This window comes from Streptomyces sp. NBC_01429 (assembly GCF_036231945.1).
GTDB lineage: Bacteria > Actinomycetota > Actinomycetes > Streptomycetales > Streptomycetaceae > Streptomyces.
In genome coordinates this window covers 5,045,172-5,102,842 of the sequence record NZ_CP109599.1, presented here as the reverse complement: position 1 = coordinate 5,102,842, position 57,671 = coordinate 5,045,172, and the positions used below count along the sequence as shown (strand labels likewise).

Annotated in this window: 44 protein-coding genes, 1 tRNA gene and 3 pseudogenes (2 of these 48 cut by a window edge); 18 read left to right on the top strand and 30 right to left on the bottom strand. The window is 69.9% G+C overall.

From position 1 onward, the window contains the following. The 4 genes from OG627_RS22450 to OG627_RS22435 form a co-directional block, all read left to right on the top strand. On the top strand, positions 1-557 hold the 3' portion of the coding sequence (locus OG627_RS22450; RefSeq protein ID WP_329067809.1) for a glycine betaine ABC transporter substrate-binding protein. It extends 391 nt beyond the left edge of the window; the window shows 557 of its 948 coding nt (coding positions 392-948); its start codon lies off the left edge, out of view; the stop codon is at positions 555-557. 129 nt (positions 558-686) lie between these two features. Beyond that, positions 687-995, top strand: a complete 309-nt coding sequence (locus OG627_RS22445; RefSeq protein ID WP_329067807.1) for a hypothetical protein — start codon at positions 687-689, stop codon at positions 993-995. A 108-nt stretch (positions 996-1,103) separates the two neighbouring features. Continuing rightward, positions 1,104-1,985, top strand: a complete 882-nt coding sequence (locus OG627_RS22440; RefSeq protein WP_329067805.1) for a helix-turn-helix domain-containing protein — start codon at positions 1,104-1,106, stop codon at positions 1,983-1,985. Continuing rightward, complete coding sequence (locus tag OG627_RS22435; RefSeq protein ID WP_329067804.1) at positions 1,982-2,188, top strand: DUF397 domain-containing protein; 207 nt, start codon at positions 1,982-1,984, stop codon at positions 2,186-2,188. Before OG627_RS22440 ends, OG627_RS22435 begins: the two co-directional genes overlap by 4 nt. Before the next feature lie 11 nt (positions 2,189-2,199). On the opposite strand, the pseudogene OG627_RS22430 reads toward OG627_RS22435, so the two are convergent. Continuing rightward, positions 2,200-2,559 (bottom strand): annotated as a pseudogene (locus OG627_RS22430) (hypothetical protein); the annotation flags it as partial. 12 nt (positions 2,560-2,571) lie between these two features. Between OG627_RS22430 and OG627_RS22425 the strand changes: the two are divergent. The 8 genes and pseudogenes from OG627_RS22425 (at position 2,572) to OG627_RS22390 (ending at position 6,848) form a co-directional block, all read left to right on the top strand. Beyond that, entirely contained in the window at positions 2,572-2,712 is a 141-nt protein-coding gene (locus OG627_RS22425) for a hypothetical protein (RefSeq protein ID WP_329067802.1), read from the top strand. Beyond that, positions 2,709-3,023 carry a hypothetical protein gene (locus OG627_RS22420; protein WP_329067799.1) on the top strand — a complete coding sequence of 105 codons (315 nt, stop codon included), beginning with the start codon at positions 2,709-2,711 and terminating at the stop codon, positions 3,021-3,023. Before OG627_RS22425 ends, OG627_RS22420 begins: the two co-directional genes overlap by 4 nt. Positions 3,024-3,031: 8 nt before the next feature. Beyond that, a complete protein-coding gene (locus OG627_RS22415) occupies positions 3,032-3,451 on the top strand; it encodes an ATP-binding protein (RefSeq protein ID WP_329067797.1) in 420 nt (139 codons plus the stop codon). Next, positions 3,448-3,942, top strand: a complete 495-nt coding sequence (locus tag OG627_RS22410) for a hypothetical protein (protein WP_329067795.1) — start codon at positions 3,448-3,450, stop codon at positions 3,940-3,942. Before OG627_RS22415 ends, OG627_RS22410 begins: the two co-directional genes overlap by 4 nt. Positions 3,943-4,023: 81 nt before the next feature. After that, a complete protein-coding gene (locus OG627_RS22405; RefSeq protein WP_329067792.1) occupies positions 4,024-5,124 on the top strand; it encodes a radical SAM protein in 1,101 nt (366 codons plus the stop codon). 16 nt (positions 5,125-5,140) lie between these two features. After that, on the top strand, positions 5,141-5,269 hold the full coding sequence (locus OG627_RS22400; RefSeq protein WP_329067789.1) for a hypothetical protein: 129 nt from the start codon (positions 5,141-5,143) through the stop codon (positions 5,267-5,269). An 85-nt stretch (positions 5,270-5,354) separates the two neighbouring features. After that, a complete protein-coding gene (locus tag OG627_RS22395; RefSeq protein WP_443073643.1) occupies positions 5,355-6,155 on the top strand; it encodes an aminoglycoside phosphotransferase in 801 nt (266 codons plus the stop codon). 181 nt (positions 6,156-6,336) lie between these two features. Then, a pseudogene (locus OG627_RS22390) lies at positions 6,337-6,848 on the top strand (NUDIX domain-containing protein). A 66-nt stretch (positions 6,849-6,914) separates the two neighbouring features. Here the strand turns inward: OG627_RS22390 and OG627_RS22385 are convergent. The 5 genes from OG627_RS22385 to OG627_RS22365 form a co-directional block, all read right to left on the bottom strand. Next, entirely contained in the window at positions 6,915-7,703 is a 789-nt protein-coding gene (locus OG627_RS22385) for a S16 family serine protease (RefSeq protein WP_329067786.1), read from the bottom strand. A gap of 104 nt (positions 7,704-7,807) precedes the next feature. Further along, positions 7,808-8,449 carry an IclR family transcriptional regulator gene (locus tag OG627_RS22380; RefSeq protein WP_329067784.1) on the bottom strand — a complete coding sequence of 214 codons (642 nt, stop codon included), beginning with the start codon at positions 8,447-8,449 and terminating at the stop codon, positions 7,808-7,810. 487 nt (positions 8,450-8,936) lie between these two features. After that, positions 8,937-10,724, bottom strand: coding sequence for a DEAD/DEAH box helicase (locus tag OG627_RS22375; protein WP_329067782.1), 1,788 nt, complete (start codon positions 10,722-10,724; stop codon positions 8,937-8,939). A gap of 221 nt (positions 10,725-10,945) precedes the next feature. Continuing rightward, a complete protein-coding gene (locus OG627_RS22370) occupies positions 10,946-11,524 on the bottom strand; it encodes a DinB family protein (RefSeq protein ID WP_329067780.1) in 579 nt (192 codons plus the stop codon). Between the two features lie 93 nt (positions 11,525-11,617). Next, the gene (locus tag OG627_RS22365) at positions 11,618-13,129 is read right to left on the bottom strand and encodes an MFS transporter (protein WP_329067778.1); all 1,512 of its coding nucleotides are present in this window, start codon (positions 13,127-13,129) and stop codon (positions 11,618-11,620) included. 194 nt (positions 13,130-13,323) lie between these two features. On the opposite strand from OG627_RS22365, the gene OG627_RS22360 reads away from it, so the two are divergent. Beyond that, positions 13,324-13,398, top strand: a tRNA-Cys gene (locus OG627_RS22360). 195 nt (positions 13,399-13,593) lie between these two features. Here OG627_RS22360 and OG627_RS22355 read toward each other — a convergent pair. The 9 genes from OG627_RS22355 to OG627_RS22315 all read right to left on the bottom strand — a co-directional run bounded on the left by OG627_RS22355 (position 13,594) and on the right by OG627_RS22315 (position 24,677). Then, a complete protein-coding gene (locus tag OG627_RS22355) occupies positions 13,594-15,897 on the bottom strand; it encodes a xanthine dehydrogenase family protein molybdopterin-binding subunit (protein WP_329067776.1) in 2,304 nt (767 codons plus the stop codon). Continuing rightward, positions 15,894-17,459 (bottom strand): (2Fe-2S)-binding protein, encoded by a 1,566-nt coding sequence (locus OG627_RS22350; protein WP_329067774.1) that lies wholly within the window; start codon positions 17,457-17,459, stop codon positions 15,894-15,896. The genes OG627_RS22355 and OG627_RS22350 overlap by 4 nt, the downstream gene beginning before the upstream one ends. Further along, positions 17,456-18,352, bottom strand: coding sequence for an FAD binding domain-containing protein (locus tag OG627_RS22345; protein ID WP_329067772.1), 897 nt, complete (start codon positions 18,350-18,352; stop codon positions 17,456-17,458). Before OG627_RS22345 ends, OG627_RS22350 begins: the two co-directional genes overlap by 4 nt. Positions 18,353-18,645: 293 nt before the next feature. Next, on the bottom strand, positions 18,646-20,334 hold the full coding sequence (locus tag OG627_RS22340) for a beta-N-acetylhexosaminidase (RefSeq protein WP_329067770.1): 1,689 nt from the start codon (positions 20,332-20,334) through the stop codon (positions 18,646-18,648). 45 nt (positions 20,335-20,379) lie between these two features. Then, complete coding sequence (locus tag OG627_RS22335; protein ID WP_329067768.1) at positions 20,380-21,231, bottom strand: carbohydrate ABC transporter permease; 852 nt, start codon at positions 21,229-21,231, stop codon at positions 20,380-20,382. Next, entirely contained in the window at positions 21,228-22,190 is a 963-nt protein-coding gene (locus OG627_RS22330; protein ID WP_329067766.1) for a carbohydrate ABC transporter permease, read from the bottom strand. The genes OG627_RS22335 and OG627_RS22330 overlap by 4 nt, the downstream gene beginning before the upstream one ends. Positions 22,191-22,195: 5 nt before the next feature. Beyond that, positions 22,196-23,500 carry an extracellular solute-binding protein gene (locus tag OG627_RS22325; protein WP_329067764.1) on the bottom strand — a complete coding sequence of 435 codons (1,305 nt, stop codon included), beginning with the start codon at positions 23,498-23,500 and terminating at the stop codon, positions 22,196-22,198. 195 nt (positions 23,501-23,695) lie between these two features. Beyond that, positions 23,696-23,995, bottom strand: coding sequence for a DUF3039 domain-containing protein (locus tag OG627_RS22320; RefSeq protein ID WP_114624094.1), 300 nt, complete (start codon positions 23,993-23,995; stop codon positions 23,696-23,698). Between the two features lie 121 nt (positions 23,996-24,116). After that, positions 24,117-24,677, bottom strand: a complete 561-nt coding sequence (locus OG627_RS22315) for a YqgE/AlgH family protein (RefSeq protein ID WP_329067762.1) — start codon at positions 24,675-24,677, stop codon at positions 24,117-24,119. A 273-nt stretch (positions 24,678-24,950) separates the two neighbouring features. On the opposite strand from OG627_RS22315, the gene murA reads away from it, so the two are divergent. Then, complete coding sequence (murA, locus tag OG627_RS22310; RefSeq protein WP_329067760.1) at positions 24,951-26,291, top strand: UDP-N-acetylglucosamine 1-carboxyvinyltransferase; 1,341 nt, start codon at positions 24,951-24,953, stop codon at positions 26,289-26,291. Between the two features lie 222 nt (positions 26,292-26,513). On the opposite strand, the gene OG627_RS22305 is transcribed toward murA, so the two are convergent. The 10 genes from OG627_RS22305 to OG627_RS22260 all read right to left on the bottom strand — a co-directional run bounded on the left by OG627_RS22305 (position 26,514) and on the right by OG627_RS22260 (position 38,640). Beyond that, positions 26,514-26,795, bottom strand: a complete 282-nt coding sequence (locus OG627_RS22305; protein WP_004571953.1) for an HU family DNA-binding protein — start codon at positions 26,793-26,795, stop codon at positions 26,514-26,516. A 448-nt stretch (positions 26,796-27,243) separates the two neighbouring features. Continuing rightward, positions 27,244-28,662 carry an NAD-dependent malic enzyme gene (locus tag OG627_RS22300; protein ID WP_329067758.1) on the bottom strand — a complete coding sequence of 473 codons (1,419 nt, stop codon included), beginning with the start codon at positions 28,660-28,662 and terminating at the stop codon, positions 27,244-27,246. 444 nt (positions 28,663-29,106) lie between these two features. Continuing rightward, positions 29,107-31,644, bottom strand: a complete 2,538-nt coding sequence (locus OG627_RS22295) for a HelD family protein (RefSeq protein ID WP_443073522.1) — start codon at positions 31,642-31,644, stop codon at positions 29,107-29,109. Between the two features lie 62 nt (positions 31,645-31,706). Beyond that, positions 31,707-32,552 (bottom strand): anti-sigma factor family protein, encoded by an 846-nt coding sequence (locus tag OG627_RS22290; RefSeq protein WP_329067753.1) that lies wholly within the window; start codon positions 32,550-32,552, stop codon positions 31,707-31,709. Further along, on the bottom strand, positions 32,549-33,136 hold the full coding sequence (locus OG627_RS22285; RefSeq protein WP_114624088.1) for a sigma-70 family RNA polymerase sigma factor: 588 nt from the start codon (positions 33,134-33,136) through the stop codon (positions 32,549-32,551). The genes OG627_RS22290 and OG627_RS22285 overlap by 4 nt, the downstream gene beginning before the upstream one ends. Positions 33,137-33,487: 351 nt before the next feature. Further along, positions 33,488-34,114: a CGNR zinc finger domain-containing protein gene (locus OG627_RS22280; protein WP_329067749.1), complete on the bottom strand. Its 627-nt coding sequence runs from the start codon at positions 34,112-34,114 to the stop codon at positions 33,488-33,490. A 128-nt stretch (positions 34,115-34,242) separates the two neighbouring features. Then, positions 34,243-34,773, bottom strand: coding sequence for a GNAT family N-acetyltransferase (locus tag OG627_RS22275; RefSeq protein WP_329067747.1), 531 nt, complete (start codon positions 34,771-34,773; stop codon positions 34,243-34,245). Between the two features lie 199 nt (positions 34,774-34,972). Next, the gene (locus tag OG627_RS22270) at positions 34,973-36,118 is read right to left on the bottom strand and encodes a uroporphyrinogen-III synthase (protein ID WP_329067745.1); all 1,146 of its coding nucleotides are present in this window, start codon (positions 36,116-36,118) and stop codon (positions 34,973-34,975) included. Positions 36,119-36,248: 130 nt separating this feature from the next. Beyond that, positions 36,249-37,628, bottom strand: a complete 1,380-nt coding sequence (locus OG627_RS22265; protein ID WP_329067743.1) for a nitrate/nitrite transporter — start codon at positions 37,626-37,628, stop codon at positions 36,249-36,251. A 139-nt stretch (positions 37,629-37,767) separates the two neighbouring features. Then, positions 37,768-38,640, bottom strand: a complete 873-nt coding sequence (locus OG627_RS22260) for an LLM class F420-dependent oxidoreductase (RefSeq protein ID WP_329067740.1) — start codon at positions 38,638-38,640, stop codon at positions 37,768-37,770. A 220-nt stretch (positions 38,641-38,860) separates the two neighbouring features. Here OG627_RS22260 and OG627_RS22255 point away from each other — a divergent pair, with 220 nt between their 5' ends. Both OG627_RS22255 and OG627_RS22250 read left to right on the top strand, forming a co-directional pair. Beyond that, a complete protein-coding gene (locus OG627_RS22255; protein WP_329067738.1) occupies positions 38,861-39,403 on the top strand; it encodes a GntR family transcriptional regulator in 543 nt (180 codons plus the stop codon). Continuing rightward, complete coding sequence (locus OG627_RS22250) at positions 39,400-40,182, top strand: GntR family transcriptional regulator (protein WP_329067736.1); 783 nt, start codon at positions 39,400-39,402, stop codon at positions 40,180-40,182. The genes OG627_RS22255 and OG627_RS22250 overlap by 4 nt, the downstream gene beginning before the upstream one ends. A gap of 240 nt (positions 40,183-40,422) precedes the next feature. Here OG627_RS22250 and OG627_RS22245 read toward each other — a convergent pair whose 3' ends face one another. Together OG627_RS22245 and OG627_RS22240 are read right to left on the bottom strand one after the other, a co-directional pair. Continuing rightward, the gene (locus OG627_RS22245; RefSeq protein WP_329067734.1) at positions 40,423-40,635 is read right to left on the bottom strand and encodes a hypothetical protein; all 213 of its coding nucleotides are present in this window, start codon (positions 40,633-40,635) and stop codon (positions 40,423-40,425) included. 47 nt (positions 40,636-40,682) lie between these two features. Next, positions 40,683-48,497: a ricin-type beta-trefoil lectin domain protein gene (locus tag OG627_RS22240; RefSeq protein ID WP_329067731.1), complete on the bottom strand. Its 7,815-nt coding sequence runs from the start codon at positions 48,495-48,497 to the stop codon at positions 40,683-40,685. A gap of 768 nt (positions 48,498-49,265) precedes the next feature. Here OG627_RS22240 and OG627_RS22235 point away from each other — a divergent pair. Together OG627_RS22235 and OG627_RS22230 are read left to right on the top strand one after the other, a co-directional pair. Then, on the top strand, positions 49,266-52,802 hold the full coding sequence (locus tag OG627_RS22235) for an FG-GAP-like repeat-containing protein (protein WP_329067728.1): 3,537 nt from the start codon (positions 49,266-49,268) through the stop codon (positions 52,800-52,802). 75 nt (positions 52,803-52,877) lie between these two features. Next, a complete protein-coding gene (locus OG627_RS22230; protein ID WP_329067727.1) occupies positions 52,878-54,935 on the top strand; it encodes an RHS repeat-associated core domain-containing protein in 2,058 nt (685 codons plus the stop codon). A 592-nt stretch (positions 54,936-55,527) separates the two neighbouring features. On the opposite strand, the pseudogene OG627_RS22225 reads toward OG627_RS22230, so the two are convergent. The 3 genes and pseudogenes from OG627_RS22225 to OG627_RS22215 all read right to left on the bottom strand — a co-directional run. Continuing rightward, positions 55,528-55,728, bottom strand: a pseudogene (locus OG627_RS22225) (site-specific integrase); the annotation flags it as partial. A gap of 314 nt (positions 55,729-56,042) precedes the next feature. After that, positions 56,043-57,212 (bottom strand): acyltransferase family protein, encoded by a 1,170-nt coding sequence (locus tag OG627_RS22220; protein ID WP_329072878.1) that lies wholly within the window; start codon positions 57,210-57,212, stop codon positions 56,043-56,045. 68 nt (positions 57,213-57,280) lie between these two features. After that, a protein-coding gene (locus tag OG627_RS22215; RefSeq protein WP_329072876.1) for a glycosyltransferase crosses the window boundary here: on the bottom strand, positions 57,281-57,671 show its final stretch. Its footprint extends 1,739 nt past the window's final position; the window shows 391 of its 2,130 coding nt (coding positions 1,740-2,130); the start codon falls outside the window, past its right edge; it ends in the stop codon at positions 57,281-57,283.

The window sequence follows — 57,671 nt, the reverse complement described above, 5'->3', positions numbered from 1 at the left end:
CCTGGCTGCCGCAGTCCACGCTCAACAACACGTACTCCCTCGGCATCAACCAGGCCAACAACAAGAAGTACAAGCTCAAGACGTTGTCCGACGTGGCCGCGCTGGCGAAGAAGGACCCGTCGGCGGTGACGATCTGCGTGGAGAACGAGTTCGCCTCGCGCGACGACGGCCTGCCGGGCATGCAGAAGGCGTACGGCATGAAGCTGCCCGCCGCGAACATCAAGAAGATGGACGCGGGCATCGTCTACACCCAGGTCTCGAAGGGCTCCTGCCTGCTGGGCGAGGTCTTCACGACGGACGGCCGCATCAAGTCGCTCCACCTCGACACCCTCGCGGACGACAAGCACTTCTTCCCGATCTACGACGCCGCGCCGGTGGTGCACGAGGCGACGTTCAAGAAGTACCCGGCCATCGCGAAGCTGCTCGATCCGCTGTCGAAGCGGCTGAACACGAAGGTCGCGCAGGAACTGAACGGGCTGGTGGACGTGGACGGCCAGGATCCGCACGCCGTGGCGAAGGACTGGCTGATCAAGGAGGGCTTCATCAAGAACGGCTGAGGCCCGAGGCCGACGGCGTACGCGGGAGGGGGCGGGTCCTTTGGTACGGAACGCCACCTTCACGCGACCGGAGTTCAGTAGGTTGGCGCCATGCCTTCTGTACTGATTGTTGGATATGACCCACATACGATGCCCGGGATCGACGCGGACGCTCTCCTCAAGGGCCTCGATCTCCAAATGGCCCAGTTCGAGAAGCTCGGCATCGACACGGCCACGGCCCTGATCACCCCGGACGAATCATCCGAACCGCCCCTCGTGGCGCAGCTGACCGACCGCCCGTGGGACGTGGTCCTCGTCGGCGGCGGCGTCCGCAGGCCGGAGAACCTCGTCCAGTTCGAACGCGTCCTCAACCTCACCCACCGCTACGCCCCCCAGGCCGCCGTCGCGTTCAACACCGGCATCGACGACTGCGTCGAGGCGGCGCGGCGCTGGCTCTGACCGGCGGGCCCGGCGCGGTTCTGTCCGGGATCTGTCCGGGGTGTACGCCGTGACCTTTCGCGAGGGCTGGGGGATTACGTACCGAGGTCACGTTTCGGAGGTGTACGCATGGGCGTGGACAGCGGCGGTACGGACAGCGGCGCGGCGGAGGGAACGGACGAGCCGGATTGGGAGACCGATCCGGACGACGAGTCCCGCGGCGTCATCGCGGCGGTGGGCCGGCAGATCAAGCTCTGGCGCATGTCGGAGGGGTTGAGCCAGGCCGAGTTCGGGGTGGCGATCGGGTACGGCGAGAACCAGGTCTACAAGGTGGAGGCCGGAAAACGCATCCCCCGACCGGAGTTCCTGGACAAGGCGGACACGGTCCTGAAGGCGGGCGGCAAGATCGCCGCGATGAAGCTGGACGTGATCGAGGCCAGGTATCCCAAGAAGGTCAGGGACGTGAAGAAGTTGGAGGCCAGGGCGGTCGAGCTGGGCTCCTACAACAACTCCGTCATCGACGGCCTGTTGCAGACCGAGGCGTACGCGCGGGCTGTGTTCGGAACTCGACGACCGTTGTTCACCGCAGATGAACTGGAACAGCGGGTGGCTGCGCGCATGGCACGTCAGGCGCTCGTCGACGCAGCCAAGCCGCACCCGGTCTTCAGCTTTGTGCAGTGCGAAGCGACGCTTCGACGCCCTGTCGGGGGCAGAATGGTGATGCGACAGCAGCTCGAACGCCTGCTGGAGGTGGGCAAGTTGCGGAACGTGGACCTTCAGGTACTGCCTCTGAGCCGTGAGGACAACGCAGGTCTCGATGGACCGTTCCGGCTACTCAAGCTCAATGACGGCAAGACCGTCGGCCTGAGCGAGGTCCAGCTCGTCAGCCGTGTGATCTCCGATCCCAAAGAGGCCCAGATCCTCGACATGCGCTATGGGATTATCCGAGCGCAGGCTCTCGCTCCTCGGGAGTCGCTGGCCTTTATCGAGAAAGCACTGGGAGAGACATGACCACCAAGCCTTCTACCAAGGACGGTCCCGGGCTGAACTGGTTCAAGAGCAGCTACAGCACGGCCGATGGCCCGTCCTGCGTCGAGGCCGCCGTCACCCCCGGCACCGTCCACATCCGCGACTCCAAGGACATCCACCTCCCCCACCTAGGCTTCACACCCGGCTCCTGGGGCGACTTCGTGACGTACGCGTCGAAGAACTGAGCCCGGGCCTCTCACACTTGCCCCAGGTGAGCGGCCCACTCCCGGACCCCAGCAAGATGGTCCGGTTTCAGCCCGGCGTACGGATCGGGCTGCACGAGTAGCGTCGGATGGCCGCTGGCCGCGCGTTCGGCAGCCCACGCGTGGTCGAGGGCGGTGAAGTCGTCGTCGATCCAGGCGACGGGGGCTCTGCCGAGCCAAGGGGCGACGTGGTCGCGCTTCCAGAGGTAGCCATGGGGGTGGCTGGTGGTGATCCGTGGGCGGGGAAGGTCGAGACAGGGAAAGTCGGGTAGGCCCAGGAGCGGGCCGATGATCGTGGCGGCGTCCTTGCGCCAGCTCGTGCACCACAAAGGAGTGACGAGGCTGCTGGCTACATCCCGCCGCGAATGACGACGGACCGTCAGGAGACCACCGAGGCACATCTCGTACTCACCGGTGACGACTCCGAGCGGCTGCTCGGCGAGCTGTCCCGACTGATGAGCGGTGGCGAGCCCGCGCCGCTCGACCCGATCGCGGGGACCGCATGACGGCCCCCGCCCTTGCCGGATACGCGTTCCTCGGCTTCACCTGCGCGCACCGCGTCACGACAGGCGCCGTCGTCTACGACGACCACGAATGGCGCGAGGTCTCCAACGTCCTGGACGAACGGCTGCACGCCGGCGCCCCCATCATCACGTTGGCGACCGGCGGCACGTTCATGCACGTACGGCCCTCGGCGCGGCTGCTCATCTGCGCCCACCAGATCCCCGACCCCTGCGAGCGGCACCAAACCCCCCAGCCTCTCGCCAGCCTCCCCGCGGGCTCCCCATCCCCGGTGGCCCCGGAGGGCGAGAGGTGACCAGAACCATGCCCCCCACCCCCAACGCGGGGGCCCTGATGGGCCCCCCGCCGCGGCTCGTACTCGACGCGGTTCAGGAATCCGCCAAGGCAGCCCGCGATTTCGCACGCGAGTACGTCGCGTTCCATGGACCCACCATCGGCGGCGACCTGCTCGACGACGTGCTACTCGTCGTGTCCGAGATCGTCACCAACGCCATCCGGTACGGCACGGAACCGGGCGACTCCCTGCTCGTCGCCCTCGATCACGGCCCCGACCTTGTCAGGATCGAGGTACACGACACCCGACGCGCTTCGCTCCGTTTCAAGCCGGAGTCCGTAGAGCGTCAACGGGGCCGCGGCATGTTCATCGTGGATGACCGCACAACCTGGGGCGTCCTCGACCGCCCATTCGGAAAGATCGTATGGGCAGAGGTGAAGGCATCGTGACAGTGCCGGAAGCAAAGGCACCACCCGGCCCCGGGTTCGTCGCCGGAATCCGTCCGGCGACCGGCGTGCACCACGACTACGTGTTCCCCGTCGCCCAACTGCTCGCGTACCACGCGCCGCCGCGCCTCGACAATGAGAGCGTCGACAGCATCCGTGAGGGCATGCAGGCGTTCGCCGAAGCGCTGTACCTCGGCCCGCACGACGGCCCCCCGCCGACCATCGGTCACCGCATCCGCATACGGCAGGGCACACCGTGGCTCGACTACGGCGACGGCGAGCGACGACTCGGCCTGCCTGCCACGCGGTCATGGCTGGACGTGGTCGAGGCTGGCGGGCCGGTCCGAATCCTGGTCATGTTCGACCCCCTCGCCGCCAGCGCCAACCAAGCAGCAGTCACCGAGCACGTACGCGAATGCCACGAGCGGGGCGCGATGCGCTGGGCACGACGTACCACGTCTGACCAGCGCATCGAACGGGCCGCCCCGGAGTGAGATAGACCCCGGGCCGACCCGCCGAGGCCGAGCGTAGCCGGACAAGACCTCTCCATGTCCCCCTGGCCTGTTGGAGGCGCCATGTACGACCTGATCGCAAGTCCGTTCCTGGACGACTACTTGATACTCCGCCCCGGAAACACAGCCGGGTTGAAGATCCCGGCGCACCGGTACCTCGAACTGCGCGACGCGGCATCGAACGGCACGATGCCCTCATGGCTGTCCAACCGCGTTCAGCGCACATGGGGACTCGACATCAGCCACCGCAGGCCCGGCGAGGCCCTGCTGATTCGCGAGCCATCCCCGTACGGCCACGGCCGCGCCTCATACGAGGTCAACAACGGATGCAACTGGAACTGTACCCACTGCGTTTACGGCAACAAGGTGCACGAGGGGCTCTTATGGGAACCCCGTGAGCGTCTGCTACACATCCTGCGCGACGCCGGAATCGTGTGGATCGAACTCGGCGGGGGCGAGTGCACCGTCGACCGACATTTCCCGGAGACGTACGCGCTCGCGTACGACCTCGGAATGATGGTCGAGATCCTGACGAACGGATCCACCCTGGACCGGCCGAAGATGCTCGAACTACTCACCACGCGCCGCCCGTACCGGGTAACGCTCAGCGTGTACGGTGCCACAGCAGAGACGTTCGACGGATTCACACGACGCCGCGGCGCGTTCGACCACTTCATGCGCGGCCTCTCCGCCGCCGGCGAGGCCGATCTACCGCTATCGCTGAGTGTGATCATCACGCGTCGGAACGCCCACGAGGCCGACGCCATGCGGGCACTCGCCCACCGCTACGCCTCACGGGTCCGCGAGTACGGCAACATGTCGCCCACTTTCGACGGCGGCGCCGACCCCCTCGACGAGCAGGCCCCCGAGCACATCCGCAACGAAACCCCCTTCACCGGATGCGACGCCGGCCACACGTCCTTGAACGTGAATCCCTTCGGCCTGGCGTCCGTCTGCAAAGTCTCCCGTGACCACCCGATACCACTGCTCAAAGAGGGTGTTGCGGGATTGGCGCGGCTCGGCGGCATCGCCGACCGAGCGCTTCAGCGTCAGGACGCGTGCACCGGCTGTGCGCTTCAGAAAAAGTGCACCAAGTGCATGCCCCTCGTGAAGATGTACCGCCGCGCCGACGCACCACTGAACCGCTACTGCCAACACGCCTGAGAGAGGAATTACGCACATGACCGCAACCGCTGTAGAGATCACGGCACGACCGGACACCGAGGAAGACGTCGAGGTCGTCGACCTCGACGCCGTCGCCGGTGGCGACGTCATGAGGGGCTGCGGGGACGACAACCCGTACAACTGACCCCCTCCGATCCCGAGGCCGCCCGACCCGCGCGGGCGGCCTCGGCCGCCCCGCCCGACCCCCTACACTCCCCGCCGTGGTGACCATGAGACTGCAATGGGATGACCTACCCGCCGCCACCCGCGAGGCCGTCGAGGCTCGCACCGGCCCTATCTACGCAACAGCCACCGCCGACAAGGGACTTAACAGCGAGGTTGCCGCCACCCTCGACACCCGCGCCGGCCGCGTCTTCGTCAAAGGGATGAACACCGATCACCCTCGCGCGTGGACACAGAACCGCGAGGCCACGATCAACCCTTCCGTGGCCCCCCTCGCCCCCCGCCTGCTCTGGAGGATCAACGACGGCACTTGGGATCTGCTCGGCTTCGAGCATGTCGAGGGTCGACCCGCGGACTACCGGCCGCACTCCGACGACCTGCCACTCGTCGCCGAGGCGATCATCACGCTTTCCGGCGTCAGCGCCCCGATCGACCTGGAACTGAAGCACGTCGAGCAGCGGCTCGCCGAGTACATCGACGACCCCGACGACACCGACCTACTGCGCGGCGAAACCCTGCTGCATACCGATTGGCACCCCGACAACGTGCTGATCAGCAACAACGCCGCCCGCGTCGTCGACTGGGCATGGCCGACGCGCGGCGCGGCATGGATCGACGCCGCCTGTTGGGTCGTCTGGCTCACCTCGGCCGGCCACAGCCCCGCAGACGCCGAGCAGTGGGCCGCCAAGACGCCCGCATGGTCCACCGCGCCCCGGCGGGCCCTGGACGTCTTCGCGACCGCCCAAGAGCGGCTGTGGGCCGGTATCGCCGCAGACGCGCCCGACGTCGTATGGATTCAAGACGTTGCCGCAGCAGCCGCACGCTGGACCACCTACCGTCGGCCGTAACGAGGGGCACCCATGTCTGACCCGCTCTTTCCCGCGCACGAGCTACTCACCCCCTGACGGCCGCGCCGCCCCTGTTCCCCCGAGGGGGCGGCGCGTTCGTCGTGGGTGGCGGCCAGGAGGCGGTCGGTGACCGCCTTGACCTGGTCGTAGGAGATCCGGGAGCGGTGGATCGCGGCTTAACATGCCCAACAACCCACCCGACGAAGGAAAACCCGAGGCTCAGCAGACGGAAGCCCGCTCCCAAGCCCTCAAGCCGGCGCTCGACTCGATGACCCTGCTGGTCGCGGCCGTCATCGTGCACGACAAGGCCACCAACCGCGTCGTACTCCTCCAGCGCGGCGAGAACGCCAAGTTCGGCCAGGGCATGTGGGACCTTCCCGTCGGCAAGAGCGATCCGGGAGAGCCGATCACGGAGACCGCTGTGCGCGAGCTGTACGAGGAGACGGGCCTCACCGTGAAGCCCGAGTCCCTCAAGGTCGCCCACATCATCCACGGCGCCTGGGGCGTCGAAGCCCCGAACGGCTTCCTCACGGTCGTCTTCGCCACTCACGAATGGACCGGCGAACCCGAGAACCGCGAACCCCGCAAGCACTCCCAGTCCGCTGGATCGACGCAGACGCCCTCCCCGAAGCCTTCGTCGACACCACTGCCAGCGCCCTGCGTTTCGGCTTCCCGGCGTTCCGCCAGGAGTAGGTTCGCCAGGGGTAAGCCTCATCCCGGGGACCTCCGGCCCCCGGGACCCCGGACCCCGGGCGCCGGTCAGCAGGCCGGGACCTTCTCGTTCTTCTCCAGCGCCTTGAGCGCCGATACCGCGCCCTTCAGGGTGGTGACGGGGATCAGCCGCATCCCCTTCGGCAGTTCGCTCCGCGCGTCCGCGCACTCCGCCTTCGGGACGAGGAAGACGGTCGCCCCGTCGCGTCCCGCCGCCTGGGTCTTGAGGGAGACGCCGCCGACCGCGCCGACCTCGCCGGAGCCGGAGATCGTGCCCGTACCCGCGATGGTGCGGCCGCCGGTGAGGTCGCCGCCCGAGCCGTCGCCGTCGAGCTTGTCGACGATGCCGAGCGCGAACAGGAGTCCGGCACTGGGGCCGCCGACGTCGGCGAGGTGGAGGCTGACGTCGACCGACTTGGCGTCCTTGCCGAGATAGGCGAGGGCGGCGGTCGTCGCGGAGTTCTGGGACTCGACCATGTCGTGGACGTTGCGCTTCTCGATCTCCTTGTCGGACTTGCCCGACGGGTAGACCGCCTCGCGCGGCAGTACGGCGCGGTCGGTGCGGAACCAGCCCTCGACCACGTCGCCGAAGTCGACGTCGGTGGACGGGCCGGTCGCCTCGATCGTCGTCATCCGCAGCTGGCCCTCGGTCTTCCGGGTGGCCGTGCCGCTGACGGTGATGACCTCCCGGCCCTCGTTCGCGCCGAGGACGTTCGCCGTCATCCCCGGCTGCGCCACGGCGTACGGCAGCGGTGCCACCCCGACGACGACGAACAGCGCGACGATCGGGACGGCGCAGAGGATGAGGGCCGTGGGGCGCGAGAGGCGAGAAAGCACGGTGTCAATCTATCTGTCGCGCGCTATGTCCCGCGCCGAGCCCGGCGGGAGGGGCCGGGTCACGGGCGTGCGGGGTGCGGGGGGGGTGCGGGGCCCCGCCACCGTCAGCGCAGCGCGTCCGCCACTTCCCTCGCCGCGTCGACCACGCGCGGGCCGACCCGTTCCGGTACGGCGTCCGCGAGCATCACCACGCCCACGCTGCCCTCGATCCCCGTCACCCCGACCAGCGCCGCCGCCGCCCCGCTGGCGCCCGCCTCCAACTCGCCGTGGGTGAGAGTGCAGCGCGGCTCGCTGAGTACGTTCTGCCGGGCGGCGAGGATCGCCCGCCCCGCCGCGCCCCGGTCGAGCGAGTGGCGGAATCCGGTCCGGTAGGCGACGTGGTAGTCGGTCCAGGTCGGCTCGACGACGGCCACGGCCAGCGCCTCCGCCCCGTCGACGAGCGTCAGATGCGCGGTGGCCCCGATGTCCTCGGCGAGGGAGCGCAGGGCGGGCAGGGCGGCCTCCCGTACCAGCGGGTGCACCTGCCGGCTCAGCCGCAGCACCCCGAGGCCGACCCTGGCCCGGCCGCCGAGGTCGCGGCGGACCAGGGCGTGCTGTTCGAGCGTGGCGAGCAGCCGGTAGACGACGGTCCTGTTGACGCCGAGTTTGGTGGACAGTTCGGTCACGGTCAGGCCGTGATCGGTGTCGGCGAGCAGCTTGAGGACCCGTAGCCCTCGGTCGAGCGTCTGGGAGGTCTCCGCGGTCACGACGCCCTCTCCTTCGGAGTGAGGATTCAAAAGTGAGTGACGCCGGCACTCTCACGGCCCGCGGCACCGGTCCCGTCGGCGACACACGGAGAGGCCACCGATGGGCCGGGGCACCACCGGACGCGCTGCGCGGCGAAGTTGCCACGCAGAGTTCACATTGCGGGGACAGTAACCATGGACACCGCTCAGCGGAAGACCTCGTCCAGAATCCGGGCACAGGAGGCTACGGAACGGTGACCGTGCGGAGTTGATCTTCCAGGCCCGAACGGCGCCACCGATGGATCGCGAACGGACCGCGAACGGACCGTATCCGTCACGCGGAAGGGCCGATTCGGGCGACGTATCCGGTTGTGTCAGGACACGTCTGTGGCCGTTGCCCGCGCGGGCAACGGCCACAGACGTACACGCTCCTACGATTTCCCGTCACTCAGCGCTACGGCGTCTGACGCATATCTTTACGCCGTCACCGCATTCGCCCACACACGCCTCAGCGCATCCGGGTGGCCCATTCGCCCACCTTCGCGATCCGCTCCCGCAGCTGTCCCGCCGTCGCCTCGGCGCTCGGCGGCCCGCCGCAGACCCGGCGCAGCTCGGTGTGGATCACGCCGTGCGGCTTGCCGCTCTGGTGGACGTAGGCGCCGACCATGGTGTTGAGCTGCTTGCGCAGCCCCAGCAGTTCCTTGTGCGAGACGACCGGCCGCTTCTCGGCGGGCAGCTCCAGCAGATCCGCCTCGGCGTCGGGCTTCTTGCGGCTGTGCGCGATCTGCCGGGCCTGGCGCTTCTGGAGCAGCATCTGCACCTGGTCGGGCTCCAGCAGCCCGGGAATGCCGAGGTAGTCCTGCTCCTCCTCGCTGCCCGGGTGCGCCTGCATGCCGAACGCGGCGCCGTCGTACATGACCCGGTCGAAGACGGCGTCCGACTCCAGCGCCTCGAAGGAGAACTCCTCCTGCTCGCCGGTGTCCTCGTCCTGGAGCTTCTCGGCCTCCGCCAGATCCTTCTCGGACTCGGCGTAGGGGTCGTCCTCGCCCTTCTTCGGCTTGTCGAGCACATGGTCACGCTCGACCTCCATCTCGCTCGCGAAGCCGAGGAGACCGGGGATGGTCGGCAGGAAGACCGAGGCGGTCTCGCCGCGCCGCCGGGAGCGCACGAAACGGCCGACGGCCTGCGCGAAGAAGAGCGGGGTGGAGATGGTGGTGGCGTACACGCCGACGGCGAGCCGCGGTACGTCGACGCCCTCGGAGACCATGCGGACCGCGACCATCCAGCGGTCGTCGTTGGCGCTGAACTCGTCGATCCGTTTCGACGCCCCGGTGTCGTCGGAGAGGACGACCGTCGCCTTCGTCCCGGTGATCTCGCGGATGATCTTGGCGTAGGCGCGCGCCGAGTCCTGGTCGCTGGCGATGACCAGCGCGCCTGCGTCGGGGATGCCCTTGCGGACCTCGGTGAGGCGCTGGTCGGCGGCGCGCAGCACGTTGGGCATCCAGTCGCCGCGCGGATCGAGCGCGGTGCGCCACGCCTGCGAGATGGCGTCCTTGGTCATGGGCTCGCCGAGCTTGGCGGCGATCTCGTCACCGGCCTTGGTGCGCCAGCGCATGTTGCCGCTGTAGCTGAGGAAGATGACGGGCCGGACGACGCCGTCGCCGAGCGCGTTGCCGTATCCGTACGTGTAGTCGGCCGAGGAGCGCCGGATGCCGTCGTTGCCCTCCTCGTACGCCACGAACGGGATCGGGTTGGTGTCCGACCTGAACGGCGTGCCGGTCAGCGCGAGCCGCCGGGTCGCGGGCTCGAACGCCTCCAGGCACGCCTCGCCCCAGGACTTGGAGTCGCCGGCGTGGTGGATCTCGTCGAGGATGACCAGGGTCTTGCGCTGCTCGCAGCGGTTGCGGTGCAGCATGGGGCGCACGCCGACACCGGCGTAGGTGATGGCGACGCCGTCGTACTCCTTGCTCACCGGCCCGGCGCTGTACTCCGGGTCGAGCTTGATCCCTATCCGCGCGGCGGCCTCGGCCCACTGCTTCTTGAGGTGCTCGGTGGGCGCGACGACGGTCACCTGCTGCACGACGTGGTGGTGCAGCAGCCAGGAGGCCAGGGTCAGCGCGAAGGTCGTCTTCCCGGCGCCGGGGGTCGCGACGGCGAGGAAGTCGCGCGGCTGCGTCTCCAGATATCGGCCGAGGGCGGTCTCCTGCCAGGCACGCAGCTTGTTGGCGGTGCCCCAGGGGGCGCGGCCCGGGAAGGCGGGCGAGAGGTGGTGGGAGGAGGAGGCGGTAGTAGTCACGGTCTCCGGTTCGGGCTCTCGGGGTCGGCACGCGTGGGTACCGCGTGGGCGGGGTCCGCACGTACGAGGACCGGGCCACCCTACCCGCGAGGGGGCCCGGTCCTCGTATGAACCGAGGCCCGGACCGGCAGGTGCGACGGGCGCCACACTCGGGCGGGCGCGGGGAGCGCGCCGGATCAGGAGGGCGCCGGATCAGGGAGGGCGCCCCGCCCCGACGGGTCCTACCCCATGCTCTTGGCGCCGTCGAGAGACTCACGGATGATGTCGGCGTGGCCCGCGTGCTGGGCAGTCTCGGAAACGATGTGCATCAGCACCCGGCGGACCGACCACCGCGCACCGGGTTCGGACCACGGCGACTTCGGCAGCGGCCACGAGACGTCCAGGTCGGGCACGCCGGCCACCAGTTCGTCCGTCCGCGAGGCCGCTTCCGCGTAGTCGGCCAGCGCACCGGCCAGCGTCTCCCCGGGCAGCAACCGGAACCCCTCGGCCCGACGTGCCCAGTCGGCGTCGGTCATCGCGGTGAAGTCGGGCATGGCCGACGGGCCGTTCAGGATGAAGTGCCCCCAGGCCCGTTCGACCTCCGTGACGTGCTTGATCAGGCCGCCCAGGCACAACTCGCTGGCGGTGGTCCGCAGACGGGCCCCGTCATCGGCGAGGTCACGGGTCGTGAAGCGCAGGAGATGCCGCTGCTTGGCCAGTGCCGCAAGCCAGTCGGCGCGCTCGCCCGTAACGGACGGATGCTCACCCGTGACAGCCGGACGCTCGCCCGGGTCGCTGTTGGTCGGCTCGTTGCCGGTCATGGTCTCAGCCTCTCGGTGTTCCTGTTCCGCTTGCCGGGACCACGCTAGAGACGATGTAGGTCAGCCGGTGGCCTAAGGGCGTGTTCGCGGCGTTCAGCGTGCCGGCACCCGCACCCGCGTGGCCACCCACACCCCCGCCAGCGCCACCGCCGCCATCGGCAGGAAGACCGCCACGAAGGCCGCCGGGTGGGAGCCCGTGGCGGCGTCGGCTGTGGTGGCGTGGGCGCCCACCGCGCCGCCGCCGAGGGCGGCGAAGGCCGCGCCGCCCGCCGCCAGCAGGAGGACGTTGGACAGGCCGTCGGAGATCTGGAGCGCGGCGGAGTTGGCGCCCGCCTCCTCCGGCGCCGACAGCTTGAGCAGCAGCACGCTCGTCGAGGAGATCACCGCGCCCATGCCGAGGCAGCCGAGGCCCCAGCCCGCCGCCAGGACCCAGACGGGCACGGCCGCGATCAGTACGGTCGGCGCGATGACGATGGCCAGCGCGACCAGCACCATCCCGCCCGCCATCAGCCGCTCGCGGTACGGCTCCAGGCGCGGCCTGGACTGTACGTACGAGCCGAACGCCCACGTCGCCCCGCCGAGCGCCAGCGAGAGCCCGGCCATCGTCGGCGACAGGCCGCGCTGGGTGACCAGCATGAGCGGTACGAAGCTCTCGGCGGCGACGAACGCCCCGGAGGCCACGCCACGCAGCAGCACCACGGACGGCAGCCCGCGCGCCGCCCGCCAGGTGCCGGCCGGCAGCAGCCCGAGGACGGCGGGAACGAGGCACGCGACCCCGGCCGCCGCCGGGACGAGCGAGAGCGGGCGCAGGTCCTGGCCCGCGTACTGGAGCAGCGCCGCGCCCAGGGATATGGCCAGCGCGAGCCGGATCCGGTGCCGGTCGAAGGCGGGCGCGGGCGCCGTCGTGTCGGCGGGGCCCGAGGCCCTCGCCCGGATCGCGGGCAGCGCGAGCGCCAGCGGCGGGACGACGAGCACGGGGATGCCGATGAAGACCCAGCGCCAGCCGAGGTGCTCGGTCACGGTCCCGGAGGCGAGCGGCCCGACCACGGAGGGGATCACCCAGCTCGCGGCGAACCCGGCCATGATCGCCGGCCGCAGCCGTTCCGGATACGCGCGGCTGACCACGACGTACAGCGCGACGATGACCAGCCCGCCGCCGACGCCCTGGACGGCGCGGCCGAGGATGAACAGCCACATCGCGGTCGCCGTCCCGGACAGCAGCAGCCCGGCGCCGAACGCCCCGATCCCGGCCGCGAGCGGCGCGAGCGGCCCGCTGCGGTCGGCCCACTGGCCGGAGAACACCATCGCGAAGAGGCTGGTGGTGAAGTACGCGGAGAAGGCGAACGCGTACAGCGGAATCCCGTTCAGCTCCCGCGCCGCCACCGGCATCGCGGTCCCGACGGCGGTCGCCTCGAACGCGATCAGCAGCACGACGGAGACGATCCCCACGCTGAGCGCCCGGTGCTCCGGCCCCAGCACGCCGCTCGCGCGCGGCAGCGAGGACGCGGGGGTGGTGGAGGCCGCGGAGGTGGCGGAGGTGGGAGGAACAGCAGGTGAGGGACGGTCCGGCGCGACGGCGGCGTCGCCTGGGTCAGGGGCGGTCATGGCCTCAGCGTAAGGGCCGTAGTCCACCGTGAACCCTGTCGCGCGACGTATCCGCGCTGGTCCCTTGGGCGTACGACCACGTCCCCCCGTCCATGAACGGCATATGGCAGTCGCGTTGCACGCCGCCCGGCCCCCTTGAGCCCGGCGGCCGGGCCGCCTACCTTCGGAAGGGCAAGGAGAACAGCTAAGGACACGGCCGTGTGCCCGAGTGGTTCAGGGACTCGCCTGCAAAGCGAGTTACGCGGGTTCGATTCCCGCCACGGCCTCCACGCACCACCACCCACCGCCCCGGCGGTGTGCCCGAGTGGTTCAGGGACTCGCCTGCACGGCATCCATCGGCAGGCTCCGCCTGCGGAGAGTTACGCGGGTTCGATTCCCGCCACGGCCTCAGCGGAAAGCGGCAGAAGCCCGCGAACGACGGAAGTGAGAGCGGCCGCCCCCACCCGGGGCGGCCGCTCTCGCGTTCACGGCGCCGCCACCGCCGCCTGCGGGCGGATCGGGAGGCGGCTGATCGGGCGGCCCGTCGCCGCGCGGACCGCCGAGGCCACCGCCGCCGGGGCGGTGACGACCGGGGCGGCGCTGGCCGGTTTGGCGCCGAAGGGGGCCACCACGTCGCGTTCCTCGACGAGCTTGACGATGCGGATGTCCGGCGCGTCGAGCGAGGTCGGCAGGGCGTAGCCGGTGAGGTCGGGGCGGCGGATGACGCCCCGGTTGGTGCGGAGGTTCTCGGTGAGGGCGGTGCCGATGCCCTGGGTGATGCCGGCCTCGATCCGGGTGGCGAGCTGGGCCGGGTTGAGGACGCGGCCGACGTCCTGGGCGACGGCCATCTCCACGACGCGGATCGAGCCGAGCTCGATGTCGACGTCGACGACCGCGCGGATCGCGCAGAAGGCCATGCCCACGAAGGCGTCGCCCTGGCCCGAGGCGTCCAGGGGTTCGGTGGGGTGGGGGCGGCACTGGGCGGTGGCCCAGAGTTCCTTGCCGTCCATCGCCTCGGTGACCGTGGTGGACAGCACCCCGTCGTACGAGGTGATCTTGCCGTCGGTGATCTGGAGCAGCTCGGTGGACATGCCGAACTTGTGCGCCAGCGGCTGGAGGAGCTGGGTGCGGACCATCTTCGCCGCCCGTTCGACCGCGCCGCCCGAGACCCAGGTGTGGCGCCCGTGGGCGGCCGGTCCCGCCGGGGGCTGGTCGGTGTCGACGGAGGCGACGTGGACCTCTTCGATGCCCAGCGTCTCCTGCACGACCTGGCGGGCGAGGGTGGCGAAGCCCTGGCCGGTCTCGACGGCCGCGCAGATGACCGTGGCCACTCCGTCGTGGACCTTGACGGTGGCGGTGGAGACCTCGTCCGCGCCCTCGGCGCCGAGCATGTGGACCATGCCCAGCGCGTAGCCGACCCCGCGCCGTACCGCGCCGGGCTCGCCCGCGCCCTCCGGGCCGCCGGGCAGCAGCCAGGCCGCCTCCGGGGTGTCCTTGGGGAGCGGGGGCAGCGGGAACTCCCGTACGGCCGTGAGCAGTTCGGCCACGGGTGCCGGGCAGGTCACCGTCTGTCCGGTGGGCAGGATGTCGCCGGTGGCGAGGACGTTGCGCAGTCGCAGCTCGGCCGGTTCCAGACCGAGCTTGGCGGCGAGCTTGTCCATCTGGCCCTCGTACGCGGCGCACACCTGCATCGCGCCCTCGCCGCGCACATGGCCGGAGGGCGGGTTGTTGGTGCGGACGGCCCAGCCCTCGATGAAGGCGTGCGGGACGACGTACGGGCCGCAGGCGAAGGCGACGGCCGCCGCGAGGGACTCGGAGGAGTCGTCGGCGTACGCGCCCGCGTCCAGCAGGATCTGCGCCTCGACCTTGACGAGGCGGCCCTCGGCGTCCGCGTGGTGGCGGTAGCGCAGCAGGGTGGGGTGGCGGTGGGCGTGGCCGAGGAAGGACTCCTCGCGGGTGGCGGCGAGTTTGACCGGGCAGCCGGTGCGCAGGGCGAGCAGGCCCAGCGGGATCTGGAAGCCGGGGTCCTCGCGGTCGCCGGTGGCGCCGGGGACGCCGGTGACGACGACCTTCACGCGCTCGGGGTCGAGCCCGAAGCAGGCGGCGGCCAGATCGCGGTCGGTGTGCGGGTCGGTGGACGCGGTGTAGATCTCGACGCCGCCGTCCGGTCTCGGCACGGCGAGGCCCGCCTCGGCGCCGATGGGCGCCGGGTCCTGGCGGCCGATGCGGTAGAGCCCCTCGACGACGACCTCGCCGGTGATCCCGGGGTCGCCGTAGCGCAGCGGGATGTGCCGGATCAGGTTGCCGTCGGGGTGCAGCGGCTCGGCGGCGAACGCCTTCTCGGGGTCGGTGACCGGGTCGAGCACCTCGTACTCGACGGCGATGGCGGCGGCGGCGAGCCGGGCCGTGTCGGGGTGGTCGGCGGCGACGGCGGCGATGGCCTCGCCGTGGTGGCGCACGACGTCGGCGGCGAAGACGGGCCGGTCGGCGACGCGCCTGCCGTACGCCGAGTCGCCGGGGACGTCCTCGTGGGTGACGACGGCCCGTACGCCGGGCATTTCGGCGGCGGCGGCCGTGTCGATGGAGACGATGCGGGCGTGCGGGTGCGGGGCGCGCAGGATCGCGGCCCACAGCAGTCCCTCGGCCCACAGGTCGGCGGCGTACGGGAAGGTGCCCTCGGTCTTCGCGCGCGCGTCGGCCGGGGGGAGGGACGCACCGAGGCCGTGCGCGGGCGGCTCCTGCTGCGGGCCGTCGAGCGTCGGGGCCCCGGTGGCCGCGTCGTTGCTCACGCCATGCCTCCGTCGGGCGAGTGCGGGTTGTGCTGCTGGTTCGGGGAGTGCTGCGGGTTCGGGGAGTGCTGCTGGTGCCCGGCGGGGTGCCGGGGGTGCGTGCCGCCGCCGCCCGGCGGCGCCTGGTGCGGTACGCGGGCCTCCTCGGAGGCAGCCGCGGCGGCCTCCGCGCTCGCCCTGCGCTCGGCGACGACCTCGTCGACCGCGTCGAGCACGCCCCGGTAGCCGGAGCAGCGGCAGAGGTTGCCGCAGAGCGCCTGGCGGGTCTCCAGTTCGCTGGGGGCGTGGTTGCCCTCCAGCAGGTCGTGGACGGTCATGGCCATGCCGGGGACGCAGAAGCCGCACTGCACCGCCCCGCACTTGGCCAGCGCCCGCTGGACGTCGGAGGGTTCGCCGTCGGCGGCCAGCCCCTCGACCGTACGGACCTCGGAACCGGCCGCCGTGGCGGCGGGGACGAGGCAGGAGGCGACCAGCCGGCCGTCGACCTGGACGTTGCACGCGCCGCACTCGCCCTGCGAGCAGCCGTCCTTGGCGCCCGCGAGGCCGAGGCGTTCGCGCAGCACGTACAGGAGCGACTCGCCGATCCAGGCGTCGGTGACGGGCCGGTCGGCGCCGTTGACGCGCAGGACGTAGGAGCCGGCCGGGTGTTCGGCGCTGTCGTTGCTGCTGGTGAGGGGCGCGGGCTCGGCGACGGGCTCGGGTTCGGGGGCCGGGCCCGGCTCGGGCACGAGCCCGGCCAGGTCCTCCGGCGCGGCCTCGTCGTGGACGGCCAGCTCGTGCACGGCGGCGGTCTCGTGGACCTCGGCCGGTTCGTGCACGACGGCCGTGGACTCGTGGACGGCGGCGGGCTCAAGGGCCTCAGCCCCGGCCCCGGCCTCGGTGTCGTCCGGTCCGGCGGTCCCGCCCAGGGCTTCCGGTGCGGTCTCCTCCGTGGCCCAGGGGGCCGTGGCGCCGCCCGGCAGCGTCGCGGCCGGCGGCCCGCCCTCCCACGAGGACGTCAGCATCGAGGTGCTGAACTCGCCCGACTCGTCGGGAAGATCACCCTGGGCGACCGGGATCGTCCACTGGCCGGTCGGCTCGGGGGCGCCGGTGCTCTCGCCGCCGCTCCCGCCGTCGCCGGCCCCGGGACCGGAGTCCGGCACGACCTCGCTGAAGTTCCAGTGGCTCGTGCCCTGCGGCGCGTAGCCGCCGGGGCCGTAGCCCCCGTGCCCGTACCCGCCCTGTCCGTAGCCGGATCCGTCGTGCCCCACGCCGCTCTGCTGCGGCTCGGGCCACTGCGTGCCGTCCGCCCCGGCGACCGGCTGCGCGGCCCAGCCGCCCGGCGCCGACAGGTCGCCCGCGGCCGGGTCGCCGTGCGTCAGCGGGTCGATGCTCGGCGGTACGTAACCGTGCCCCGGCGCGGCCAGCGGCGCGTCCAGGGCGTCCTCCGGGGGCAGATGTACGAACGCGGTCGACTCGCCGTCGTACTCACCGCCCTGCGGGACCGGCTGCCAGCCGCCCGGTCCGCCGGGGGACCCTGAGCCGGAACCGGGGCCGGAACCGGGGTTCTCATTGGTGGTCACGACAACGCCCTCCCCAGTGCCCGTCGGGCCAGCGCGGCGACCGTACGCCGCAGATGCAGTATGGCGGCAGACGGCGGTGGCGCCTCTCCCCCGTCGGCCGGTGGCGCCTGATCCGGGATGCAGGCGGCCGCGACGTACTCGCCGAAGGCGGCGAGCGCCTCCTGCGCGAGCCCCCGCGCGCCGTCCCAGTCGATCAGCGAGGCGATCCAGCGCTCCGCCTCCAGCGGGCGCAGCGGCATCGGCGCGATCGCGCCGACCGCGCAGCGCACGCCGCGCCGCGCCGGGTCGAGCACGACGGCGACGGACGCGGTGGCCCGGCCGGGACCGGTGCGCCCGGTCGCCTTGAGGAAGACCTGTGGCGCGTGCAGCAACGGCACGCGGACGAAACCGATCAGCTCGGCGGGCCCGAGCATCTCCCGGCCGGCCAGCAGATACGAAACAGGAATTTCACGTCGGGCGCCGTCGGGACCCGCGACCACGAGGTCGGCTTCGAGCGCGGCGAGTACGGGCAGGGCGTCGCCGGTCGGGGCGGCGCTGGCGATATTGCCGCCGAGCGTGCCCGCGTTACGGATCTGCGGCGGGCCCGCGGCGCGCGCCGACGCGGCGAGCGCGGGGATCAGGGCCGCGAAGTCGGGCCTGCCCATGCGCGCGTGGGTCAGACCGGCGCCGAGCAGCGCGTGGCCGTCCTGGTAGTGCCAGCCGCGCAGTTCGCTGATCCGGCCGAGGCCGACGAGTCCCGCGGGCCGCAGCTGGCCTTTGTTGACCGCCGCCATCAGATCGGTTCCCCCCGCGACGGGCACGGCGGCGGGCATCGCGGTGAGCGCCGCCACGGCCTCGTCGAGCGAGGCCGGCAACGTCACGAACTGCGCCGTTTGCGGTGCGTGCGTGGTCAACCCAGCTGCCCCTTTCCGGTGTCCCGGTCTCCCGCCTGTGTTGCCGTACCGTACGTGCTCACAGTCGGGACGTGGCAACTCTGGCACATCTTCCGGACCTGCCGACGCGAGGGTCCACGAAGGACGCATCCGTCCCCGGCCAGGGGGAAGGTCCGCATTCGCGCCTCTTCGGCGTCACATGTGAAATGCCGCCCTTCTGCGGCTCTTGGGTGACTTGTCCGCACGCACCGGGCGAGTTCACACGGTCGGGTCACACCGGATCACGTCGGGGCACAGGCTCGGGGCACCTCGGGTCACATGACGGGCGGCGGCCCGTCCAGGGGGCGCCCCAGAACTCCGGGCCGTCGCTGCCAGGGCAACGGGCCGCCGGGCGGCCGGTATTCGACCCCCAGGGCGTCCAGCCGCCGGTAGTGCTCGGCCATCCGCTGTTCGAAGTCGGCGAAATCACGCTCACCGGGGGCCGGGAGGGCCGACCAGGCGACCTCGGCGAAGGCCGCGAGCCGGGGGAAGACCTGGTAGTCGACGCGGGAACGGTCCTGCATCACCTCGGTCCAGACGTTGACCTGGGTACCGAGCACATGGACCGCCTCCTCCGCGGTGAGCTGCGGGGGAACGGGCTCGAAACGGTAGACGTCCTCCAGGGTGCGCACGTAGCCGATGGGCATCGGTTCGTCGTCGCCCGGTGCCTGACGGTGGTCCAGGTACACCTGCTGCTCGGGGCACATGACGACGTCGTGGCCCGCCCTGGCGGCGGCGATGCCGCCCGCGTACCCGCGCCAGGACGACACGGCGGCCCCCGGGGACAGACCGCCTCCCGCGGCGCCGCCCTCCAGGGTTCCGCCCTCCAGGATCTCGTCCCAGCCGATGAGGCGCCGGCCGCGCGCGGCGAGCCACTGGTCGAAGTGGCGGATGAACCACCCCTGGAGCGCGTCCTCGTCGGCCAGCCCCAGCTCCTTGATCCGCGCCTGGGCGGCCGGGGACGCCCGCCACTGGTCCTTGGGGCACTCGTCGCCGCCGACGTGGATGAACGGCGACGTCGCGGCGGGAAAGACGTCGAGGAGTTCCTCGAACACGTCCTCGTAGAAGCGCAGGACGCCCTCGGTGGGGGCGAGTACGTGGGGGCTGACGCCCCAGCTGTCCCAGACGGTCAGGGCGGCCGTGTCGACCGCGTCGGTGTTCCCGAGTTCCGGATACGCGGCGATGGCGGCCTGCGAGTGCCCCGGGATCTCGATCTCGGGGACGATGGTGATGTGCCGCTCGGCGGCGTACGCGACGATCTCGCGGAGGTCGTCCTTGGTGTAGTAACCGCCGTGCGGTTTCTCCTCCCACAGCTCCGAGGCACGGTGACCCCAGCGCGTACGGGCACGCCACGCACCGGTTTCGGTCAGCTTCGGGTGGCTCTCGATCTCGATCCGCCAGCCCTGGTCATCGGTGAGATGGAAGTGGAAGACGTTCAGCTTGTGGGCGGCCAGCAGGTCCAGATGGCGCAGGACGCCGTCCTTGGGCGTGAAGTGCCGGCACACGTCGAGCATCAGCCCCCGCCAGGCGAACCGGGGCGCGTCCTCGATGACCCCGGCCGGTACGGACCACTCCCGCCCGGCGCCGACGGGCGCCGCGCGGTACGCGTCGGGGCCGAGCAGCTGACGCAGCGTCTGCGCGCCCCAGAAGACGCCGGCGGCGCCGCCGCCCGCGATCCGGACCTCGGCGTCGTCCACGGTGATCCGGTAGCCCTCGGGCCCCAGTTCGCGCCCGGCGGCCGGGTCGATCTCCAGGACGATCCGGTTGTCGGCGGCCTCGGAGACCGCCGCGTCCGGAAACGGCAGCCCGGTCGCCGCGCCCACGTACGCACGCAGCCAGCGCGCGACCCCCTCCGTACCGGCGCCCGCCTCGACGGTGGTCTCGCCGTCGAGGGGAAACGCCGCTCCGCCGCCACCGCCGCGCGGTGCCGGCCAGCTGCGCAGGGGCTCGGGAATCAGGTCCATGTCGTCCTTCCTTGGGGCGAGTTCGAGTGCCGCGAGAGCACTGTTCTAGTCCTTTACGGCGCCGCCGAGTCCGGAGACCAGGCGTCGCTGTACGAGTACGAAGAAGACCAGCACCGGCACGGTCATCACGGTCGAGGCGGCCATGATGCCGCCCCAGTCGTTCTCGTCCGGCTTGAAGAAGACCAGCAGCGCCATGGGCAGGGTCGACTGGGAGGTGTCGCTGATGATGAAGGACTTGGCGAAGAGGAAGTCGTTCCAGGTCGAGATGAACGAGAAGACGCTCGTCGCGACCAGCCCCGGGAAGACCAGCGGAAAGAGGATCTGCCACAGGAAGCGGGTGCGGCTCGCGCCGTCGATGTACGCGGCCTCCTCCAGCGCCTCGGGGACCGCCTTGACGAATCCCCGCAGCATCCACACGGCGAAGGGCAGCGAGAAGGCCAGATGCGGCAGGATCAGCGAGCCGAGCGTATTGAGCAGCCCGGCGTCCCGCATCAGGAAGAACAGCGGAATCGTCAGCGCCTCGACCGGCACCATCTGCGCGACCAGGAACATGATCAGCAGGGTGGTCCTGAACCGGAAACGGAAGCGGGTCACCGCGGTCGCCGCGAGAAAGGCGATGAGCGCGGACGCGATCACGACCGTACCGGCGACCAGCAGGCTGTTGAGGAAGTAGCGCCCGAATTCCTGCTGTTCGAAGACGCGGCGGAACGAGTCCAGGGACGGCGAGAGCGTCCAGGGCCGTGGCGAGGTGGACTGGATCTCGCCCTGCGGTTTCACCGCGGACAGCACCATCCAGTACAGCGGGAAGGCCACGATCACCGCGATGACGAGGGCGGACGCCTCGGCCAGCAGCCGCCAGGGACGGCGGATGCCCAGGCCCGGTGCGGGCGGATTCACAGTTCTTCTCCCCGGCGTCGGACGATACGGAGGTATACGAGCGTGACCGCCAGCAGAATCAGCAGCATGACCACGCCGATCGCCGAGCCGAGGCTGTACTGCGAGGACGCGAACGCCTTCTGGTAGGCGTAGACATTCAGCACGAGATTCTGTCCGGCGATTCCGCCTCCGTTGGTCATCACATAGATCTGGGTGAAGACCTTGAAGTCCCAGATGACCGACTGAATGGTGACGACGGCCAGGATCGGCCGCAGCATCGGCGCGGTGACCGAGCGCCAGGTCCGCCACTGCGAGGCGCCGTCGAGCGAGGCGGCCTCCAGCACCTCGGAGGGGATCGCCCTGATGCCCGCGTACACGGTCACCATCACGAACGGGAACGAGCACCAGACCACTTCGAGCAGGACCAGCGTGAAGGCGCTGTAGCGGCCGTACGTCCAGGAGAAGTCGCCGAGACCCAGCAGCCGGTTGACGGGGCCGTGGTCGGGGTCGAAGAGGAAGACCCAGACCGTGGAGCCGGTGATCGCCGGGGTGGCCCAGGCGCCGAGCGCGGCGAGCATCAGCGCGAGGCGCGGCAGCGCCCGTACCCGGGTCAGCAGGACGGCGAGGGCGCAGCCGGTCGCGAGGGTGGTGACGACGCACGCGGCGGCGAACAGCACGGTCGCGAGCAGCACCTGCCAGAACTCGCCGTCCCGGAAGAGGGTGGCGTAGTTGCCGAAGCCCTTGAAGGTGGTGGGCTGCCCGCCGCTGACCTGGGCCTGGGTGTACTCCAGGAAGGAGATCAGGCCCAGTTGGTAGATCGGGTAGACGAGCAGCCCGCCGAGGACGACGAGGGCGGGCGCGAGGTAGAGCCAGGGCGTCCAGCCGCCCGCTCCAGCGCGCCGGGGCCGGTGCCCGCGCGCGGGCGTGCGCACGGGCGTGCGCGTACGGAGGGCGCCGTCCGCCACCGTGTCGTTCGCCATGGCGGTCAGCCGGCCGAGGAGAAGGCCGCGTCCATCTTCCCGGCGGCGTCGTCCGAGGCGGCGGCGACGCTCTTACGGCCGCTGACCACCTCCTGGAACATCGTCGGCAGCACCAGCGAGGAGTCGATCTGCGCCCAGCCGGCCGACGCGGGGACGAACTTGGCGCCCGCGCCGAGGGTCTTCACGAAGGGCTCGACGAACGGCTGCTTCTTGGCCGAGGCCGCGAGCACGTCGGTGTACGTGGGCAGGAATCCCATGGCGTCGAAGAGTTCGGCCTGGGTCTTCTTGCCGGTGAGGGACTTCATCAGCTCCACCGCGAGGGTGCGGTGCGAACTGCTCTTGAGTACGCCGATGTTGTTGCCGCCCGCGAAGGCGGGGGCGATGGAGCCCGCCTCGACGCCGGGCAGCGGGACGACGGCGTACTTGCCCTTCACCGCGCCCGCCTCGACCGCGGCGTGGCTGAAATCGCCTCCGATGGCCATGGCGGCCTTGCCGGACGCGAAGGCCGTGACGGTCGCGTTGCCTCCCATGGAGGCGCATTTGGCGGCCGGACAGTTGTCGTCGCCGAAGAGCGAGGTGTACGCCTCGATGCCCTTGCGGGCGGCCGGGCTGTTGACGGCGGCCTTGAACGTGCCGCCGCTCTTCTCGGCGAGTTCGCCGCCGTTGGCCCAGAGGAAGGGCATCGCGCCGTAGGTGTAGGCGCCGCCCACCGCGAGCCCGTACAGCCCCGGCTTCGCCCGGTGGATCTTCTTGGCCGTGGAGATCAGCGCGGCCTGCGAGGTGGGGACGGACAGTCCGAGTTCCTTGAGGACGTCGGTGCGGTAGTAGAGCGCGCGTACGCCGACGAACAGCGGCGCGCCGTAGATCCCGCCGCCCACCGTCACGGACTCCTTGGCCGTCGGATCGGTGTCCTTGGCCTCGTCCCAGGCGTCGAACTCCGCCGTGACGTCGGCGAGTCCGCCGTCCTTCACGTATCCGGCGGTGTCGGTGTTGCCGTACTCGATGAGGTCCGGCGCGCTCTTGGGGTCGTTGAAGGCGGCCTTGACGCGCTGGGCGCGGGTCTCGACGGGTATGTACTCGATCTCGACCTTCGCGCCCGCGTGCTTCTCCCGGAAGGCGGCCACGGCGGCGTCGACCACGCGTTCCTTGGGCTTGTTGCCGACCTCCTGGAAGAGCCACACACGCAGGGTGCCGCTCTTCTCGTCCTTGGTCGCGCCGGTGTCGGAGGTCCCCGGGGCGCAGCCGGTGGCGGTGAGGCCGGCGAGCACGAGTGCCGCGAGGGGGGCGGCCAGGCGGGCAGAGAACTTCATCGGGGATCCCTACGAGTCGGCGTTGCAACGTACGCAACGAGCGTTTCGTGCTGCACAACTGGCAGGAGATTACGCACGGCCGGAACACGCCCACAAGTGGTCTCGACCAATTCGTGACCAGCAAACGCGAACGGCCCCCGGAACGCGCCGCGCTCGCGCGTTCCGGGGGCCGTCCCGTGACGGAGGTGCGGCCGGCTACTTCTTGCCGCCGTCCTTGCCGCCCTTGCCCTTGTCCTTGTCCCCACCGGGACCCATGGACTCGTAGATCTCCTTGCACATGGGACAGACCGGATACTTCTTGGGGTCGCGCCCCGGCACCCAGACCTTCCCGCACAGTGCCACCACGGGAGTGCCCTCCAGGGCACTCGCCATGATCTTGTCCTTCTGGACATAGTGGGCGAAGCGCTCGTGGTCGCCGTCGCCACGCGACACCTGTGGTGTCGGCTCCACGAGGGTGCCCGTGCCTGCCCCGCGATCGGGCTCAAGAGTGCTCATGAAAGCCAAGGGTACCCACGCCGGACCGTTCATGGCGGCCCGGGTCCATGCACTCCGGAGCCGAGTGCTCACGCATCGCGCCGACACGCCGGGGCGCGGGCGGCACAATCAGGCCAATCCCTCAGTTCAGGGAGGGATCGTCCGGATATGTCGCGACCATGGCCAGCTCACCCCGCTGCCTGCGCAGCACCGCCCGCCACAGCCCCTCGGGCCGCGGCGACGACACGTCGCCCGGCTCCGAGTCCACGACATACCAGGCGCCTTCGCGCAGTTCGTTCTCCAGCTGGCCGGGACCCCACCCCGCGTATCCGGCGAAGACCCGCAGCGAGCCGAGCGCCCGCGCCAGCAGTTCGGGCGGGGCGTCCAGGTCGACGAGCCCGATCGCCCCGTACACCCGGCGCCAGCCCAACGGCCCCTCGGAGCCGGGGATGACGCCGAGGGCGAGCGCCGAGTCCAGCGAGACGGGGCCGCCCTGGAAGACCACTCCCGGCTCCCCCGCCAGCTCTCCCCAGGGCTCCAGGATGTCCCCGACACCCACCGGGGTGGGCCTGTTGAGGACCACGCCGAGGGAACCCTCCTTGTCGTGATCGAGCAGGAGGACCACCGCGCGGTCGAAATTCGGATCCGCCAGGGCGGGTGTCGCGACAAGCAACCGCCCTGTGAGCGAGGACACCTCGGTCATGCGACACATGATCCCGCATCTTCGGCCTCCGTGGGGCACGCCCGAAGGAGTGGGCGTGAACCCAGCTCAGAGCGCGGGGTGGTGAAGGGAGCGCACGACCGAGCGAAACTCGTCCGGTGACCCTCCGCGAGGGTGCCCCCACATTGCGTGGCGCCGCTCTACCGTTACATGTCCATTACGTGTCCCACCCGCCCCGGGCCTTACGGGACAGGGGCACTCGCCCCTTACCCTTTTCCTTGACCCCCTGCCCGCCCACTCCGGAACGCGAGATTCATGACCGCCACAGACGATGTAATGCTTGTCCACGGTGGAACCCCGCTGGAGGGCGAGATCCGCGTCCGAGGCGCGAAGAACCTGGTTCCGAAGGCCATGGTCGCGGCGCTGCTCGGCAGCGGCCCCAGCCGACTGCGCAACGTTCCCGACATCCGGGACGTCCGCGTCGTACGGGGACTGCTCCAGCTGCACGGCGTGACCGTGCGCCCCGGTGACGAACCGGGCGAGCTGATCCTCGACCCGACCCATGTCGAGAGCGCCAACGTCGCCGACATCGACGCCCACGCCGGCTCGTCGCGCATCCCGATCCTCTTCTGCGGACCGCTGCTGCACCGGCTCGGCCACGCGTTCATCCCCGGTCTGGGCGGCTGCGACATCGGCGGCAGGCCGATCGACTTCCACTTCGACGTGCTGCGCCAGTTCGGCGCGACGATCGAGAAGCGGGCGGACGGCCAGTACCTGGAGGCCCCGCAGCGGCTGCGCGGCACCAAGATCCGGCTGCCGTACCCGTCGGTGGGCTCGACCGAGCAGGTGCTGCTGACGGCCGTGCTGGCCGAGGGCGTCACCGAGCTGTCGAACGCCGCCGTGGAGCCGGAGATCGAGGATCTGATCTGCGTGCTCCAGAAGATGGGCGCGATGATCTCGATGGACACCGACCGGACGATCCGGATCACCGGGGTCGACCGGCTGGAGGGCTATACCCACCGGGCGCTGCCGGACCGTCTGGAGGCCGCCTCGTGGGCTTCGGCGGCGCTGGCCACCGAGGGCAACATCTATGTCCGGGGCGCGCAGCAGCGGTCGATGATGACGTTCCTGAACACCTACCGCAAGGTGGGCGGCGCCTTCGAGATCGACGACGAGGGCATCCGCTTCTGGCACCCGGGCGGCTCGCTCAACGCGATCGCGCTGGAGACCGACGTCCACCCCGGTTTTCAGACCGACTGGCAGCAACCGCTGGTGGTGGCCCTGACGCAGGCGTCGGGACTGTCCATCGTCCACGAGACGGTGTACGAGTCGCGGCTCGGCTTCACCTCGGCGCTCAACCAGATGGGCGCGCACATCCAGCTCTACCGGGAGTGCCTGGGCGGGTCCGACTGCCGCTTCGGGCAGCGCAACTTCCTGCACTCCGCCGTGGTGTCGGGCCCCACCAAGCTCCAGGGCGCGGATCTGGTCATCCCCGACCTGCGCGGCGGCTTCTCGTACCTGATCGCGGCGCTGGCCGCCCAGGGCACCTCGCGGGTGCACGGCATCGATCTGATCAACCGCGGTTACGAGAACTTCCTCGACAAGCTGGTGGAGCTGGGCGCCAAGGTGGAACTGCCCGGCGGCTCGGTCGTCTGACCGGGGGGCCGACGGCCCGACCGCCCGTTCGCGTTCACCTGTTCGCCTGTTCGCCGTAGCAACGCCGGTGGCCCCGCTCCTCACGAGGAGCGGGGCCACCGGCGTCCGCGCTGCTGAGCGGCCTTCTGACGGCCTCACACAGCAGGGGCGGCCGTCCGGATCGGACGGCCGCCCCTGTGCGTGGCCCAGCGCCGTTTACCGGCTCTGTTCGGCCATGGGTTGTTACTTGCCCTTGGCGGCTTCCTTGAGCTTGGAGCCCGCGGAGACCTTCACGCTGTAGCCGGCCGGGATCTGGATCGGGTCGCCGGTCTGCGGGTTACGAGCGGTGCGAGCGGCACGGTGGGTGCGCTCGAAGGTCAGGAAGCCGGGGATGGTGACCTTCTCATCGCCCTTGGCGACGACCTCACCGACCGTCTCGGCGAGAGCGGCCAGCACAGCGTCGGCGTCCTTGCGGGTCACCTCGGCGCGGTCGGCCAGGGCGGCCACCAGCTCACTGCGGTTCATGTTGTTACTCCCGTGTTCTTCTTGCCTGTAAGGCGTGAGATCGAAGCCGATGCTGCCAGGGCCCTCGGACAGTCCCCGGACCCGGGTCTGCTGACAGACCCTCGCGCCCGAATACGCATCCTGCCCCCACCAGCGGCGGGAAAGCCAATCCGGCACCCTCCGGAGTCAGACGAAAAGCACCTCTGCCTCGTCGTCGTGACGTTCCGTCGACTCTGTGGAGACTCCTTGGAGCCTAGGGGCCCCGCCCGAGGGGGCGGACGGCGCTCTTTGTCAGACAGAGCCTAGAGGGGCCCGCGGGGCCCGGCGAATCGCGACGCGCCGAGCACCGGGCGGACGTGAGATGTACCGCAGTCCTGGGTAGCGTGACCGTGATCACGCACTTCACCGCCGCGGTGCGCCCATCCGGGTGGACGGGACGCACCGGCCGGCCGGTGCGGCACGCCGGCCGTCAGGCGAGCGCTTCGCCGTCCGCCCTGGCGGCCTCGTTGACCGCCCCCGCCACCGCGCCGGCGACCTTGTCGTTGAAGACCGAGGGCACGATGTAGTTCGCGTTCAGCTCGTCCTCGCCGACCACGTCAGCGAGGGCGGAGGCGGCGGCCAGCATCATCTCCGTGTTGACCGTACGGGACTGGGCGTCCAGCAGGCCGCGGAAGACACCGGGGAAGACCAGCACGTTGTTGATCTGGTTGGGGAAGTCGGAGCGGCCCGTGGCCACCACGGCGGCCGTCTCGCGCGCGATCGTCGGGTCGACCTCGGGGTCGGGGTTGGCGAGCGCGAACACGATGGCGCCCTCCGCCATGGCCGCCACGTCGTCGCCGTCCAGTACGTTGGGGGCCGAGACGCCGATGAACACGTCGGCGCCGCGCACGGCCTCCTTGAGCGTGCCCGTGACGCCCTCGGGGTTGGTGTTGTCGGCGATCCAGCGCAGCGGCGAGTCCGGCGCGGCGTCCACCAGGTCCTCGCGGTCCGCGTGCACCACGCCGTGGATGTCGGCGACCACCGCGTGCTTGACGCCCGCCGCGATCAGGAGCTTGAGGATCGCCGTACCGGCCGCGCCCGCGCCCGACATGACCACCCGTACGTCCCCGATGCCCTTGCCGACCACGCGCAGCGCGTTGGTCAGCGCGGCGAGGACGACGATCGCGGTACCGTGCTGGTCGTCGTGGAAGACCGGGATGTCCAGCGCCTCACGCAGCCGGGCCTCGATCTCGAAGCAGCGCGGCGCGGAGATGTCCTCCAGGTTGATCCCCGCGAAGCCGGGCGCGATGGCCTTGACGATCGCGACGATCTCGTCGGAGTTCTGCGTGTCCAGGCAGAGCGGCCAGGCGTCGATGCCGGCGAACCGCTTGAAGAGGGCCGCCTTGCCCTCCATCACGGGCAGCGCGGCCTTGGGGCCGATGTTGCCCAGGCCGAGCACCGCGGAGCCGTCGGTGACGACCGCCACCGAGTTGCGCTTGATGGTCAGCCTGCGGGCGTCCTCGGGGTTCTCCGCGATCGCCATGCAGACCCGCGCCACACCGGGCGTGTAGATCATGGAGAGATCGTCACGGTTGCGGATGGGGTGCTTGGACTGCATCTCGATCTTGCCGCCGAGGTGCATCAGGAACGTACGGTCGGAGACCTTGCCGAGGGTCACGCCCTCGATCCCCCGCAGTTGTTCCACGATCTCGTCCGCGTGCCCCGTGGAGCTGGCGGCGATGGTGACATCGATCCGCAGCTTCTCGTGGCCGGAGGCGGTCACGTCCAGACCGGTCACCGAGCCGCCGGAGGATTCCACGGCCGTGGTCAGCTGGGAGACCGCGGTACCGCTCGCGGGCACCTCCAGCCGGACCGTCATCGAGTACGAGACGCTGGGCGCCGTTGCCATGACCGTGTTCCTCTTCTTTCCCTAGCCTCATTGCCGCCCCGTCCGGCCCAGAAGACCGGAGAGACCTTCAGATGGTCGCACCTACCGACGGGTAACAGGTAAAGACCTTTATCTACGGAACCCGTCGCGTCCATGATGCGAGACGGAAACAGGCCCCCGCCACATGGGCGGGGGCCTGCTCGGTGCGTCGGTGACGCTGACGTGAAGGTGGCACCGACCCGCCATGCTCGCCTCGCGGCAAGTGGTCGCTCGAAGCGACGAAGGTTGGGCCCGGGGGCTTGGATCGAGTCGGTGCCACCCCCAGGCTAACAAACCACCCCGGTAAGTGATTCCCTCCACGCGAGTTGACCCGGAGTCAATCGCGCCCGTCCCGAACACCTGTCCGGGCAAGGTCGCTCGGGCGGACGCCCGCCGGGCCGCCAGGGGCCCGTCGCGGCCCCCTCCTCAGTCCCGGAGCAGATCCGGGACCCCGTCCGCGTCCGGCTCGTCCCGGGCCGCCGAGACCACCGTGAGCTGCTGCGTCGCCCTGGTGAGCGCCACGTACAGCACCCGCAGGCCCGCCGGGGACTCGTCAGCGATGTCCGCCGGGGAGACCACGACCGTCGCGTCGTACTCCAGACCCTTGGCCTCAAGGCTGCCCAGCGCGACCACCCGTTCGCCGAGCCCGGCCAGCCAGCGCGCCGCCTGTTCGCGCCGGTGCATGGCGACGACGACGCCCACGGTGCCGTCCACGCGCTCCAGCAGCCGCCGCGCCTCCTCCCGTACGGTCTCGGCCAGGTCACCGTCGCGTACGACGCTGAAGCGCGGACGTACGCCGGTGGAGCGCACCGCTCGCGGGGAGTCCATGCCGGGCATGGCCAGCGCCAGCACCTTCGCCGCCAGCTCGGCGATCTCGGCCGGGTTGCGGTAGTTCACCGTCAGGGTGAAGCGGCGGCGCGGGCGGGCACCCAGCGCCTCGTCACGGGCCTCGGCCGCCTCGTCCGGGTCGGACCACGAGGACTGCGCGGCGTCGCCGACCACCGTCCAGGTGGCCTGCCGGCCGCGGCGGCCGACCATCCGCCACTGCATCGGGGTCAGGTCCTGCGCCTCGTCCACGATGACGTGCGCGTACTCCGTACGCTCCGCCGCCAGCCGCTCGGCCCGCTCGCGCTGCGACTCCTCGCGCTGCGGCATCAGCTCCTCCAGACCGGTGAGCTGGTCCAGCGGGTCGAGGTCGCGCCGCTTGCGCGGGCGCGGCGGCGCGCCCAGGAGCGTCTCCAGCTCGTCCAGGAGCGCCACGTCGTGCACGGACAGCGCACCCTTGCCGTCCGGGCCCAGCCGCCGCAGCGAGCGGGCCAGCCGCCGGCTCTCGCCCTGGTTGAGCACCCGGCGCGACCAGCGGCCCAGCCGCCGTTCGTCGGCCATCGCGGCGAGCACCCCGCGCGGGGTCAGCTCGGGCCACCAGGCGTCCAGGAACTCGATGAAGGCGTCCTCGGACGTGATGTCGTCGTCGAAGCCGCCGCGCAGCTCGGCGGCCAGCTCCGCGTCTCCCTTGGAGAGGTACTCCCCGGCCCGTGACGCGGCGCCGGACTTCGCCCACAGGGCATCGAGCAGCAGCCGTCTCGCCCGGGGTCTGAGCAGGTTGACCGGGGCGGTACCGCTGAGCACGGACTGCCGGATACGGTCCAGCTCCTCGGCCTCCAGCTCCAGCCTGCGGCCGAAGGCGACGACCCGGAGCCGGTCGGTCCGTACGGCCGCGGTGCCGCCGGCACCCGTACCGCCGCCCGCGTTCTCGGCCTTGCTCCCGGTCTCGTTCTCGGCCTCGGTCTCGCCGAAGGCGAGCTGCCCAGCGCCGCCCGGTCCGCCGCCGGAGCCGAAGCCGCGCTGTCCGCCCCGGCCCCGGCTCCGGCGGCCGGCGGTGGCGCCGGTGGCCCCTTCCAGGGCGCCTCGCGCCGCGTGGCGCAGCACCTTGACCATCCGCGCCGAGCCCTTGACGCGGGCCACCGCGGGCTCGTCGTACGCGGTGGCCTCGGCGCCGTCCACCAGCGACCCGACCGCGCGGATCGCCACCTGCCCCTCCTCGCCCAGCGAGGGCAGCACGCCCTCGGTGTACGCGACGAGCAGCGGCGTCGGGGAGACGATCAGGATGCCGCCCGCGTACCGCCGCCGGTCCTGGTAGAGGAGATAGGCGGCGCGGTGCAGCGCGACCGCCGTCTTGCCCGTGCCGGGGCCGCCGGCGACCTCGGTGACAGAGGCGGCGGGGGCCCTGATCACCAGGTCCTGTTCGGCCTGGATGGAGGAGACGATGTCCCGCATGGTGTGGCTGCGGGCCTGGCCGAGCGCGGCCATCAGGGCGCCGTCGCCGATGACGGCGAGCGGCCCGCCGTCCAGCGACGCGGTCAGCTCGGGGCGCATCAGGTCGTCCTCGACCCCGAGGACCTGGCGGCCCTTGGAGCGGATGACCCGGCGCCGCACCACGCGTCCCGGGTCCACCGGGGTGGAGCGGTAGAACGGTGCGGCGGCGGGCGCGCGCCAGTCGATGACCAGCGGCGAGTAGTCGGAGTCGAGGACTCCGATCCGGCCGATGTGCAGCGTCTCGGCGATCTCGGCGGTGCGGTCGGCCCGGATGGCGTCGTCGGCCGGTTCGACCGAGGTGTAGGCGCCGTCCGGGCCCTTCTTGCCGTCCTTGCCCCGCAGCAGGTCGATCCGGCCGAAGAGGAAGTCCTCGAACTCGTTGTTGAGCCGGTTGAGATGGATGCCGGCCCGGAAGACCTGCGCATCCCGCTCCGCGAGGGCTCCCGGGGTGCCGACCTGTCCCCGTTTGGCGGCGTCGTTCATGAGGAACTCCGCCTCGTGGATCTTCTCCTCGAGGCGGCGGTACACCTGGTCCAGATGGTGCTGTTCGACACCGATCTCACGGTCGCGTACGGAGTCGTGCCCCGTGTCGCGTACGGGATCGACGGCGGGTCCAGCTGATTGAACAGCGGCATCCTGCGCGGCCACCGAGGCCCCCTTCATGACGTGCGTTGGGCAGCCGTCAACCGTACGCGAAGGGGGCGGGGATGTCAGGCAGGGATCTCCACCAACTTGTCGCCTTCGAACGTCCGGACCTCGAAGTGGTCGATGTCCTTCTTGTCCATGGCCGTACCGCCCTCCACGTAGAGCGGCTTCTTGCCCGCCTCATTGGGGCTGTCGGGGATTCCGTACCCCCATTCGGGCACCGACCAGGACGTGACGACCTCCTCCTCGCCGGTCTTGGAGACGACGATCAGGCTGCACTTGAGGGGGCCCTTGACGTTCTTCAGCTCCAGGGAGGTGCGGGTGCCCCACAGCTTGGGCTCGGTGGCGACGCTGGCGCTGACCTTGGTGGTGGGGTCCGTGGCGCCGACCTTGCCCGCGATCTTCTTGAAGTCGTCGGCGGGGTTGCTGGGCGCCGCCTGGTTGCTGCCGGGCGACGAGTCGCCGGAGGTGGCCACGACGGCTCCCACCGGGCCGCCGATGATCAGCACCGCCGCCGCGGCCACGAGATACAGCCCGCGGCGCTTGCGCTTGGCGCGCTTGACCGCGACCTCGTCGACCAGCCTGCCGAGCAGCTGTGGGCTGGGCTGTACGGATACGGACGGCGTCGGCAGCTGTGCCAGCGGTACGACGACGGGTTTGGCGGGTGGTGCGCCGAGCGAACCCGGCAGCGGGCCCGGTACGGAGAGCGGATCGGGCGTGTCCGCGAGCATGGCGAGCATCGGTTCCATGCCGGAGAACTCCTCCAGATGGACGGCGCAGATCCGGCAGCCGGCCAGATGCGCCTCGAACGCCGTCGCCTCGGCATCCTCCAGAATGCCGAGAACATACGCTCCGACGGCTTCATGCACAGTACTTTCGTCGCCCAGTCCGTACTGCTCGTGCGTGGTCATGCCGAGACCCCCCTCTCCTCCAATGCGAGCTTCATGGAACGAAGTGCGTAGAACACTCGGGAACGCACGGTCCCGCTGGGTATGCCGAGGGTCTCGGCAGCCTCATTGACCGTACGCCCCTTGAAGTACGTCTCCACGAGTACTTCCCGGTGGGCAGGGGTCAAATCCTCCAGCGCATCCGAGAGCGTCATCAGCCACAACGCCTTGTCGATCTCGTCCTCCGCGGGCATGACCTCCAGCGGCGACGGATCGACTTCCTGCGGCCGGGCCTGCCGGCTGCGGTGTCCGTCGATGACGATGCGCCGAGCGACCGTCACCAGCCAGGGTCGGACAGAGCCGGTCGCCCTATTGAGCTGGCCGGCGTTCTTCCAGGCACGGATGAGCGTTTCCTGTACGACATCCTCGGCCCGCTGGCGGTCGCCCGCGACAAGACGCATGACGTAGGCGAGCAGCGGTCCGGCATGTTCGCGGTACAGCGCTCGCATCAACTCCTCATCGGGAGCGGGAGTATTGGTGCGCGGTGTCGCGCTCCGGTGTCGGGCCCGGTGAGGGCGGTCATCGGCCACGGCCGCATCCTTGCGCACCTAAACCTCCCGGTCGAGACCTTCTTGGCTGCTTCTCCCTCATCACTACGGAAGCCGAGGTGCCCGTACTCAACGGCCGGAGAAAATCTTTCAAGATCTTTAAAGGCGGCCGAGCGGCGGCATGTGCGGATTCGCGTCGATCCGGGACCCACGGAGGATTCGTGCAGGACTCATGGAGAACGTGTCGGGAACCCGAGCAGGAAGCGCGCAGAGTTGGCTTGAAATCGCGCAAGAACCTTGCGAAATTGAGGTGTGGAACGCGGTTCGACGCGGTTCGCCAACCTGACGGAGACTCGACCGGAGTCCGTTTCATGGCGGTTCGGGAACGGTCCGGGAGGGCTTCGGGCGCCTTCAGGCGGGCGAGGCGGGCCGTACGGCCGCCCGCCGCCGGTGCCGGGCGACGCGCTCGCGGTTGCCGCACACCTCGCTGGAGCACCAACGGCGGCGCCCTCCTCTGGAGGTGTCCAGATAGACCCGCCGGCAGCTGCCGCCCTCGCACTGGCGCAGCCTGGACCGCGCCGCCGGATCGGTGAGCAGCTCCACCGCATCCCTGGCCACGGCCGCCAGCAGCGCCCCGCACCGCGGCGCGGCGCTCAACTCCCGTACGAGGGAACCACGCTCGTCCCGTACGGCTCTGATGCCCGGCGGCGCGCCCGAGGCGAGGGCGTTGACGCACTCCAACGCGGCCTCCGACGGCCGCCCTTCGATCTCCGCGCGCACCAATTGACCCAGCTGTGAACGGAGTTCGGCGAAGGACCGCACCCAGTCGGCGTCGATCGCCGCGAGCGGCGTCTGCTCCGGCAGCAGACCGGCGGCAATCAGCCACCGTCCGAGCGGTACGACGGAATCAAGTCGTCCGCATTCCCTGAAGGGTGGTTCACCGGTGGCCACCAGGTCAAGGCAGATCCGGCCCGAGTCGAATCGCCACTCGTGGGGGACCGTACCCGCCGTCCTGCCCACAGCCCTGCCCGCCGCCATGTGCCGTTCACCGCCTCGGGATCGACCGGTGGGGCCGGCCGCGCCGCGCCGCCCTCCCGTTCCAGGGTGCCTCGCCGGAGCCGGGGCCGAAACCCCGCCGCCGGGGCCGGAAACGGATGTCGTGGACGTCAGGCGGCGGCGTTGGGCGGGCCGTCGTGGAGGATGCGCTGGTAGAGCCGGTGGTCGCGCCACTGCCCGGCGATGTGGAGATAGCTCGGCGCGGTGCCGATCAGCTCGAAGCCGCATTTGCTCAGCACCCGTTGCGAGGCGGTGTTGACGAGGAGGGTGCCGGCCTCGACCCGGTGCAGCCCGTAGTCGTCGCGGGCCACGCGGCAGATCTCCTCGGCGGCGCGGGTCGCCAGGCCGCGGCCGGTGTAGTCGCTGTCGATCCAGTAGCCGAGGTTGGCGCTGCGGAACGACCCGAGCGCGATGTTGGTGAGGGTCGCCGTGCCCACGACGCGCGGGCCCTCGGTGAGGAGCCAGCGCTGTACGGACGGATCGGCGAGCCGGTTGGCCTGGTCGCGCGCGGTGAAGAAGTCGGCGGGGCGGGCCGGCTCCCAGGGCCGCAGGTGTTCGCGGTTGCGGAGGAGGGCCTCGGTGAGCGCCTCGGCGTCGTCCAGGGTGGCGGGCCGGAAGAGGATGGAGGAGTCGTTGGCCATCTCCGTACGGTACCGAGGGGGCCGCGTACCGTACGGACGGGATCACGCGCCGGTGCGTGAGCGGGCCTCGTACCCTCGTACTCCCGTACCCACGAGACTCCCGTACCCGCGTGCTCCCTTGCCCCGCGCCGTCATGCCCTCATGCCCTTATGGCCTCGTGCCCCCGTGTTCCGCTGGGCGTTCGGGGCAGGCCGCGCCCTCAGATGTCCGCGTACTTGGAGTCGGCCGACGGGTCCAGCGCCAGCCGGTAGCCGCGTTTGACCACGGTGTGGATCAGCTTGGGCGCGCCCAGCGCCGTCCTGAGCCGGGCCATCGCCGTTTCCACGGCGTGCTCGTCGCGCCCGGCGCCCGGCAGCGCGCGCAGCAGCTCGGCCCGGGAGACCACCCAGCCGGGCCGCCGGGTGAGCGCGTGCAGCAGCGCCATGCCGGCAGGCGGCACCGGCCGCAACTCGCCGTCGACCAGCACGGCATGGCCCCGGATCTCGACGCGGTGGCCGGCCACCGGCAGCGTCGGGACCCGTCCCGGCAGCTCCGCGCAGAGCACCTGCACCAGCGGCCCGAGCCGGAAGCGTTCCGGCTGGACGGTGTCGATGCCGCGCGCCTGGAGCGGCAGAGCGGTCACCGGTCCGACGCAGGCGGCGAGCACGTCGTGGTGCAGGGCGGCGAGCAGCTCCGTCAGCTGTCCGCGCGCCTCGGCGCGCGAGAGCAGCGAGGCGGCGGCGGGCGCGCTGGTGAAGGTGACGGCGTCCACCGCGCGCGCGACGGTCGCCTCGATCAGCCGGTCGACGGGGGCGAGATCCTCCGGCGGCATCCACCGGTAGACGGGTACGACGACGACATCGGCGCCCCCGGCCCGCAGCGCCTCCACGAACCCCGGCAGGGGCTCGCCGTGCAGTTGCAGTCCGATCCGGCGGCCCTCGACGCCCTGTCCGAGGAGCCGTTCCAGCACCTCGGCCATGGATTCGGAGGCGGGCGACCACTCCTCGGTGAGCCCGGCGGCCCGGATGGAGCCCTTGACCTTGGGCCCGCGCGCGAGGAGTTCGACGCCGCGCAGGCAGGCGAGGAGTTCCTCGCCGTACCCCCAGCCGTCGGCGGCCTCCACCCAGCCCCGGAAGCCGATGGCCGTCGTCGCGACGACCACGTCGGGCGGCCGCGCGATCAGCTCCTTGGTGGCGGAGAGCAGTTCCGCGTCGTCGGCGAGCTGCACGATCCGCAGGGCGGGGGCGTGCATGACGGAGCCGCCGCGCCGCTTGAGCAGCGTGCCCAGCTCGTCGGCGCGGCGGGCCGCGGTGACCCCGATGGTGAACCCCGCGAGCGGACCGTGGCGCCGACCGTCCCCGTCCATACTTCTCCTCACCGCCGACCGAAGTGACCGAGCCTGCCAAGGGTGCGTGACAGGCCAAGTGCTCCGGCATTTCCCGCTTGTTACGTCGGCTGTCACATCGGTGACGCCGCGTCGCGCGCGCCCCTCCCGCTCACACCCGCGCGTAGCTGGGACCGGGCTCGGTCTCCGCCGCCACGGGCCCGCCGGCGTGCGCCCTTCGAAGGTATACCGCCCAGGTGAGGCCGAAACACCCCAGGTAGAAGAAGAGGAACACCACGAACGCCGAGGTCCCGGTGCCCGCCGTCTGGAAGGACTGCCGGAAGGCGAGGTTGATGGCCAGCCCGCCGAGCGCCCCGACGGCCCCTATGAGCCCCATCGACGCCCCGGACAGCCGGCGGCCGTAGGCGTCGGCTGCCTCGCCCGTCATCCCCCGGTCCAGCGCCTTCGCCCGGAAGATGCCCGGGATCATCTTGTACGTGGAGCCGTTGCCGACCCCGGTGAGCAGGAACAGCGCCACGAAGCCGACGAGGAAGACGCCCAGCGACTCGATCACCGAGGCGAAGACCACGACGCCGGTCGCGAGGGCCATCGCCGCGAAGTTCCACAGCGTGATGCGGGCGCCGCCGTACCGGTCGGCGAGCCTGCCCCCGACGGGGCGGACCAGCGAGCCGAGCAGCGGCCCGATGAAGGTGAGCGAGGCGGCCTGTAGCGGGGTGCGGCCGAACTGGGTCTGGAGCACCAGGCCGAAGGCGAAGCTGTATCCGATGAACGACCCGAACGTCCCGATGTAGAGCAGCGACATGATCCAGGTGTGCCGGTCGCGCAGGGCCTCCCCGGCGGCGCCGGTGTCGTTGCGCACCGGCCCCAGGTTGTCCATGAACAGCGCCGCGCACACGGCGGCGGCCACGATCAGCGGGATGTACACGCCGAGCACGATCCGTGGATGCGCGGCCCCGGCGGTCCCGATGACGAGCAGCCCGATCAGCTGCACGACCGGCACGCCGATGTTCCCGCCGCCCGCGTTGAGCCCGAGCGCCCAGCCTTTCCGGCGCAGCGGGAAGAAGGAGTTGATGTTCGTCATCGACGAGGCGAAGTTGCCGCCGCCGACGCCGGTGAGGGCCGCGACGGCCAGGAAGGTGGTGTACGAGGTCCCCGGCTCCATCACCGCGTACGCCGCGCCGGTCGGCAGGAGCAGCGTCAGCGCGCTGAAGACGGTCCAGTTCCGGCCGCCGAAGCGGGCGACGGCGAAAGTGTAGGGCACGCGCGCGATCGCGCCGACCAGGGTGGCCGTGGCGATCAGGAAGAACTTGCCGGCCGGGTCGACCCCGTACTCGGGCCCCATGAAGAGGACCATGACCGACCAGAGGGTCCAGATGGAGAACCCGATGTGCTCGGAGAGTACGGAGAAGACCAGATTGCGCCGGGCGATCCGTTCTCCCCTCTCCCGCCAGAAGGTCTCGTCCTCCGGATCCCACTGCTCGATCCAGCGGCCCCCTTTGCGCGGATCGGTGGTGGTGGTCGGGGCTGTCATCACGCCTCCCGGACGGGATCGAATGGTGACCCCGACCGTAGGGACGCCGCGTTTCGCCCCGGTGCCGCCGGGTGACCGGCGCGCAACCTTGCTCTCACCCGGCGGCGGGGGCTGCTGTGAGCGCTCGCGCGCCAGTCTCCTAGCCGAGGAGGGCGGCGAGCCGCCGCCACTCGTCCCGGGGCAGGGCCGCGTCCCCACCGCCGGTGCCCGCCCGGACGATCTGGAGGGCGACATGGTCTGCCCCGGCGGCGCGGAAGGCGTCGATACGGTCGCGGACGCGCGCGTCGTCGCCCCAGGCGTACACGGCGTCGATGAGCCGGTCGCTGCCGCCGCCGGTGAAGTCATCTTCGGTGAAGCCGAGTTCGAGGAAGCTGTTGGTGTAGTTGGGCAGCGCGAGGTACCTGGCGAGATAGTCGCGGGCGGTGCTCCGCGCGATCTCCGGGTCCCGTTCCAGGACGACCTTCAGCTCGGGCGCCAGCAGCGGCCCCTCCCCCAGCAGCTCCCGGGCGTGCGCGGTGTGCTCGGGCGTGACGAGGTACGGATGCGCCCCGCCGGCCCGGTCCCGGGACAGCTCCAGCATCCGCGGCCGCAGCGCGGCGAGCACGACGCGCCCGGCGGGCACCCCGGCCGCGTCGAGACCGTCGAGATAACCGACCATCGCGGAGTAGGGGCGCTTGTACTGGGAGGCGAGCTTGGCGTGGCTGGCCCCGATCCCCAGCAGGAACCTCCCGGGCCGCGCGGCCTCCAGCTCCAGGAAGCGGGCGCCCGCGTCGGCGGGCTCGTACTGCCAGATGCTGAGGATGCCGGTGGCGACGGTGAGCCGGGAGGTGGCCTCCACCAGCGGCACCGCGTGCTCGACCCCACTGCTCCCCCCGAGCCACACGGCCCCGAACCCGAGCGCCTCCAACTCGGCGGCGGCCTCGGGAATCTCGTCCCGCAGGGCGGGATCCTCGGAGCGCAGCTCGGCGCTCCAGATCCCGTACGGTCCCACGGTGTCTCGCAGAGCGGCCATCGGTGTGTCTCCCTCATGCCCAGCGGATGTCATGTCCCCCAACGATCCCCGCCAACCAGGCCGGGCACGGCCCTATTCCGCGCGGGGCCCCCGGGCCCCACCCGTCCGGCTGTACGGGGCACCCTGTTGGCCGGTTCGGGGCATCGGCGGCCACCGGGAGTGATTCGCTTGCCGTGCGAGGCAGCAAGGTCGAGAGCCGTCAGCGGCACAGGAGGACGTCATGAGCACCGGCGACTGGGTCAGCACCTCGATGCCGTACCTGGCCCCGCGGCAGGGGAACCGGCCCGACGCCTGGACGGAGGAACTGGCAGCGCGCGGTAGGCGCGGCAGCCAGCGGATCGTGAGCGCGGGTGAGGTCGAGGCGCCGGCGGAGGTGGCCGGGCTGCTCGGGATCGCCGTGGGCGAGGCGGTCGTCGTCCGGCGGCGGGTGATGTACCTGGAGGGCCGGCCCTGCGAGCTGACCGACACGTACTACCCGGCGCCCATCGCACGCGACACCCGCCTCGCCCAAACGGCGAAGATCCCCGGCGGCGCCGTCACACTCCTCGCCGAGCTGGGACACATCGGCGTACGCGTCCAGGAGGACGTAACGGCCCACCTACCGAACGCCGACGAGCGAGAAGCCCTGCACACCGGCCCGGGCGAACCGGCACTCCGCCTGACCCGGGTCACCTTCGACAGCCAGGACCGCCCCCTCCAGGTCGACATGATGACGATGCCGGGACACCGGCAACGGCTGCGCTACGAGATGAGGATCGAATGACGACCGTGCCGCTGCCCGAAGAGAACACGTACGACCGCCGGTCCCTCCACGAGCGGATCGCGGCCGATCTGCGCGACGAAATCATGACCGGAGATCTCGCACCGGGAACCCGGCTGCCGTCCACCGTGCGACTCAAGGAAAGATTCAGCGCCTCGAATGCCACGGTGCAGAAGGCGGTGCAACTACTCAAGGACGAAAGGCTGGTCGTCGGACGTGCGGGCGCCGCCGTGACCGTACGAGAACACCGCCAACTGACCGTGCGCCCCGCCTCATCCATGACACTGGCCGGCGCCGGACAGCCTTACCCGTGGCTCGCCGAGACCGCCAAGCACGGCGGAGTGGCCCGGAGCGAGATCCTCGGCGCCGCCGAGACCGCACCTCCCGCAGATGTCGCGGCAGCGCTGCGCCTGCCGGACGGAGGTACGGCACTGCTCCGCCGCCAGGTGCTGACGTTGGACGACGAACCGGTCGAACTCGTCCACGCGTACTACCCGCTGGACATCGCCCGGGGCACCGCGCTGATGGACCCGCACCGCATCAAGGGCGGCGCTCCCACCCTCCTGACCACGCTGGGCCACCCACCCCGGCTCAGCGTCGACCACGTCTCCGCCCGAGTCCCCACACGCGAGCAGTACGAGGCACTCCACCTCCCCGGCGACCTGCCGATCTTGCGAACGCTGCGCACGGTGTACGGGGACGACGAGCGGCCGATCGAAGCCACGGTGATGGCCAAGGCGGGCCATCTGTACGAACTGCGCTACGAGTTCGCCCCGGAGTGACGTACCCCGCCACGATCTATTCATAGACGAGTACGGCCTGAAAATCACAGCAATCATTGCCCAGACGGGGATTTTCGGGTACACGTCCGTCTCCGCCCTCAACGTCAATCCTTCGCTACCCTCAAATGGAGCACTCGGCGGGACCGGCCCTCCGGCATCAGAAAGGGTCCTGTCGGGTAAATCCCAACAGGACCCTTTCCGGTTAGAGTCCCCCAGGCTTACTGTCAATTGAGATTGGGGCTACTCGCCCGGCAGCCAAGACGGAACAAAGGTAATCAGCTCTTCGTCCGTGACGCCACCTTCGGTCCAACTCAACAATTCGAGCTTCTGTTTTACCGACCAGCCGTATTCTTTGCCGAGAGCGGATGCCGCGTTGATTTTCCTGCCACCGTTCTCCCCGAACACCCGGAGGAAGTCGGCTATGTCGATAATTGATGCCCCCTCTCGCTGCATTCGACACGCTTCTGTGACCCAGTCATCTAGAGACATCACTACACCCCTTAGGGTCTCGTAAATACCGGCTCGATCTTAGAATAATTCCCAGGCTCGCCGATAAGCTTAAGAGATTGCAGCACGCCAAAGCCGTTTCTCGTAGCTATTTTACCTGTCCATGTTCGGAGGATCGCCTCTTCTGGAGACATGCCTTGACCTGTGAGCGCATTAAAGGTAGCCCTGTTCTTTTCGATGAGGTTGCCATTGATGGACGTGACTCGATCGCCGAAGTGGTCAAGTGCCCTGCTGAACAAATCGATGCCCTTCACAGGGCTCTTATTTGTTACCCCAGCAAGCATCGTCATGGCTCCATTATGATCAACCTCTGCCTCGAACAGGCTTTCTGATTCCTTGTGCTCCCATGAATAGGTGTTGGAGCCCAGCGTAGTGGTACCGCAATTGTGAACGAGGACCGGTGCGGATCCCGCGAGGACGTAGTAGGTGTGGTGGTTGGTGACGGTGAGGTTGTGGACCGTTTCGGCGGGGGCTGTCCAGCGTTTGATGGCGGTGATCTGGATGTGGGTGCCGGTGCTGGTCTGGAGCCATTGGCCTGTGTTGAGGTCGGTGGCGTCGATCCAGGTGTTGAGTGCGGGGACCCAGAAGGGGTGGCCGTCGGTTGCCGTGACTGTGGAGGTCGTGGAGGTGGCTTCGGTCGGGGCTTCGGTCGTGTCCTTGCCGGTTTCCGTGTCGTCTTCGGTGGCGATGGTGACCTCGACCAGGTTTTTCTGTCCCTGGCCGGTGATTTCCGCCGATACCGTTTCCACGCTGGTCTCGCCCGTGGCCGGGTCGGTGGCCAGGACCTTGTCGCCGTTCTTGATGTCTTCGATCGGCTTGGTCGTGCCGTCGGCCATCAGGACCAGCGTGCCGGGGACGAAGCTGTTGTCGGGTACCGGGCAGGAGCCGCCGCCTCCTCCGCCGCCTCCGCCTCCGCCGCTGCTCGGGCTGTTCGTCCGCGTCGCGCTGTTGGTGCGGGCCGGGCTCGCCGTTCTCGCGGCGCCGCCTCCGCCGCTGGACTTGGTGAGGTTGACGCGGGCCTGTTTCTGGACCGGTTTGCCGGTCGGGGCCTTGGCTCGGGCGACCTTGGCCCGTAGTGCCTGGGCCGCTGCCGCGGCTTTCGCCTTCTTCGCCTGGGCGGCCTTGCGGGCCTTCTCCTTCGCCGCCTTCAGCCGCTTCGCCGCTTCGGCTGCCTTGCGGGCGAGTTCGATGATCTGGCGTGCCTTGGCCTGGGCCGAGCGCCAGGCGCTGATCGCGCTCATGGTGGCGTTCAGGGCGTTCCAGATCTTCTTCGACTTGGAGAAGACCGAACTCCAGGGGATCGCGTCGATCGCCACGCTCGCACACGCCCACAGGTCGCCCCGGGTGACGCAGCTGACCACGTCGTTCCAGCCCAGGAACTCCTTCAGGACCGCCCAGCCGGTACTGAGGATCACATCGGTCAGCGACCGGTTCAGCGCCGTCCTCGCCCACGACTGCTGCGAGGCCGACGGACCGCCCACCCCCTCACCGCCGCCCGCCGGGGCCAGGCCCGAGGGATCGGAGAACGTCATGGGACTGTTGTTGGCGTAGTTGTAGCCGTTCATCTGGACCGGATCGCTCTGGTCCAGCACCGGGTCCGCCGACAGGAACCGCCCCGTGTGCGGGTTGTACTCCCGCGCCCCCAGATGCGTGAACCCCGTCGAACCGTCCCGGTCGCCGCCCACGAAACCCCGGTGGCTCAGCCACGTACTGGCCTCACTGCGCTCCACACCGAACGGATCCGACTTCGACAGCTTCACCGCCTGACCCGACGACAGCGACACCTCCGCCATCGCCGTCCCGTGATGATCCGTCACCAGCGCGAACAGCTGCCCCTCAGCGCTGTTGGTCAGCTGCACCCGCCGCATCACCGTCGGCGCACCCGGCTGACTGTAGTAACGCTCGGTGTAAGCGTGCTCCCCCGCGGCATTCGTCGCCACCGTCGTGTCACCCAGATACAGCGTGTGCTCACCGTCATTGCTCGCCAGCAGCCGCTCGCCACCCGCGTCATAGATGTACGACGTCACATCCGCCGGCGCCCACAACTGACCCGCACTCATCACACACGCAGCGATCTGAAGCTGGACATTGTTGGCCGTCGAACCGCCCGGCACGTCCAGGCAGCGGCCGGACGTCACGTGCTTCAGCGCGCCGGTCGCCGTCGCCGTCCACTTCTGGTTGTCCGCGCCCGTGCACTCCGCCAGGACCGTGAGCGTGCCGTTCGCCGTGGCGTTGCCCGCAGGGATCACGCACTTGCCCGTGACCTTCAGCGCGCCGGTGCCCGGCTCGGTGGAGCCCTTCGTGTCGATGCGGAACTTCTGCGGCTTGGTTCCGTTGCACGCGTACAGCTGGATCGCCGTACCAGCCGCGGTGGAGCCGCTCTTGGCGTCGATGCACTTCTTGCCCGGGCCCACCCAGGCGCCCGCGCCGTTGGCTCCGAAGCCCGTGACCTTCTCGACCTTGCCGTCCCAGGTCCAGGTCAGGCCCTGCTCGTTGCCGCCGATCACCTGCTTCTCGGTGTTGCCGGACTTGTCGTACGTGAGCGAGGCGCCCTCGTTGACCTTCGCCCCGGCGTCCGTCGTGTACGTCGACGCCATGGAGGTCAGGGTGTGCGGCTGGGTGGCGCCCGGCTTGGCGTCCGTCTTGCCGTACTTGTACTCGGTGGTCGCGTCCTTGGCGGTGTCGAGCCCCGGGTGGTGCGCGACGAGCTTGGTGCGGTTGCCCATCGTGTCGTACGTGTAGGACTGCCAGTAGCCGGAGTTGGCGGCGGTCACGTTGACCGTTCCGTCTGCGTACTTCGGCTCCGCCGTCGTCTGGCCCTTCGCCACGCACGAGTCGGCGTTCGGCGTGGTCCACGCCTCGGTCAGCTGTCCCTGGGTGTCGTACCCGAAGCACTGACGGTCCGTCACCGCGTCCAGCCGGTCGGCGACGGTGGTGACGTTCCCGGAGTTGTCGTAGCCGTACGTACGGGAGTTGACCCGGTTTCCGGCCGCCACCGAGGTGTCGCCGGCGTTCTCGCGGTCGGTGATCGTCCGGGTGAGCTGCCCCGAACTCTCGTCGAAGAGGTTGGTGTTCCACACCCGGTAGGGCTGTGAGCCCGTGGTGGTGCGCAGCACCTCGCCGTACGGGCTGTACGAGGTCTCCGCCGTGTACCAGTCCTTGCCCGATGTCGAGATGGGCAGTCCGGCCTCGTTGTAGCGGACCACGACCTGCTCGGAGGCGAGCGCGCCCGCCGGCGGCAGGGTCACCGACTCGGCGAGACCTGTCTTGGAGTACTCGTAGCTGTACTCGTAGGTCTCCTTGAGGCCGAAGCCGGAGGCGATCTCCTTCGGCAGGGTGACGCGCTGCCCGGTCGGCTGGTAGTCGGTGTTGTAGCCGGTGATCGCGGTGGTGTACGGCTTGCCGTCGGTGTACCGGGTCGCGCTCGCCGGATGGCCCTTGGCCCCCGGCAGGTCGTAGGCGAACTTGGTCAGCTCGGTGCCGTCGGGGTCGTTCAGCCGCTGGCCGGTGGGGCGGGAGAGCTCGTCGTAGCCGGTCCACACCTTCACACCGAGGGCGTTCTCGACGGCGTAGGGCCGGTTCAGCTCGTCGTACCAGGTCTTGGTACGGCCGGTGTCCGGGTCGGTCGCCTCGGTCAGCCGTCCGCGCGCGTCGTACGTCCAGGACCAGGTGTTCTCCTCGCTGTCCCGCGCCGCGATCTGGTCGCCGCGCGCGTCGTAGTCGTACCGGGTGGAGAAGTACGCCTGCGGACCGCTTCCGGTGAGGGTGTCGATCCGTACGGTACGGCCCAGGGCGTCGCTGTAGGTACGGGTGGAGGCGGAGCCCTTGGGCTCGGTCACCGTGGTGTAGTCGGCGCCGTACTGGTACGACACGGCCTTGTCGGGCTTGGCCCGGCCCGCTTCGTACGGTGTCTCGGAGAGCACCCGGCCGAGGCCGTCGTAGGCGTAGAACGTGCTGTTGGGCACCTGGTAGTCGGACTCCAGGGTGAACAGCCGAGGGGAGGGTTCGCCGTTGGAGTAGAAAGCGTTGTTCGTCTGCTTGACCGTGCCGTTGGCGCTGTAGAGCACATCGCTGATCAGCCGGCCGCCGCCCACCGCCGGGGTCTGGGTCTGCCGCTCACGGCCCAGCCCGTCGTAGATGACGACGGATTCGTCGTAGGCGTCGTCCTCGCCGAGCGTCTCGGTGACCACCGAGACCGGCTCGTCGATGACGGTGTTGTACGTGAAGCGCACCGAGGGCTGGTCCTTCTTGTCCTGCCCGGCGCTCCAGCCCATCGTGGAACGGCCCAGCGCGTCATAGGCGAACACGGTGGTGCGGCCGTTGGCGTCGGTCTCGCTGAGGGCTGTGCCCCGGCCCGGCTCGACCACCGACGTGGCGCTGTGCTTGAGCGGGTTGCTGGTGGTGACCTCGTGGACCTGGCCCTTGTCCGGAACGTACGTGACGGTGCTGGTCCGGTCCTTGGCGTCGGTGGAGGAGAGCACCCGGCCGTAGGAGTCGTAGTGGGCGCCGCCGGCCTTGGTCCAGCTGCCGCCCTGCTCGGAGACGTCCCAGGTGGTGGTCGCCAGACCGGCGGTGGGTGCCTCGCCGAACGCCTTGTCGTCATAGGCGACACGAGCGCCGGTGATCCAGTCCGCGCCGGTGGCCTTCGCGGCGTCGGCGCACAGACCCGTGAAGGTCAGGGACTCCTTGGAGAGGCCGATGAGGTGCGCGGCCGTGTTGTGGACGTAGGAGAGCGTGGTGCAGGTGTCGTCGTCGGTGTTGTTGGCGCTGCCGGTGGCGTAGTCGTTGTACTCGTTGATCCGGACCGGCAGGCCGTAGGTGCTGTCGTATTCGGTGGTGGTGCGCAGGGTGCGTACGGTGCGCTTGTCGTCACCGCCGCCCGAGGACCTGGTGGTGTCCAGGCTCTCGACGTCCTGCACCCGCCATGCCTTCAGCGCGGGTATGCCGTCGTCGCGGGCGCGCGAGGCGAGCTGCACGGCCTCCGGCCGGTCCACACTGCGGGTCAGCCAGTCGGTCGCCGCGTCCGATGTGTAGGTGACGCTCTCCGCGACCCGGCCCTGGAAGGGCTCGCTGTCCTTGGCGATGGTGGCGCCGGCGGTGTCCTTGACGGTGACCGAGCGCTTGGTGCCGTCGGGCAGCGGATCACCGTCCATGCCCCGGAAGTAACGGACCTCGCTCCTGCCGCGCTCGGTCTCCCGGTAGGTGCTCCTGGAGTTCTCGCCGGTGCGCGTGATGACCCGGCCGAAGCCGCGCCACTGGTCGTAGGTGCGGGTCTTCTTCTTGGAGAACTCCGCCTGGTTGAGCGCCCAGGCGCCGTCGTCGAGGTATTCGTACGTCGTCGTGGTGGACGGCACGCCGGTGAGCACCGGCATCTCCTCCACGAAGTCCACGACGTACTTGTTGAACCACTCGATGGTGTCCCGTTCCGCGTCCGGGTTCCAGTACGCGGGGAAACACCGGGTGGTGTTCGCCTCCGGCTTGGGGAATCCGGAGCCGGAGGCACAGGCGCCCTCCGGCGCCTTGTACACGATCCGCGTCTCACCGCCGTACTCGCTCACGATGCGGCTGACGCGCAGCCGGTCGAAGGCGGGATTGGTGTCCTTGGCGCCCCTCTTGACCCGGTTGGGCATCGCCTCGCTGTTGGCGAGGAAGGTCACCGGGTTGAGGGTGATCGTCTCCCCGTCGGTGTCGTAACCGGTGCGGGAGATACCGGAGAGCCACAGCGCGGTGCCGACGTCGGTGTGATCGGCGGGCAGGGTCTGGTCGAGCGTCCAGCTGTCGACGTTCGACAGCTCGGTGGAGCCCTTGGTGCGCTGCGCCAGGGTGGTCACCTTCGCCAGCCGCTTGCGCGACCAGAAGGTGGGCGCCGGTACGTAGCACTCCTTGCCGGAGGCACCGGAGCAGTACAGGTCGGCGGGGGTGTCGTACCAGATGCGGTTCTGGCCGAAGTTGCCCGAGGTGAAGTTCTTCTCGGTGCAGGTGAGCTGCCCCTCGGCGAAGCAGCGTTCGTCGACGGAGAAGTTGACCCGGGCGATGGGGCCGGCGCTGAAGAGCGTCTCGACGCGCTGGCCGTAGTCGATGTGGGAGAGGTAGCCGCCTCGCACGTAGGAGACGGGCTTCTTGTACGCGTTGTCGCGGGCGTAGTGGTTGGTCTCCTTCTCCCACCACAGCGTCATCGCGTTACCACTGGTGTCCACCACGTAGTCGAGGTTCCAGCGCCATGCCTGCTGGCAGAAGGAGTCCGCGAACTTGGCGTTGTAGCAGGGCTCGTCCTTCTGGTTGCCGGAGACCGGCACGGTGAAGACCGAGTCGGTGACCGGCTTTCCGCTGCTCCAGCCGGGCAGCTTGTGCATGCCGAAGTAGTACTGGGTGCCGTCGCGGGTGGTGACGCGCCAGTACTCGCCGTCGTCGTCACCGTTGTCGAGCTTGGTGTTCTTGAGCAGTTCGACCCGGGAGCCGTCGCCGCTGGAGGTGACCCACTCGCCGCTCTTGTCGTCGAGGACGAGTTCGGTGGTGGTGCCGCCGAGGGTGAGGGTCGCGTTGTACGAGCCCCAGCACATGTCGGCGGTCTTGTGCTTGGCGTTGTTGCCGTCCTTGGCGTCGTCACGGCAGCTGCGGTAGGCGCGGGTGATCGAGCCCGCGTTGTACTCCCAGCCGTCCCCGACCCAGGAGGGCTGGTTGTTGGAGGCGGAGGTACGGCCGTCCACCACTTGGGAGTTGTAACCGAAGGCCACACTCGGCGAGGGACCGCCCGGCACCTGGGGCACATTCAGCGGATAGGTGTAGCCGAAGCCGCCGGCGCCGCTGCCGGCCGACCAGGAACCGGCCGCGACCAGCGGGGTCGCCGAGAAGTCGCCCTTTGATCCGGACCCGGAGTCGGTGGCGAGCAGTACGGAGGATCCGGATCCGGCGGCCGCGGCGGTCTTCGCGGAGGCGGGCAGCAGGGTGCGCAGCCCGGTCTCGTCCGCCGTGTCGGGCGTGCTCCACGGGTAAGCGGCGGCCGGGGAGCGGCGGAAGAAGGCGTCGTTGGCGGTGGCGCCGGTGGTGGTGGCGGAGGCCGGGACGGCGGTCCCGTCGCCATCGGTCCCGTCCCCGTCGGCACCATCCCCATCGGCCCCGTCCTCATCGCTCCCGCTCGAACCGCCCGCGGCCAGCGCCGCGACGTCGAGGGTCGCGAGGATGCGCCGCTCCCCGTCCTGCACCACGTTCTCCGTGGCGACCTCGGTGGGCTCGGCACACTCCTCGGCCTCGGGGTCGGTCAGAAAGCACGACGGGTACTGGACGAAGGAGAGCCGGTCGGCCCAGTCGGCGCCGTACAGCTCCGTGAACTCCGTGTATTCCAGGGCGATCACGGCATCACCCTCGGCGGCGGCCGGCGGGGTGACCGTAAGGGCCATCCCCTGGATGGCGGTGGCCTCGATGGCGTCGGGGGTGGCCAGTTCGACCTGCCAGGTGCCTTCCAGCGCCTTGGCCTCGGCGTCGGTGGCCTCGTCCGGGGCGCCCACCTCGACCGGCAGATCACCGACCTGGACCAGCTCACCGGCGCTGAGCCCCGACAGCTTCTGGCTGACACTGCCCCCGGCGGGCGGCTCGACGGCCACCGGCTCGTAGTCCTCGCGCGGTTCGCTGTCGGTGGGGGTGAGTTCGGCGAGCTGGGAGTTGTCGTCGCCGGGTGCTTCGTCGGCCTCCGGCAGATCCTCCAGTTCGACACCGTTGCGCTGTGTCTGCGGCGGCGGAACGGCGAGAGCGGTGTTGGGCAGCAGGCCCGCCATCAGGGCCATGGTCAGCACACCGATGACGGTGAGCATGGACCGCTCGTACGGCCGACGCACAGCACGGAACGGCGCGACACGGAGCCGCCCTCGATTCAGGGCACGCCGGAACTGCCATGACTGTGGTCGCCGCACGGCGATATCCCCCCACGCTCACTGCTGCGGGGACTGGCGGTGATCTCGTGATCACACAGTGGTCCCCCGGTGATCACGAATCCTGCGTCAGAAATTCACAGAACGTCAACTGTCATTTGGTTGCGGTGATCTACGTCACCGAATAAAAGCCACCCAGCCGCGATCAATAATGCAAAAAGACAGCGAAACGCCATTCAGAGTAAGAGTGTTGATGTTTCGCTCCATCACGCCGCATGCACCCCAAGAAACAATCAAGCGGACATAAAGCAAAGCTAAAGAACGAACGTCTGTGCGCCTATGTCCACTTCTCATAGGGTCTGGCGACCTCCCCTCCGGCCTGCGACTTCACGGGAGCCCGCTGTTTCCGGGGACAGTCCGGACATCTGGCGGCCCGCGGACGGCCAGGACCACCTCACTCCCGCCCGAAAGAACTTCTGGCGCCCCGCTCATTTCTTGGTCCATGCTCTTCACCACGCACCCGCCGCGGTCCTGGCGCGGTGCGGTCGTTGAGTTTGGGAAATGGCATCGGGCGCGAGTGGTTGCCGGGGGAATGGCGGTCGCACGCGACACCGGGGGCTTTCGCATGCCCGCGCCATTGAGGAGGGGGACTCCAGCACCGTGGAACGTCGTCGTTTCGGCCTGCCCGTATCCAGGCGCGCCGCAGGAGGTGTGGCCGCCGCCATCGCCGCGGCGCTCACCTTCGGGCTGCTCGCCCTGCCCGACTCCGGTCCGCCTGATCCGACGGCCGGGGGCCGCGACACGGAAGGCCGGGAGAAGGCGGATTCACCCGCTTCCGACCGTCCCCTGTCCGAGGACGGCGCGCAGGAACAGGCCGTCGCCCAGGGCAGCAGCGTCGAGGTGGGCGCGTTGCGCACCGAGACCTCGACCACGTACGCCCAGCCGGACGGCACCTTCCGGCTCACCGTGCACGCGGCCCCGGTCCGCGCACGGGTCGACGGGAAGTGGCAGCCGATCGACACCGACCTCACCGCGGTCAAGGGCGGGGGCGGCTGGACGCAGAAGGCCGCGGCCGATCCGGTGGTCTTCTCCCCGGGCGGCGCGAAGGCCAAGGGTGGCCGCACATCCGGGGCCGAGCCCGCCGTGTATACGGTCAGTCCCCGTTCCGGCTCCGGCACCACCACCGCCCTCGGCACCGGAACGGCCGCCGGGTCCCGTACCCGTACGGAAGGCCCCGCCACCGGCCCCGCCACCGGGCCCGTCCTGCGGGCCGCCGACCCGAAGGACGGCTACCACGAGCTGGCCACGCTCAGCAGCGGCGGCCACGAGGCCACCCTGAGCTGGCCCGGCGAACTCCCCGAACCGGTCGTCTCGGGCCCGAGCGCCCTCTACCGCGACGTGTTCCCCGACATCGACCTCCTGCTCACCGCCAAGGACAGCGGCTTCAGTCATGTGCTGGTCGTCCACAACGCCGAGGCCGCCGCCAATCCGGCGCTGACCTCGCTCTCGTACGGCCTTTCCTCCCCGGATCTCACCTTCCGGCTCGACCCGAGTTCCAAGGTCGTGACCGGCGAGGACGCCGAGGGGCAGGAGATCGTCATCTCCCCCACCCCGCACATGTGGGACTCCGCGGGGAAGCCCACCGAGGGGGCCGGGGAGGATCCGCCGTTCCCGGAGGAGAGCGAGGAACCCGCGCCGGAACCGTCCGATCCGCCGGACGAGGAGGTGCCCGACGAAAGCACGGACTCCTCCGACGGTCTCGACACCGCCGCGCCGGAGCCCCCTTCCGAGGACGGCGACGGGGAGTCGGACGACACGCCCGACACGGATGTCCCGGGAGAGCCGGCCGGCCCGGAGGACCAGGACCCGCCCGACCCGGGCGCCGCGGACCCGGCCGCGTACCACCACGGTACGGGCGCGACGCGCACAGCTCCGGGCGCCGACGGCGTGCTGGAGCTGCCCGGACTCGCGGGGCCCGAGAACGGCACCCATCTGACCCCGATGAACGCGACCCTCGGCGACCAGGACAACGGCTTCTCCGACCTCCGGCTGGTCCCCGACCAGTCGCTCCTGACCGCCAAGGACACCGTCTACCCGGTCTTCATCGACCCGTCGATCTCCGGCAAGACCAAGAACTGGACCACGGCGTACGACCGTTTCCCCAGTTCCAGCTTCTACGACGGCGCCAACTACAACTCCGGCACCACGGAGGCGCGGGTCGGCTTCGAGTCCACCACCTGGGGCACCTCGCGTTCCTTCTTCCGCCTCGGCTGGACCACCAACATCAAGGGCGCCACGATCCGGTCGGCGACGCTGAAGATGCTGGAGACCTACTCCTGGTCCTGCGACGCGCGGGAGGTACAGGTGTGGCAGACCGGCGCCATCTCCTCCAAGACCACCTGGAGCAAGCAGCCCGACTGGAAGAAGCACATCGCCACCAAGTCGATGGCGCACGGCTACGCCTCCAGGTGCCCCAAGGCGAATGTCGACTTCAACGCCAAGTCGATCATGCAGGACGCGGCGAACGGCAACTGGTCGGAGCTGACCATCGGGCTGCAGGCCAGCAGCGAGAAGTCGGCCTACTCGTGGAAGAAGTTCAAGGCCGAGGGAGAATCCGCCCCCAGGATCACCATCGACTACAACCGGCCCCCCAAGACGCCGAGTTCGCTCCAGCAGTCGCCGGGCAAGGGGTGTGACACCAGCGCCCCCTACCAGAGCGTCGGCAAGCACGACCTCACCCTCTCGGCCGCCTCCTCCGACCCGGACGACACCTCGACCCGGCAGGACCTCGCCCAGCTGCACTTCCAGTTGTGGCGTACGGGATACGGCGACAGCAAGATCCTCGACAAGAAGGTCACCGTCTCCAGCACGGGCAAGGCGTCCGTGACGCTGGCCCAGTCCAAGCTCACCAACAAGTACCAGTACTCCTGGCGGGTCCGGGCGGTCGACTCCTCGGGGACGGCCTCCGCGTACGCCCCGACGGCGGATCCGAAGGTCTGCCGCTTCCTCTACGACAGCGCCAAGCCCGCCTCGCCGGTCGTGTCCTCGAAGACCTTCCCCGAGGCCGACGAGGACGGCACCGTCTGGTCGAAGGTGCCGTTCAACACGGACGGATCGTTCACCTTCGACCCCAACGGCGAGAAGGACATCACCGAGTTCCAGTACTCCTTCAACAGCACCGCCTACAAGAGCAGCAAGAAGGCGACGGCGGGCAAATCCGCGACCGTGGACCCGCTGCGTCCGCCGTTCGCCGGGCCGAACGTGCTGTACGTACGGTCCGTCGACACCGCGGGCAATGTCTCGGACGGCACCAAGTACCTCTTCTACGTGACGCCGCGCGACAAGGCGGACACATTCGGGGACGCCACCGGGGACGGCATCCCCGATCTCTACACCATCCAGAACACCGGGCTGCTGAGGATGTATCCCTCGGATTCCGCCGGCGATCTGCACCATTCGCTGGAAGGCGCCCACCGCGACGGGGTCATCCTCTCCAAGGAGGACGGCCACGGTGACTACTGGATCGGCGATGACGGCAAGGCGGCGCTGATCGCACACGGCGGGGACGCCTACCCGGGCGACGGCATCACCGACCTCTTCGCCCGGATGCCCGACGGCAAGCTCTATCTCTACCGGGGCGACGGCTACGGCAGCGTGGACATCGAGCAGCGCGTCCGGCTCAAGCTCCCCGCCAACGCCCCCGACCCCGCGACGTACAAGCAGATCATCGTGGGCGACTACAACCTGGACAAGCGCCCCGACCTGTTCGTCCTGACCAACTCCGGTGCGATGTGGGCCTTCACCGGCTACACCGGCGCTGTCTTCTCCTCGGCGACCCAGCTGAACTCGAACGCCTGGGGCGACCGTGACCTGGTCTCCGTCGGCGACCACGACAAGGACGGGGCCCCCGACCTGGTGTGGCGCTCCGGGGCCTCGGGCAAGCTCTACATCCGCTACGGCAAGACGGACGCCGCGGGCGGCACCGCCCTGGCCTCCCTCGCCACGGCCGCCGCCTCCAAGACCGGCATCGACTCGACGTACGCCACGGGTTGGACGACCGCGGCCAAGCCGATCCATCTGGTCTACGGCACACCGGACGTCACGGGCGACGGCATCCCGGACATCTGGGCGGTGACGGACGACGGTGCCATCGCGATCTACAAGGGAGGCAAGTCCGCGCTGGGCGCGCCCACCACGGTGATCAGCGCGGGCAGCGGCTGGAAGACCAGCAAGCTCAGATTCGGCTGACCCCGGCCCCGCCCGTCACGGCCCTCGCTGTACGGCCGCTTCCGCCGCCCGCGCGCATCGCGCGGGCGGTATGGCGTGCAGCTTCAGATCGCTACGTGTGTGATGAGTGCGGGTCAGTTGTGGGCGCCGGCGGATGTGACGTCGTACATCTATGACGCGGGTGGCGAGCGGCTGCTGGCGAGCAATGACGGTGAGCACACGCTGTATCTGGGTGACACGACGGTCGCGACGAATGCCGCGGGGGAGCACGCTTACACGGAGCGTTACTACAGTCAGCCGGGTGCGCCGACGGTGATGCGGCGGGTGCAGCTGACCAACAGCAGTGAGGGGCAGCTGTTCGCGCTGGTGACGGATCATCACGGGACGGCGATGGCGGAGGTGTCGCTGTCGTCGGGTCAGGCGGTGAAGCTGTCGAAGTCGGATCCGTTCGGTGTGGAGCGCAGTGAGGCCAGTACGTGGCTGAGCCACCGGGGTTTCGTGGGTGGTGAGCGGGACGGTTCGACGGGGTTCACGCATCTGGGGGCGCGGGAGTACAACCCGCACACGGGGCGGTTCCTGTCGGCGGACCCGGTGCTGGACCAGAGCGATCCGGTCCAGATGAACGGTTACAACTACGCCAACAACAGTCCCATGACGTTCTCCGATCCCTCGGGCCTGGCCCCGGCGGGCGGCGGTGAGGGGGTGGGCGGTCCGTCGGCTTCGCAGCAGTCGTGGGCGAGGACGGCGCTGAACCGGTCGCTGACCGATGTGATCCTCAGTACCGGCTGGGCGGTCCTGAAGGAGTTCCTGGGCTGGAACGACGTGGTCAGCTGCGTCACCCGGGGCGACCTGTGGGCGTGTGCGAGCGTGGCGATCGACGCGATCCCCTGGAGTTCGGTCTTCTCCAAGTCGAAGAAGATCTGGAACGCCCTGAACGCCACCATGAGCGCGATCAGCGCCTGGCGCTCGGCCCAGGCCAAGGCACGCCAGATCATCGAACTCGCCCGCAAGGCGGCGGAAGCGGCGAAGCGGCTGAAGGCGGCGAAGGAGAAGGCCCGCAAAGCCGCCCAGGCGAAGAAGGCCAAAGCCGCCGCAGCGGCCCAGGCACTACGGGCCAAGGTCGCCCGAGCCAAGGCCCCGACGGGCAAACCGGTCCAGAAACAGGCCCGCGTCAACCTCACCAAGTCCAGTAGCGGAGGCGGCGCCGCCAGAACGGCGAGCCCGGCCCGCACCAACAACGCGACACGCACGAACAGCCCGAGCAGCGGCGGCGGCGGCGGTGGCGGAGGCGGTGGAGGCGGCGCCAGCCACGGCGAGACCGTCAAGACCGGCTGCAACAGCTTCGTCCCCGCCACGCTGGTCCTGATGGCCGACGGCACGACCAAGCCGATCGAAGACATCAAGAACGGCGACAAGGTCCTGGCCACCGACCCGGTCACGGGCGAGACCAGTGCGGAGACGGTATCGGCGGAAATCACCGGCCAGGGACTCAAGAACCTGGTCGAGGTCACCATCGCCACCGAAGACGACACGGAAACCGGCAAGAACACGACCGAAGCCCCGACCGAAGCCACCTCCACGACCTCCACAGTCACGGCAACCGACGGCCACCCCTTCTGGGTCCCCGCACTCAACACCTGGATCGACGCCACCGACCTCAAGACAGGCCAATGGCTCCGGACCAGCACCGGCACCCACATCCAGATCACCGCCATCAAACGCTGGACAGCCCCCGCCGAAACGGTCCACAACCTCACCGTCACCAACCACCACACCTACTACGTCCTCGCGGGTGAGACGCCAGTACTCGTGCACAACGTCAACGAAGGTTCGCTCTGCAATGTGACTCTTGGGCCGGCAATAAAGGGCCAGAAAGCCGAAGGAGTGACCGCTGAACGCGGTGACACTGTCCTGGCTCACGAGCAGCGGATGATGAACGAGTTCGGTGACCGAAATGGCTGCGCTTCATGCGGGGCGACCGAATCGGGATACAAAGACGGTCACTGGACTGGTGACCACAATCCGCCGAATAAGCTCGCGCCCAACGGTCCGTGGACTCTGTATCCGCACTGCAAGGCATGTTCCAAACAGCAGGGCGGGATCGTGCGCACGCTACTCAAGGAGTACTATGATTTCCCGGTGTGGAAACCATGACTGTAGGTGGATTTAATGATGCTCTTCGCCTCGTGCACGACAAGATTCGCCCACGGTCTGGTTGTTGCTGCCGCGCCTGAGAGTGTGGACAACCATGCAGGCTGGGACGCGGCTGCTGATGTAGTACACGGTGGTCCGGACTCCTTGTTCATCGCGGTGCAGCAAGCCGCCAGTGGTCCGGTGTCAGTCCAATGTGTGCAGGGTCCTTACCAGCCGAGTGGAAAGGTCCTTGTGTACTCAGGGAATCTGACTCTCCCCAAGGCGTCCCTCGAAATTTCGGATCCGAATGAGTCGGTGAGACTGCTGATTCCCGTTCCGAATGTAGATAGTCGGGTCGACATCTACGGAGACGGAACCGATGAGCCTGATGAGGTAATCATCGTTCTGACGGGCGATGAGTCGTGGTGATCCACAGCCTCTGACGGAGGGGATCTGTCCGGCAAGTCGGACGGCACGATAAGTTCTCATCTCTGCGTGACGCCTTTCGTCTTGGCATAGCGGTGAATCGACCCCTCTCGGAGCGTAAGAAGCCCCGCCGGATTTCGTTCCGGCGGGGCTTCTTGGGCGTCTGACGGCAACGGTGACGGCAACGTCAGCGGACGACGGCTGCTGCGGGCGGGTCGTCAGGGTCGTCGTCCTGGGCAGCGAGGGCGTTGCCGAGGGTGTCGATGGCTTGGCGTTGGAGGCGGAGTCGGACGTGGGCGCAGACGGTGGCGGTGACGCCGATGCGGGCGTGGCCGAGGAGTTCTTTGATCACGACGAGTTCGACGCCTTGCTCCAGGAGGAGAGTGGCGGCGACAGCAGATTGGCGCCCCGTCGGGCGAGTCCTGGCGAGGCTTCTGTGTGGATTGACGCCAGCGAAGCCGCCATAGCGGGATCGACGCTGCGCCGGCGTCGGCGGATGTCGCGTCGTACATCCACGACGCGAGCGGCAACCAACTGCCGGCGGTCAGCGGCGGCGAACGCACGCTGTATCCGTGCGAGCTGTATCCGGGCGACAGGACGGTGGCGACCAACGCCGTCTGATACGGCGGGTGTCGCTGTCGGGCAGCGGCAGGCGGCCAGTTGTACGCGTCCCCGGCCACCTCCCCGCCGCCGTCAGCGCCGTCAGCGCCCGCGTCCCCGCGCCGCCGGGGCCTGCCGTCCCCTGCCGCTCGGCCACAGCCGCGGTCGTCGTTTCGCCGCCACGTCCTCCACCCATCCCACGGCCAGGATCATCAGGGCGAGCAGCGGCCAGACCAGCAGCAGGGGCAGCACCGCGTACGAGGCGTCCAGCTCCGCGGCGTAGGCGTCGATGCCGGGGATGTTCCAGAGCTGGTCGATGAGCGGGAAGGTCAGCAGGATCATCAGGTTGTGCCAGAGATAGATCGTGACGGCCCGGTTGTTGGCGAGCGTGATCACGGGGTCGAACCGCGCCAGCCTCCCCGGCAGTTCCCGCCAGGACGGCGAGTACTGGAGCAGGATCGCGCAGAACCCCAGCGACCAGGTCGCCTGCGCGAGCGGGATCTCGTCGAAGTTCCAGCCCTCGTCGGTGAGATGGCCGGAGGCCCACCACAGCGCGAAGGCCATCAGGAAGCCGGAGAGCGAGACCGTGAGGTAGCGCGGGACGCGCTGGAACAGCCCGTCGTGGTGGGCGAAGCCGAGCACCCAGCACCCGCCGTAGATCGCGAAGTCGATGACGACCTCGCCCGCCTCCCCCGGCACACTGACCAGATCGCCGCCCACGATCGCGGTGAGGACGACGGGCAGGAGCAGCGTCACCCACGGCAGGCGGCGGAACGCCCGCAGCAGCAGGGGCGAGAGCAGCACGAACCAGAGGTACGCGCGGATGTACCAGAGCGGCCCGGCGGCGTCCTCCGCCCAGCTGGTGTCCAGCCAGCCGGCGCCGTCGCCGCTCTCGTACGGGTACGGCGGTGTGCCCAGCGGTACGAGGTAGTTGGCCAGCCGCAGGAACCACCACAGTCCCTCCTCCCGCACCGGCTTCCACCCCATCGCGAACATCAGGGGTACGGCGACCAGCGCGAACGCCCACATCGGCGGCAGCAGCCGCCGTGTCCGGCCCCGGACGACGGCCCAGGGGGTACGGCTCGACAGGGACCTGGCCATCAGCGATCCGGCCAGCGCGAACATGACGCCCATGGACGGGAAGAGGATCGTCAGCCAGGCCCAGCCGAAGATGTGGAACACCACGACGCGGACCAGCGCGACGGCGCGCAGCAGATCCAGATAGCGGTCCCGGCCGGCAGGCCGGGCGGCCGACCGCCCGGCCGCCGGCATCTGCGAATCAAGAGAAGTGCCAAGAGAGCCAGGGGTCTCGGGGACACCGGAGGCAACGGGGTGGCTGCTCACGCGACGGTCCTCCGGTCCTGATCGGCGTCCTTCCCGCGCGGCGCGGGGATCGAACCCGGCGCCTCGACCACTCCCGTACGCCGCAGCTTCTGCCAGCGCAGCCGCCCGCCGGTGAGCGCGGTGATCCAGGACTGGAGCAGCACCACGTACATGAGCTGCCGGTACAGAATCTGCTGGAGGGGCAGCGAGATCAGATGCCTCATCGGTTCCCGGTCCAGGCGGAAAGCGTACGCCGCGCACACGGCCTGGATGGCCAGCACACCGAGCCAGGCCACCACGGTCCGCTGCGTGGGGCCGAAGACCAGCCCGTACAGCAGGAATACGTCGATCAGCGGGGCCAGCAGCGGCGCCAGCACCATGAACAGCGAGACCAGCGGCAGTCCGACC

Coding starts and splice junctions, on each gene's coding strand:
- OG627_RS22445 (WP_329067807.1), top strand. CDS start 687: ATGCCCGGGATCGACGCGGACGCTCTCCTCAAGGGCCTCGATCTCCAA.
- OG627_RS22440 (WP_329067805.1), top strand. CDS start 1,104: ATGGGCGTGGACAGCGGCGGTACGGACAGCGGCGCGGCGGAGGGAACG.
- OG627_RS22435 (WP_329067804.1), top strand. CDS start 1,982: ATGACCACCAAGCCTTCTACCAAGGACGGTCCCGGGCTGAACTGGTTC.
- OG627_RS22425 (WP_329067802.1), top strand. CDS start 2,572: ATGACGACGGACCGTCAGGAGACCACCGAGGCACATCTCGTACTCACC.
- OG627_RS22420 (WP_329067799.1), top strand. CDS start 2,709: ATGACGGCCCCCGCCCTTGCCGGATACGCGTTCCTCGGCTTCACCTGC.
- OG627_RS22415 (WP_329067797.1), top strand. CDS start 3,032: ATGCCCCCCACCCCCAACGCGGGGGCCCTGATGGGCCCCCCGCCGCGG.
- OG627_RS22405 (WP_329067792.1), top strand. CDS start 4,024: ATGTACGACCTGATCGCAAGTCCGTTCCTGGACGACTACTTGATACTC.
- OG627_RS22400 (WP_329067789.1), top strand. CDS start 5,141: ATGACCGCAACCGCTGTAGAGATCACGGCACGACCGGACACCGAGGAA.
- OG627_RS22395 (WP_443073643.1), top strand. CDS start 5,355: ATGAGACTGCAATGGGATGACCTACCCGCCGCCACCCGCGAGGCCGTC.
- OG627_RS22370 (WP_329067780.1), bottom strand. CDS start 11,524: ATGACCGGCAACGAGCCGACCAACAGCGACCCGGGCGAGCGTCCGGCT.
- OG627_RS22365 (WP_329067778.1), bottom strand. CDS start 13,129: ATGACCGCCCCTGACCCAGGCGACGCCGCCGTCGCGCCGGACCGTCCC.
- OG627_RS22340 (WP_329067770.1), bottom strand. CDS start 20,334: ATGGACCTGATTCCCGAGCCCCTGCGCAGCTGGCCGGCACCGCGCGGC.
- OG627_RS22330 (WP_329067766.1), bottom strand. CDS start 22,190: ATGGCGAACGACACGGTGGCGGACGGCGCCCTCCGTACGCGCACGCCC.
- OG627_RS22325 (WP_329067764.1), bottom strand. CDS start 23,500: ATGAAGTTCTCTGCCCGCCTGGCCGCCCCCCTCGCGGCACTCGTGCTC.
- OG627_RS22320 (WP_114624094.1), bottom strand. CDS start 23,995: ATGAGCACTCTTGAGCCCGATCGCGGGGCAGGCACGGGCACCCTCGTG.
- OG627_RS22315 (WP_329067762.1), bottom strand. CDS start 24,677: ATGACCGAGGTGTCCTCGCTCACAGGGCGGTTGCTTGTCGCGACACCC.
- murA (WP_329067760.1), top strand. CDS start 24,951: ATGACCGCCACAGACGATGTAATGCTTGTCCACGGTGGAACCCCGCTG.
- OG627_RS22305 (WP_004571953.1), bottom strand. CDS start 26,795: ATGAACCGCAGTGAGCTGGTGGCCGCCCTGGCCGACCGCGCCGAGGTG.
- OG627_RS22300 (WP_329067758.1), bottom strand. CDS start 28,662: ATGGCAACGGCGCCCAGCGTCTCGTACTCGATGACGGTCCGGCTGGAG.
- OG627_RS22290 (WP_329067753.1), bottom strand. CDS start 32,552: ATGACCACGCACGAGCAGTACGGACTGGGCGACGAAAGTACTGTGCAT.
- OG627_RS22280 (WP_329067749.1), bottom strand. CDS start 34,114: ATGGCGGCGGGCAGGGCTGTGGGCAGGACGGCGGGTACGGTCCCCCAC.
- OG627_RS22275 (WP_329067747.1), bottom strand. CDS start 34,773: ATGGCCAACGACTCCTCCATCCTCTTCCGGCCCGCCACCCTGGACGAC.
- OG627_RS22270 (WP_329067745.1), bottom strand. CDS start 36,118: ATGGACGGGGACGGTCGGCGCCACGGTCCGCTCGCGGGGTTCACCATC.
- OG627_RS22265 (WP_329067743.1), bottom strand. CDS start 37,628: ATGACAGCCCCGACCACCACCACCGATCCGCGCAAAGGGGGCCGCTGG.
- OG627_RS22260 (WP_329067740.1), bottom strand. CDS start 38,640: ATGGCCGCTCTGCGAGACACCGTGGGACCGTACGGGATCTGGAGCGCC.
- OG627_RS22255 (WP_329067738.1), top strand. CDS start 38,861: ATGAGCACCGGCGACTGGGTCAGCACCTCGATGCCGTACCTGGCCCCG.
- OG627_RS22250 (WP_329067736.1), top strand. CDS start 39,400: ATGACGACCGTGCCGCTGCCCGAAGAGAACACGTACGACCGCCGGTCC.
- OG627_RS22245 (WP_329067734.1), bottom strand. CDS start 40,635: ATGCAGCGAGAGGGGGCATCAATTATCGACATAGCCGACTTCCTCCGG.
- OG627_RS22240 (WP_329067731.1), bottom strand. CDS start 48,497: ATGCTCACCGTCATCGGTGTGCTGACCATGGCCCTGATGGCGGGCCTG.
- OG627_RS22220 (WP_329072878.1), bottom strand. CDS start 57,212: ATGCCGGCGGCCGGGCGGTCGGCCGCCCGGCCTGCCGGCCGGGACCGC.